This is a genomic window from Rudaea sp. (assembly GCF_057139185.1).
Genome location: NZ_DBNHDN010000023.1, coordinates 1 through 56,827, shown reverse-complemented (window position 1 = coordinate 56,827; position 56,827 = coordinate 1). Strand labels below are relative to the sequence as shown.

Annotated in this window: 50 protein-coding genes, 1 tRNA gene, 1 pseudogene and 1 riboswitch (1 of these 53 cut by a window edge); of the genes and pseudogenes, 19 read left to right on the top strand and 33 right to left on the bottom strand. The window is 65.6% G+C overall.

Translation table 11 applies throughout. The features are described 5' to 3' along the window. The 3 genes in view from rfbA to rfbB are tightly spaced (at most 9 nt apart) and all read right to left on the bottom strand, a layout consistent with a single transcriptional unit that may run on beyond the window. Positions 1–597, bottom strand: partial view of a glucose-1-phosphate thymidylyltransferase RfbA gene (rfbA, locus tag AC16HO_RS08125; protein ID WP_395641748.1) — the 5' portion only. 306 nt of this gene lie to the left of the window's left edge; only the first 597 of its 903 coding nucleotides appear in the window; its start codon is at positions 595–597; its stop codon lies off the left edge, out of view. Continuing rightward, positions 594–812, bottom strand: coding sequence for a hypothetical protein (locus tag AC16HO_RS08120; RefSeq protein WP_395641747.1), 219 nt, complete (start codon positions 810–812; stop codon positions 594–596). Before AC16HO_RS08120 ends, rfbA begins: the two co-directional genes overlap by 4 nt. Positions 813–821: 9 nt before the next feature. Continuing rightward, positions 822–1,874 (bottom strand): dTDP-glucose 4,6-dehydratase, encoded by a 1,053-nt coding sequence (rfbB, locus tag AC16HO_RS08115; protein WP_395641746.1) that lies wholly within the window; start codon positions 1,872–1,874, stop codon positions 822–824. 198 nt (positions 1,875–2,072) lie between these two features. Between rfbB and AC16HO_RS08110 the strand changes: the two genes are divergently transcribed. Further along, on the top strand, positions 2,073–3,416 hold the full coding sequence (locus AC16HO_RS08110) for a hemolysin family protein (RefSeq protein ID WP_395641745.1): 1,344 nt from the start codon (positions 2,073–2,075) through the stop codon (positions 3,414–3,416). Here AC16HO_RS08110 and AC16HO_RS08105 read toward each other — a convergent pair. Beyond that, positions 3,413–4,150 (bottom strand): RNA methyltransferase, encoded by a 738-nt coding sequence (locus AC16HO_RS08105; RefSeq protein ID WP_395641744.1) that lies wholly within the window; start codon positions 4,148–4,150, stop codon positions 3,413–3,415. The two genes, AC16HO_RS08110 and AC16HO_RS08105, sit on opposite strands and share 4 nt — an antisense overlap. Before the next feature lie 183 nt (positions 4,151–4,333). Here AC16HO_RS08105 and AC16HO_RS08100 point away from each other — a divergent pair, with 183 nt between their 5' ends. Next, complete coding sequence (locus AC16HO_RS08100) at positions 4,334–5,131, top strand: inositol monophosphatase family protein (protein ID WP_395641743.1); 798 nt, start codon at positions 4,334–4,336, stop codon at positions 5,129–5,131. A gap of 13 nt (positions 5,132–5,144) precedes the next feature. Here the strand turns inward: AC16HO_RS08100 and metB are convergent, their stop codons facing one another. The 5 genes from metB to AC16HO_RS08075 all read right to left on the bottom strand — a co-directional run bounded on the left by metB (position 5,145) and on the right by AC16HO_RS08075 (position 9,726). After that, positions 5,145–6,353, bottom strand: a complete 1,209-nt coding sequence (gene metB / locus AC16HO_RS08095; RefSeq protein ID WP_395641742.1) for a cystathionine gamma-synthase — start codon at positions 6,351–6,353, stop codon at positions 5,145–5,147. Positions 6,354–6,369: 16 nt separating this feature from the next. Continuing rightward, positions 6,370–7,380 (bottom strand): alpha/beta fold hydrolase, encoded by a 1,011-nt coding sequence (locus tag AC16HO_RS08090; protein ID WP_395641741.1) that lies wholly within the window; start codon positions 7,378–7,380, stop codon positions 6,370–6,372. A 60-nt stretch (positions 7,381–7,440) separates the two neighbouring features. Continuing rightward, a riboswitch (SAM riboswitch) is annotated at positions 7,441–7,593 on the bottom strand. Between the two features lie 241 nt (positions 7,594–7,834). Then, positions 7,835–8,734 (bottom strand): DMT family transporter, encoded by a 900-nt coding sequence (locus AC16HO_RS08085; RefSeq protein WP_395641740.1) that lies wholly within the window; start codon positions 8,732–8,734, stop codon positions 7,835–7,837. Beyond that, the gene (locus AC16HO_RS08080; protein WP_395641739.1) at positions 8,731–9,393 is read right to left on the bottom strand and encodes a glutathione S-transferase family protein; all 663 of its coding nucleotides are present in this window, start codon (positions 9,391–9,393) and stop codon (positions 8,731–8,733) included. The genes AC16HO_RS08085 and AC16HO_RS08080 overlap by 4 nt, the downstream gene beginning before the upstream one ends. 66 nt (positions 9,394–9,459) lie before the next feature. Beyond that, a complete protein-coding gene (locus AC16HO_RS08075) occupies positions 9,460–9,726 on the bottom strand; it encodes a putative signal transducing protein (RefSeq protein ID WP_395641738.1) in 267 nt (88 codons plus the stop codon). A 145-nt stretch (positions 9,727–9,871) separates the two neighbouring features. Between AC16HO_RS08075 and AC16HO_RS08070 the strand changes: the two genes are divergently transcribed. Further along, positions 9,872–11,602 carry a glutamine--tRNA ligase/YqeY domain fusion protein gene (locus AC16HO_RS08070; RefSeq protein WP_395641737.1) on the top strand — a complete coding sequence of 577 codons (1,731 nt, stop codon included), beginning with the start codon at positions 9,872–9,874 and terminating at the stop codon, positions 11,600–11,602. Positions 11,603–11,643: 41 nt separating this feature from the next. Further along, positions 11,644–12,180, top strand: a complete 537-nt coding sequence (locus tag AC16HO_RS08065) for a nucleoside deaminase (RefSeq protein WP_395642152.1) — start codon at positions 11,644–11,646, stop codon at positions 12,178–12,180. Positions 12,181–12,212: 32 nt separating this feature from the next. On the opposite strand, the gene AC16HO_RS08060 is transcribed toward AC16HO_RS08065, so the two are convergent. Both AC16HO_RS08060 and AC16HO_RS08055 read right to left on the bottom strand, forming a co-directional pair. Beyond that, positions 12,213–12,286 (bottom strand) — tRNA-Gly (locus AC16HO_RS08060). A 78-nt stretch (positions 12,287–12,364) separates the two neighbouring features. Then, positions 12,365–13,819 (bottom strand): FAD/NAD(P)-binding protein, encoded by a 1,455-nt coding sequence (locus AC16HO_RS08055; RefSeq protein ID WP_395641736.1) that lies wholly within the window; start codon positions 13,817–13,819, stop codon positions 12,365–12,367. 385 nt (positions 13,820–14,204) lie between these two features. On the opposite strand from AC16HO_RS08055, the gene AC16HO_RS08050 reads away from it, so the two are divergent. The 3 genes from AC16HO_RS08050 to AC16HO_RS08040 all read left to right on the top strand — a co-directional run bounded on the left by AC16HO_RS08050 (position 14,205) and on the right by AC16HO_RS08040 (position 18,597). Beyond that, on the top strand, positions 14,205–16,025 hold the full coding sequence (locus AC16HO_RS08050; protein WP_395642151.1) for an assimilatory sulfite reductase (NADPH) flavoprotein subunit: 1,821 nt from the start codon (positions 14,205–14,207) through the stop codon (positions 16,023–16,025). 1 nt (position 16,026) lies between these two features. Beyond that, positions 16,027–17,766, top strand: coding sequence for an assimilatory sulfite reductase (NADPH) hemoprotein subunit (gene cysI, locus AC16HO_RS08045; RefSeq protein WP_395641735.1), 1,740 nt, complete (start codon positions 16,027–16,029; stop codon positions 17,764–17,766). Between the two features lie 111 nt (positions 17,767–17,877). Further along, positions 17,878–18,597 carry a phosphoadenylyl-sulfate reductase gene (locus tag AC16HO_RS08040; RefSeq protein WP_395641734.1) on the top strand — a complete coding sequence of 240 codons (720 nt, stop codon included), beginning with the start codon at positions 17,878–17,880 and terminating at the stop codon, positions 18,595–18,597. A gap of 832 nt (positions 18,598–19,429) precedes the next feature. On the opposite strand, the gene AC16HO_RS08035 is transcribed toward AC16HO_RS08040, so the two are convergent. Next, positions 19,430–19,777 (bottom strand): GFA family protein, encoded by a 348-nt coding sequence (locus AC16HO_RS08035; protein WP_395641733.1) that lies wholly within the window; start codon positions 19,775–19,777, stop codon positions 19,430–19,432. 56 nt (positions 19,778–19,833) lie between these two features. Beyond that, positions 19,834–20,829, bottom strand: a complete 996-nt coding sequence (locus AC16HO_RS08030; RefSeq protein WP_395641732.1) for a LysR substrate-binding domain-containing protein — start codon at positions 20,827–20,829, stop codon at positions 19,834–19,836. 317 nt (positions 20,830–21,146) lie between these two features. Between AC16HO_RS08030 and AC16HO_RS08025 the strand changes: the two genes are divergently transcribed. Then, complete coding sequence (locus AC16HO_RS08025) at positions 21,147–22,172, top strand: cysteine synthase A (protein ID WP_395641731.1); 1,026 nt, start codon at positions 21,147–21,149, stop codon at positions 22,170–22,172. Here AC16HO_RS08025 and AC16HO_RS08020 read toward each other — a convergent pair. The 5 genes and pseudogenes from AC16HO_RS08020 to AC16HO_RS08000 form a co-directional block, all read right to left on the bottom strand. Next, positions 22,164–23,054: an EamA family transporter gene (locus tag AC16HO_RS08020; RefSeq protein WP_395641730.1), complete on the bottom strand. Its 891-nt coding sequence runs from the start codon at positions 23,052–23,054 to the stop codon at positions 22,164–22,166. The two genes, AC16HO_RS08025 and AC16HO_RS08020, sit on opposite strands and share 9 nt — an antisense overlap. A gap of 151 nt (positions 23,055–23,205) precedes the next feature. Beyond that, positions 23,206–23,916 (bottom strand): annotated as a pseudogene (locus AC16HO_RS08015) (sulfate/molybdate ABC transporter ATP-binding protein); the annotation flags it as partial. Between the two features lie 75 nt (positions 23,917–23,991). Then, the gene (cysW, locus tag AC16HO_RS08010) at positions 23,992–24,861 is read right to left on the bottom strand and encodes a sulfate ABC transporter permease subunit CysW (protein WP_395641729.1); all 870 of its coding nucleotides are present in this window, start codon (positions 24,859–24,861) and stop codon (positions 23,992–23,994) included. Further along, positions 24,858–25,688: a sulfate ABC transporter permease subunit CysT gene (cysT, locus tag AC16HO_RS08005; protein WP_395642150.1), complete on the bottom strand. Its 831-nt coding sequence runs from the start codon at positions 25,686–25,688 to the stop codon at positions 24,858–24,860. The genes cysW and cysT overlap by 4 nt, the downstream gene beginning before the upstream one ends. A gap of 61 nt (positions 25,689–25,749) precedes the next feature. Beyond that, the gene (locus tag AC16HO_RS08000; RefSeq protein ID WP_395641728.1) at positions 25,750–26,742 is read right to left on the bottom strand and encodes a sulfate ABC transporter substrate-binding protein; all 993 of its coding nucleotides are present in this window, start codon (positions 26,740–26,742) and stop codon (positions 25,750–25,752) included. Positions 26,743–27,101: 359 nt separating this feature from the next. Here AC16HO_RS08000 and AC16HO_RS07995 point away from each other — a divergent pair, with 359 nt between their 5' ends. From AC16HO_RS07995 to AC16HO_RS07975, 5 genes are all read left to right on the top strand, one after another. Beyond that, positions 27,102–29,465, top strand: coding sequence for a DUF6600 domain-containing protein (locus AC16HO_RS07995; protein ID WP_395641727.1), 2,364 nt, complete (start codon positions 27,102–27,104; stop codon positions 29,463–29,465). Positions 29,466–29,563: 98 nt separating this feature from the next. Next, complete coding sequence (gene thiS, locus AC16HO_RS07990; protein WP_395641726.1) at positions 29,564–29,767, top strand: sulfur carrier protein ThiS; 204 nt, start codon at positions 29,564–29,566, stop codon at positions 29,765–29,767. Positions 29,768–29,840: 73 nt separating this feature from the next. Beyond that, positions 29,841–30,653 (top strand): thiazole synthase, encoded by an 813-nt coding sequence (locus AC16HO_RS07985; RefSeq protein WP_395641725.1) that lies wholly within the window; start codon positions 29,841–29,843, stop codon positions 30,651–30,653. Further along, positions 30,650–31,336, top strand: coding sequence for a tRNA (guanosine(46)-N7)-methyltransferase TrmB (gene trmB, locus AC16HO_RS07980; protein ID WP_395641724.1), 687 nt, complete (start codon positions 30,650–30,652; stop codon positions 31,334–31,336). The genes AC16HO_RS07985 and trmB overlap by 4 nt, the downstream gene beginning before the upstream one ends. Before the next feature lie 380 nt (positions 31,337–31,716). Beyond that, positions 31,717–33,561, top strand: a complete 1,845-nt coding sequence (locus tag AC16HO_RS07975; RefSeq protein WP_395641723.1) for an SLC13 family permease — start codon at positions 31,717–31,719, stop codon at positions 33,559–33,561. Here the strand turns inward: AC16HO_RS07975 and AC16HO_RS07970 are convergent, their stop codons facing one another. Beyond that, positions 33,562–33,909: a Rieske (2Fe-2S) protein gene (locus AC16HO_RS07970; RefSeq protein ID WP_395641722.1), complete on the bottom strand. Its 348-nt coding sequence runs from the start codon at positions 33,907–33,909 to the stop codon at positions 33,562–33,564. 72 nt (positions 33,910–33,981) lie between these two features. Here AC16HO_RS07970 and AC16HO_RS07965 point away from each other — a divergent pair, with 72 nt between their 5' ends. Together AC16HO_RS07965 and yedA are read left to right on the top strand one after the other, a co-directional pair. Continuing rightward, a complete protein-coding gene (locus AC16HO_RS07965) occupies positions 33,982–34,245 on the top strand; it encodes a hypothetical protein (protein ID WP_395641721.1) in 264 nt (87 codons plus the stop codon). Positions 34,246–34,337: 92 nt separating this feature from the next. Next, the gene (gene yedA, locus AC16HO_RS07960) at positions 34,338–35,246 is read left to right on the top strand and encodes a drug/metabolite exporter YedA (RefSeq protein ID WP_395641720.1); all 909 of its coding nucleotides are present in this window, start codon (positions 34,338–34,340) and stop codon (positions 35,244–35,246) included. Between the two features lie 10 nt (positions 35,247–35,256). Here the strand turns inward: yedA and AC16HO_RS07955 are convergent, their stop codons facing one another. Both AC16HO_RS07955 and AC16HO_RS07950 read right to left on the bottom strand, forming a co-directional pair. Next, entirely contained in the window at positions 35,257–35,715 is a 459-nt protein-coding gene (locus AC16HO_RS07955) for a hypothetical protein (RefSeq protein WP_395641719.1), read from the bottom strand. Positions 35,716–35,847: 132 nt separating this feature from the next. Next, the gene (locus tag AC16HO_RS07950; RefSeq protein ID WP_395641718.1) at positions 35,848–37,362 is read right to left on the bottom strand and encodes a fumarate hydratase; all 1,515 of its coding nucleotides are present in this window, start codon (positions 37,360–37,362) and stop codon (positions 35,848–35,850) included. Between the two features lie 178 nt (positions 37,363–37,540). Here AC16HO_RS07950 and AC16HO_RS07945 point away from each other — a divergent pair, with 178 nt between their 5' ends. Further along, a complete protein-coding gene (locus AC16HO_RS07945; protein ID WP_395641717.1) occupies positions 37,541–40,915 on the top strand; it encodes a hybrid sensor histidine kinase/response regulator in 3,375 nt (1,124 codons plus the stop codon). 70 nt (positions 40,916–40,985) lie between these two features. On the opposite strand, the gene AC16HO_RS07940 is transcribed toward AC16HO_RS07945, so the two are convergent. Further along, entirely contained in the window at positions 40,986–42,962 is a 1,977-nt protein-coding gene (locus AC16HO_RS07940) for a M48 family metallopeptidase (protein WP_395641716.1), read from the bottom strand. A gap of 113 nt (positions 42,963–43,075) precedes the next feature. Further along, entirely contained in the window at positions 43,076–43,663 is a 588-nt protein-coding gene (locus tag AC16HO_RS07935; RefSeq protein ID WP_395641715.1) for a LemA family protein, read from the bottom strand. Between the two features lie 125 nt (positions 43,664–43,788). Here AC16HO_RS07935 and AC16HO_RS07930 point away from each other — a divergent pair, with 125 nt between their 5' ends. Beyond that, the gene (locus AC16HO_RS07930; protein ID WP_395641714.1) at positions 43,789–45,210 is read left to right on the top strand and encodes a serine hydrolase domain-containing protein; all 1,422 of its coding nucleotides are present in this window, start codon (positions 43,789–43,791) and stop codon (positions 45,208–45,210) included. Positions 45,211–45,285: 75 nt separating this feature from the next. Here AC16HO_RS07930 and AC16HO_RS07925 read toward each other — a convergent pair whose 3' ends face one another. The 6 genes from AC16HO_RS07925 to AC16HO_RS07900 all read right to left on the bottom strand — a co-directional run bounded on the left by AC16HO_RS07925 (position 45,286) and on the right by AC16HO_RS07900 (position 51,744). Next, on the bottom strand, positions 45,286–46,320 hold the full coding sequence (locus tag AC16HO_RS07925) for an energy transducer TonB (protein ID WP_395641713.1): 1,035 nt from the start codon (positions 46,318–46,320) through the stop codon (positions 45,286–45,288). Between the two features lie 374 nt (positions 46,321–46,694). Then, positions 46,695–47,051: a met regulon transcriptional regulator MetJ gene (metJ, locus tag AC16HO_RS07920; protein WP_395641712.1), complete on the bottom strand. Its 357-nt coding sequence runs from the start codon at positions 47,049–47,051 to the stop codon at positions 46,695–46,697. 654 nt (positions 47,052–47,705) lie between these two features. Continuing rightward, the gene (gene gcvPA, locus AC16HO_RS07915) at positions 47,706–49,061 is read right to left on the bottom strand and encodes an aminomethyl-transferring glycine dehydrogenase subunit GcvPA (protein WP_395641711.1); all 1,356 of its coding nucleotides are present in this window, start codon (positions 49,059–49,061) and stop codon (positions 47,706–47,708) included. A gap of 147 nt (positions 49,062–49,208) precedes the next feature. Next, entirely contained in the window at positions 49,209–49,607 is a 399-nt protein-coding gene (gcvH, locus tag AC16HO_RS07910; protein ID WP_395641710.1) for a glycine cleavage system protein GcvH, read from the bottom strand. 103 nt (positions 49,608–49,710) lie between these two features. After that, positions 49,711–50,796, bottom strand: coding sequence for a glycine cleavage system aminomethyltransferase GcvT (gene gcvT, locus AC16HO_RS07905; RefSeq protein ID WP_484335369.1), 1,086 nt, complete (start codon positions 50,794–50,796; stop codon positions 49,711–49,713). 33 nt (positions 50,797–50,829) lie between these two features. Then, complete coding sequence (locus tag AC16HO_RS07900) at positions 50,830–51,744, bottom strand: LysR family transcriptional regulator (RefSeq protein ID WP_484335368.1); 915 nt, start codon at positions 51,742–51,744, stop codon at positions 50,830–50,832. A gap of 100 nt (positions 51,745–51,844) precedes the next feature. Between AC16HO_RS07900 and AC16HO_RS07895 the strand changes: the two genes are divergently transcribed. Together AC16HO_RS07895 and AC16HO_RS07890 are read left to right on the top strand one after the other, a co-directional pair. Then, a complete protein-coding gene (locus tag AC16HO_RS07895) occupies positions 51,845–52,177 on the top strand; it encodes a carboxymuconolactone decarboxylase family protein (protein WP_484335367.1) in 333 nt (110 codons plus the stop codon). Positions 52,178–52,206: 29 nt separating this feature from the next. Beyond that, a complete protein-coding gene (locus tag AC16HO_RS07890) occupies positions 52,207–53,199 on the top strand; it encodes an aldo/keto reductase (RefSeq protein ID WP_484335366.1) in 993 nt (330 codons plus the stop codon). Here AC16HO_RS07890 and AC16HO_RS07885 read toward each other — a convergent pair. The 4 genes from AC16HO_RS07885 to AC16HO_RS07870 all read right to left on the bottom strand — a co-directional run. After that, a complete protein-coding gene (locus AC16HO_RS07885; protein ID WP_484335365.1) occupies positions 53,196–53,639 on the bottom strand; it encodes an NfeD family protein in 444 nt (147 codons plus the stop codon). The two genes, AC16HO_RS07890 and AC16HO_RS07885, sit on opposite strands and share 4 nt — an antisense overlap. A 1-nt stretch (position 53,640) precedes the next feature. Further along, positions 53,641–54,579, bottom strand: coding sequence for an SPFH domain-containing protein (locus AC16HO_RS07880; protein WP_484335364.1), 939 nt, complete (start codon positions 54,577–54,579; stop codon positions 53,641–53,643). A gap of 52 nt (positions 54,580–54,631) precedes the next feature. Next, the gene (locus AC16HO_RS07875; protein WP_484335363.1) at positions 54,632–55,414 is read right to left on the bottom strand and encodes a hypothetical protein; all 783 of its coding nucleotides are present in this window, start codon (positions 55,412–55,414) and stop codon (positions 54,632–54,634) included. Then, a partial coding sequence (locus AC16HO_RS07870; protein ID WP_484335362.1) for a serine/threonine-protein kinase occupies positions 55,401–56,827 on the bottom strand: 1,427 nt, incomplete at its 5' end. The genes AC16HO_RS07870 and AC16HO_RS07875, both read right to left, overlap by 14 nt.

Genomic DNA, 56,827 nt, shown 5'->3' with positions numbered 1-56,827 from the left:
TTCGCCGCGTGGCGAAGGTTTCAGCGCCGCGGCGAAATCGCTGGCGCGGCCGTCGTAGAAATACAGACCGGTCACGGCGTAGTTCGACTTCGGATTCTTCGGCTTTTCCTCGAGCCCGGAAACCTTGCCGCTCGCGTCGAACTCGGCGACGCCATAGCGTTCCGGATCGCGCACCCAGTAGCCAAACACCGTGGCCCCATGCTCGCGCGCGGCCGCGCGACGCAGCACCTCGGTGAGGCCGTGGCCGTAGAAAATGTTGTCGCCGAGGATCAGGCAGCTCGGTTTCGCATCGACGAACTCGCGACCGATCAGGTAGGCCTGGGCGAGGCCGTCGGGCGAAGGCTGTACCGCGTAACGGATCGAGATGCCCCACTGCGAACCGTCGCCGAGCAGCTTCTGGAACAGCGCCTGCTCGTGCGGCGTGTTGATGACGAGCACCTCGCGGATGCCGGCGAGCATCAGCGTCGACAGCGGGTAATAGATCATCGGCTTGTCGTACACCGGCAGCAGCTGTTTGCTGATGACTTGCGTGAGCGGATACAGGCGCGTGCCCGAGCCACCGGCGAGGATGATGCCTTTGCTTGCTGTTTGATTCATTTCAATTCAGCCGGCTTGAGGTCGGGATGAGCTTTGTACAGCGGATTCAAAACATCCAGGAGAATGCCTCCGAGCAGGAAGCCGATGGCGCGCTTGTAATTTTCCGCATCTTCCGGGCTGCTTCGCACAACGTCCAAAATGCTGTCATTGAGTTTGCCGGATACATCCAGCATCAAGTCAGAAATGCGACGCGCCACAACCACATCGGAAATCATTCGCTCTCCTCAACCCACGCCAAGACGTTCCATGCGATAGCTGCCATCCAGCACGCGTCCGGCCCAGGCCTCGTTGGCGAGATACCAGTCGACGGTGCGCGCGATGCCGGTTTCGAATGTCTCGGACGGTTTCCAGCCGAGTTCGCGCTTGAGCTTGGAGGCGTCGATCGCGTAGCGCCGGTCGTGGCCGGGGCGATCGGCGACGAAACTGATCTGCGCCTCGCGCTTCGCGCCATTGGCGAGTGGCCGGCGCTCGTCGAGCAGCGCGCAGATCGTGCGCACCACGTGGATGTTCTCGCGCTCGGCGTCGCCACCCACGTTGTAGACCTCGCCGGGCCGGCCCGCGTCGAGCACGCGCCGGATCGCGCTGCAGTGGTCGCCGACGTAGAGCCAGTCGCGCACGTTCCTGCCGTCGCCATACACCGGCAGTTTCTCGCCGACCAGCGCCTTGTGGATCATCAGCGGGATGAGCTTTTCCGGAAACTGGTACGGGCCGTAGTTGTTCGAACAATTCGTGGTCAGCGTCGGCAGGCCGTAGGTGTGATGGAATGCACGCACGAGATGGTCGCTCGATGCCTTCGACGCCGAGTACGGCGAATTCGGTGCGTATGCCGTCTTCTCGGTGAACTTGCCCTCGGCACCGAGCGAACCGTAGACCTCGTCGGTCGAGACGTGCAGGAAACGGAACCGCGTCTTGTCCGTGTCGCCGAGGGTTCGCCAATGTTTGAGCGTCGCCTCGATCAGGCCGAGCGTACCGACCACGTTGGTGTGGATGAACGCGGCCGGCCCGTCGATCGAACGGTCGACGTGCGATTCCGCGGCGAAATTCACGATGGCGTCGGGCTTGTGCTCGGCGAGCAGCCGGCCGACGCAATCCCGGTCGCCGATATCGCCCTCGACGAAGACGTGATCCGGATTGCCGTTGAGCGCGGCGAGCGTATCGAGATTGCCCGCGTAGGTAAGTTTGTCGAGATTGACGATGCGATGGCCATCGGCGACCGCGCCAAGCACGAAGTTTCCGCCGATAAAACCGGCGCCACCGGTGACCAGGATGGTTTTCATCTGCAAATCGATCTCGTTGCGCAGCCGCCGCGGGAAAAACCACGCGCGGAATCTGCGGGGCACGGATTTTAGCCCAGATGCGCGGGCCGCCCAAGCATGGACACGCCAAACTATTGATTTTCGGTTGGTTGCCGGCGAAAACACGGGCGTCTCGCGCCGTCCTGCTACACTGCAAGCCGCTTCCCAATCCGCCGCGGAATGATTACCGAAGTCGTCCTGGTCGTTTTCCTCGCCGTGCTCAACGGCTTCTTCGCCCTGAGCGAAATGGCACTGATGACCTCGCGAAAGCTGCGCCTGAAGCAGCTCGCCCAGACCAGCCGGCGCGCGCGCGTCGCGCTTGACCTCGCGCAGCAGCCCGAGCAGTTCCTCTCTACCGTGCAGGTATTCATCACCCTGCTCGGCATCGGCACGGGCACGGCGCTCGGTGCGAGCATCGGCGAGCAGATTGCGCGCTGGCTCAATGCGCAGAACCTGCCGGGAGTCGCCGAGTACGCCTTGCCGGTCGGCGTCGTGCTCAGCGTCTCCGGCATCACCTTCGCCAACATGCTGCTTGGCGAACTGATCCCGAAACGCCTTGCCCTCGTCGCGCCGGAGAAATTCGCCACCGCGGTCGCGATTCCGATGCGCGTGCTGACCTGGATCGCGATGCCTTTCAGCTTCGTCCTGATCTGGATCACGCGCCAATTGCTGCACCTGTTCAAGTTCGACCAGGTCTCAGGCGAGCGCGTCAGCGAAGAGGAAATCCGCCTGCTCGTCTCCGAAGGCGCAGAACAGGGCGTGATCGACTCCGACGAGCACAACATGGTCAATCGCGTGCTGCGCCTGGGCGACCGCAGCGTCGATTCGCTGATGACGCCGCGCCCGCGCATCGCCTGGCTCGACCTGACCGCGCCGCTCGCGGAAAACCTGGCGACGATGCGCGAGTCGTCGCATTCGCGCTACCCGGTCATGCGCGGCAGCGACAAGGACGTGCCCGGCATCCTCGAGGTCAAGAGCCTGATCGACACGCTGGAAATCAGCGCGGCGGATCGGCCGGTGGACCTGTTCCACACGCTGGCCAAGCCCGTCTACGTGCCAGGCACCGCGCGCGCGCTCGACCTGCTTGAGGAACTGCGCGACGCGGCCACGCCGATGGCGTTCATCGTCGACGAGTACGGCGACATCGAGGGCCTGGTCACGCTCAACGACCTGCTCGGCGCCGTCGTCGGCAAAGCCGCGCTGCCCGCAGTCGAAGCCCACGGCAACGACGCCGCGCCGATCGTCACGCGCGACGACGGCAGCTGGCTGGTCGATGGCGCGCTCGGCATCGACGACCTGCGCGAGTTGACCGGCATCGCCCGTTTCCCGCACGAGGACGACGACGACTACCGCACCGCCGCCGGCATGGTCATCGCGCATTTCGGCCGCATCCCGCAATGCGCGGAACACTTCGACTGGGCCGCCTTTCGCTTCGAAGTCGTCGATCTGGATGGCGCGCGGATCGACAAGATTCTGGTCAGCCGAAGCAAACCAACGGCGACCGCCGAGGACGAAACCGGCTAGCCGCGGTCTTTCGCCAACCGCGCCATGCGCTGCGCATCGTCGAAGATGCCGCGCAGGATGCGCACCTCGCGCTGGTCGAGGTTCGCGTGCAGGAACAGCTTGCGCAACCGCTGTTCGATCGTCACCGGCGAGCGCCCCTTGTGGAAATCGATGTCATCGAGCATGCCGAACAGGTGGCCGAAGAAATATTCCATCTGCTCGGCCGTCGCCGGCGGATCGGACTTCGGGCCCGCATCGGCCAGCGGCCGCGCTTCCAGTTGCGCCAGGCGCAGTTCGTAGGCGAGCACCTGCACGGCCTGGGCGAGATTGAGCGAGGAATAGCTCGGGTCCGCCGGAATATGCACGGCCGCGTGACAGCGGATCAGTTCCTCGTTTTCGAGCCCGGTGCGCTCGTTGCCGAACACGATGGCGACCTCGCCGCTCGCCGCGGCCTCGCGCACCTGCACAGCAGCGTCGCGCGGGGTGATTTCGGGCAACGACACCCCGCGTCGCCGCGCCGTGCAGCCGAGCACGAGGCGGCAATCGGCGATCGCGTCGACCAGCGTCGGCACGACGACGATGCTGTCGAGCACATTGTCCGCGCCGGCCGCCATCGCACTCGCCTCCGGATGCGGATACTTGTGTGGTGCGACCAGCACGAGCCGGGTGTAGCCCATCGTGCGGATTGCGCGCGCGGCGGCACCGATATTGCCGGGATGCGAGGTGCGGACGAGGACGAAGCGGACGGCTAGCATAAGCTGAGACGGTACCAAGGAAAGCACTAAGCTTAAAAGCACCGTCATCCCGGCGAAAGCCGGGATCACAGACAACAAGCCACGATTCCAATTCTCGATTGCCGCCTGTCGTGCTACCCTTCGCGCCCCGCAGGCCAGCCCTGAACGGGTCGTTCTTTACCAGCCATCGTTCGGAGTTCCACCATGCCCCGCCCCGCCGTCAATGTCGCGGTCAAGGCCGCGCGCGCCGCCGGCAACATCATCCTGCGCAACCTCAATCGCGTCGAGGGACTCAACGTCGAGGAGAAATCGCGGCACGACTACGTCAGCGAAGTCGACAAGCTGGCCGAGGCCGAGATCATCAAGGAACTGCGCCGCGCCTATCCCGACCACGGCTTCCTCGGCGAGGAATCCGGGCAGAAGGGCCGCACCGAGAAAGTCTGGATCATCGATCCGCTCGACGGCACCCACAACTACCTGCGCGGCTTTCCGCATTTCTGTGTCTCGATCGGTTTTCGCGATCATGGCGACCTCGTCTACGGCGTGGTCTACGATCCGCTGCGCGACGAGATGTTCACCGCGAGCAAGGGCGACGGCGCGTTCCTCAACGACCGCCGCATCCGCGTGACCAAGCGCGAAGGCTTGGCGGGCGCGCTGCTCGCCACAGGATTCCCGTACCGCCAGCGCCGCCATCTCGGCGCCCAGCTCGACATGACCCGCGCGCTGCTCGCCGACGCCGAGGACATCCGCCGCACCGGCTCGGCCGCGCTCGACCTCGCCTACGTCGCCGCCGGGCGTCTGGACGGCTATTTCGAGACCGGCCTGCATCCCTGGGACATGGCCGCAGGCGTGCTGCTCGTGCGCGAAGCCGGCGGCCAGTGCAGCGACTTCGCCGGCAAGGCCGGCATGCCCGAGAACGGCAACCTCATCGCCGGCAACCACTTCGTCGCCGCGGCGATGGCCAAGGTGATTTCGGCGCACTCACCGCCGACGCTGTTGTAACGGCGCGCAGCGCTCAGCGCGCGTTGGCGACCGCGCGCGTATCGACCACGGATACGGCGCGATCGAGCGCCGCTTCGATATCCACGCTCAAGTCCTCGATCGCCTCGATGCCGACCGACAGGCGCAACAGTCCGTCGCCGAGGCCGGCCACGCGACGCGCCTCGGCGTCCATCGCCGCGTGCGTCATCGTCGCCGGATGCGCCACCAGGCTTTCGACGCCACCGAGCGACTCGGCCAGGGTAAAACTCCGCAAGCCGTTGACGAACGCTTCCACCGCCGGCACGCCACCGGCCAGGTCGAAGCTGAGCATCGCGCCGAAGCCCTTCTGCTGGCGCGCGGCGAGTGCATGCTGCGGATGGCTGGCCAGGCCCGGGAAGTAGACTTTTTCCACGGCCGCATGCGCATCGAGAATTTCGACGATCGCCGCGGCGTTTTCCTGATGCGCGCGCAGGCGCGGCTGCAGCGTGCGCAGGCCGCGCAGGGTGAGATAGCTGTCGAACGCGCCGCCGGACACGCCAAGGCAGTTGCACCACCAGGCGAGCTGCTCGCCGACGGCCGCGTCTTTCCACACGACCGCGCCGCCGACGACGTCGGAATGGCCGTTGAGATACTTCGTCGTCGAATGCACGACGATGTCGGCGCCGAGCGCGATCGGCTGCTGCAGCGCCGGCGACAGAAACGTGTTGTCGACCACGACCAGCGCGCCGACCTGGTGGGCGAGACGCGACACCGCGGCGATGTCGACGATGCGCAACAGCGGATTGCTCGGCGTCTCGATCCAGACGATCTTCGGCTTGCAGGCGAGTGCGGTCGCGAGCGCCACCGTGTCGTTGAAATCGACGATCGCGCAGCGGTACAGGCCGCGCTTGGCCTGGTTGACGAACAGGCGGTAGCTGCCGCCGTAGCAGTCGTGCGGCACGATGATGAGGTCATCAGGCGAGAGCTGCGAGGTGACGAGCGTGATTGCGGCCATGCCGGTGGCGGTGACGACCGCGCCGGCGCCGCCTTCGAGTTCGGCGAGCGCGTCGGCGAGCACGTCGCGGGTCGGGTTGCCCGAGCGCGAATAGTCGTACTCGCGCTTCTTGCCGAAGCCCTCGAAGCTGTAGTTCGTCGACAGATACAGCGGCGGCATCACGGCGCCGTGCGCGACATCCTGGTCGACGCCGGCGCGGGCGGCGATCGTGGCTGCGTGGCGGGCGGGCTTCTGGGCGGCGTGACTCACGTTGCTTCTCCGGGTTCTAGACGTACAGACAGCGCTCGAACAACGTGCCCACGATCGCCTCTTCCTTGAGGAAGGCATCGTGGCCGTAGTCCGAGGAAATTTCGACCAGTTCGCAGGCGGCGCCGGCGCGCGCCTGGTATTCGCGCAGCAGCGACAGCGGCACGGTCAGATCCTCGCGCACGGCGAACAGCGTGGTCGGCACGCGCACCGCGGCCGGGTCGATCCCGTGCGCATCGAGCGATAGACCGAGGCAGCGGTAGGCGGCGGCATCGAAGCGGCGCACGAATTTCCGGCCGTGATGATCGATCCAGCCGAGCACGCCGTCGGCATGCGCATCGACCGGCGATTCGGCGCCGAAGCGCCGCTCGACACCTTCGGCCGTGCGGTAGCCGAGTACGGCGAGCGAACGCGTCAGCGCCAATGCTTCGGTCGAGTTGCTGCCGAGATCGAGGATCGCGCGTTGCACGTGGCGCAGCGCGAGACCGAACTGCGCGGCCTTGTGCGCCGCGCTGAGCAGGACGAGGTGGCGCAGGCGCTCGCCGAGCAGCGCGGCGAGATGCTGGGCGACGTTGCCGCCGTACGAGGCGCCGACCACGAGATGGACGCGGCGCACGCCGAGGCGGTTGAGCAGCAACAGCAGCGCGCGCGCCTGATCGGCGGTCGAGATGGCCGGGAAATGTTCGCTGGCGGACGACTTCGGTCCGGTCGAATCGTCACAACCACCGAGCCAGTCGATACCGACGAGGCGATGGCGGTTCGTGTCGAGCGCCTTGCCCGTGCCGCACTGCGATTCCCACCAACCGCTACCATCGATCGCGACCGGGCGGCGATGCGCGGAAATGCCGCCCAGCACCACCACGACCGGCGCATCGGCGGGGCCGACGCAGGTCCAAGCCAGTTTGGCATCGTTGAGCGCCGCGCCCGATTCGAGCACGAAGGCCTGCGGCAACGCGAGTTCGCCTTCCAGCCATTGCACGGCCGGCGCCTCGGCCTGGGCATGACGGTAACGTTGTGGTTCGGCGCTCATTTCGGTCTCGTCTTTCATCCACAGCCCCAACGAGACGAATGCAGCGGAAACCTTGCGCTCGCCTCATCTTCACGGGGTCCACCGCGGCCGGAAGCTCCGCGGACCTCGCAGGATTTGGCACCAATCGCGGACTCGCCCGGGTGGATCCCGTCCGATTCCGCAAAGGTTGCCCCGGCGTCGCTGGGCCTGTCCCTCAGCCGGTCTTGATGAGTACGGGGCGCATGCTACGGGTACGCGATCCGGATGTCAAGACGTTTAGGCGTTTAGACGGCCAAACTGAATATCGATCTATTTTTTTCCAACAACTGACAGGATCAAGAGACCTGGCCACGGAGAACGCGGAGAAAAAAGCACCTGATTTTCAAGCCTGTTCTCGTGTTTTTCGCGTTCTTCGTGGCTCAGGGTTTGTTTCTGATCTCCCTGTCCACGAAGCAGGCAAGCATGCGATTGATGTCTATCCGCGGCCGCGCTGGCTGGCGACGAAAATGCCGAACAGCGAAAGGGCGAGGCCGATCCAGTCCGTCAGCACGGTCGGCCGCGCGAACAGGATCACGTCGAGCACGAACGCCAGCGCCGGTTGCAGCAGCAGAAGCAGGCCGACAAGCGAGGCGGGCAGCACCGGCATGGCCTGCGAGATCAGCACCCAACCGAGCACCTGACCGAAAAATGCCAGGGCGAGCAGCGCCGCCCAGGATTGTCCGTCCGGTATCGCAAAGCCCTCGCCCTCGACGACCACGGCGGCGGCGAGCATCGCCGCGCACATCAGGCTCACTCCGCACAGCGCCAGCTGCGGCGTCAGTGCGGGACGGTGCAACTGCGCGCGACGCTGGGTGAGCATGTAGATCGCATAGGCGACGCCGGTGAGCACGCCGAGCAACACGCCCAAGCGGTAGTCCGCAGTCAGTGCCGCCCAACCCCGCCCCACGATCAGCCACAGGCCGAGTATGGCCAGCGCCAGCCCGACCGCGAAACGCCAGCCCAGCCTCTCGCGGTAGAACACCACGCCGGCCAGGGCCATGACAAACACCTGGAAATTGCCGATGAGCGTCGCTACACCGGGGCCGATGTAGTAAATGCTTCGATGCCACATGCTCAGATCGACGGCGAATGCCAGCGCTGGCAAGACCAGCCAGTACACGTCGCGCAAACCGAAATGCTTCAATTCGCCGCGCACGACGAGGAGGACGAGCAACATCGCACCGCCGAAGGCGAGGCGGTAGAACGCGGACACGGTCGGGCCGACGTGGGCGTAGCGCACGAAGATGCTGGTTGTCGAGATCAGCGCCGCGCCGGCGAGCATCTTCACGAACGCGCGGCGATGGACTGCGCTCGCGGCCGTGAGGTCGTCGTTCACGGCGTGGTCGTCTCGTGCTCGACAGCGAGCGGCTCGGTTGCGGCTTCGGCCATCCATGCGCGCAGTGCCGGCAGCGCGAACAGCGCCTCAACGTAGCCACGCTCGACTGCGCCGAGTTCCACCGCATAGCTGACGAAGCGCGACGCGACCGGCGCGTACATGGCATCGGCGATCGAGAATCCGCCGAACAGGAACGGCCCGTTTGCGCCGTGGCGCTCGCGCGCCTCGCGCCAGATCGCGCGGATGCGCGCGATGTCGGCGGCGGTGTCGGCGCCGATCGCCGGTGCCGATTCCCGCCGGCAGGTATTCATCGGCAGATGCGTGCGCAGTGCGGAGAAACCGGAATGCATCTCCGCGCTGATCGCACGCGCGCTGCCGCGTGCGGCGCGGCCGGCAGGCCAGCCGCGACCATCGAGGAAATAGTCGTTCGCGTATTCACAGATTGCGAGCGAGTCCCAGACATGCACATTGCCGTCGATCAACACCGGTACGCGCCCGGCCGGCGAGTAGGCGCCGATGCGCGCGTGGAACTCCGGCGTGTCCAGCGGCAGCTTGACCTCGTCAAAGGCGATGCCGAACTGGCGCAGCAAAATCCACGGGCGCAACGACCACGAGGAATAGTTCTTGTTGCCGATGACGAGGGTGGGCTTGGCGTTCATCGATTCGTACGGAGTTGCCGGGCAGCGAATTCCATCACAGACGCGCGGCGCGATGAAAGTACCGGCTCAAACCGCGTCGGCGGCCCAATCGTCGTTGTAACCCGGGTCGGCGCGGCGCTCGACCAAAGCGGCGTCGATGCGTTCGGCGATCGCGCGCGCGCGCAACCAGTCGGACGGCGCCACCATGACGTTGACCAACCCGCTGACCGGCAGCTCGCCGGCCGCACCGGTCAGATAGTGCCCGCCGACGTAGGCCGATATGCCGTCATCCGCGAGCGCATTCCTGACGAGGTTCGCGTCGATGATGTTTTCCGCCCGGTAGACGATCTTCATGTACCTGCCAAGCTAGCCCATTCCCGGGCGCAAGGCAAAGCCCGCCGCGGCCCCTGCGGGCCAGCCTGCCGATTCAGCTGCGGTATCGGTATACTCAACCGTTCTGCCCAAAAAACGGCCATAGAGCCGCATTCCCACGATAGAAATGAGCAGCAATCCTTCCATCGTCAACAATTTCATCCGCCAGATCATCAACGGCGACCAGGAAACCGGCAAGCACGGTGGCCGCGTCGTCACGCGCTTTCCGCCGGAACCGAACGGTTACCTGCACCTGGGCCACGCCAAGTCGATCTGCCTCAACTTCGGTGTCGCCGGCGACTATGCCGGCGTTTGCCACCTGCGCCTGGACGACACCAACCCGACGCGCGAGGATCCCGAATTCGTCGAGGCGATCAAGGCCGACGTGCGCTGGCTCGGCTTCGAGTGGGACGCGCTGCGCCATGCCTCGGACTACTTCGAAGTCATCTATCGCTGCGCGTTGAAGCTGATCGGCGACGGCAAGGCCTTCGTCTGCGACCTGTCAGCCGACGAAGTACGCGAGTATCGCGGCACGCTGACCGAACCCGGTCGCAATTCGCCGTACCGTGAGCGCAGCATCGCCGAGAACCTCGACCTGTTCCAGCGCATGCGTGCCGGCGAATTCCCCGACGGCGCGAAGACGCTGCGCGCGAAGATCGACATGTCCTCAGGTAACATCAACCTGCGCGACCCGGCGCTGTACCGCATCCGCAAGACCACGCACCAGAACACCGGCGATGCCTGGCCGATCTATCCGATGTACGACTACGCGCATTGCATTTCCGATGCGGTCGAAGGCATCACCCATTCGCTGTGCACGCTCGAATTCGAGGATCACCGTCCGCTCTACGACTGGTGCCTGGCACAGATCGATCTGCCGAATCATCCCGAACTTACCCAGCCACTCGTCGACGCGGGGCTGCGCATGCCCGTGTCGACACCGCAGCAGATCGAGTTCGCGCGCGGCAACCTCGACTACACGGTGACGAGCAAGCGCAAGCTCGCAGCCCTTGTCGAGGACGGCCTCGTCGACGGCTGGGACGACCCGCGCATGCCCACGCTCGCCGGCGTGCGCCGGCGCGGCTATCCGGCCGCGGCGATCCGCGGTTTCTGGGAACGCGCAGGCGTTTCGAAACAGGTGTCGACGATCGAATACTCCGTGCTCGAAGCCTGCGTGCGCGAGGAACTTGATGCCTCGGCGGCACGGCGGCTAGCCGTGATCGACCCGATCAAGCTTGCCATCACGAACCTGGCTGGCGACCACGCCGAAACGCTGACTTTCCCCAATCATCCGAAGAACGAGGCCTTCGGCACGCGTGCCGTACCGTTCGCGCGCGAGCTATGGATAGAGCGCGAGGACTTTCTCGAGGTGCCGGTGAAGGGCTTCCACCGCCTCGTTCCGGGCGGCGAAGTGCGCCTGCGCGGCGTCGGCATCGTCAAATGCATCGAAGTGAAGAAGGATACCAGTGGAAACGTGAGCGAGGTGCTTTGCACGCTCGACGCGACATCGCGGCCGGGGCAGGAAGGCGTCGAGCGCAAGGTCAAGGGCACGATCCACTGGGTCAGTATGCGTCACGCGCTCGAGGCCGAGGTACGCCTGTTCGAGCGCCTGTTCACCGTCGCCGATCCCGACGACGACGCCGACGGCAAGACCTATCGTGACCACATCAACCCCGATTCGCGCCGCATCGTGCGCGGCTTCGTCGAACCATCGCTCGCCAGCGTGGCGCCGGGCACCGCGTTCCAGTTCGAGCGTCTCGGCTATTTCGTCACCGACAGCCGCGACCACGCGGCGGGCAAGCCGGTCTTCAATCGTATCGTCACATTGCGCGATTCGTTCGCCAAGGCGGCAAAGTGAATGCATTGCCCTCGTTCGTCGAGCTGACCCTGCCCGACTGGATGTTCCGCGAAGTCGACGCGGCGAAGATTTACGCCAACAACGAAGAGCGCGTCGCGCTGGCCATCCATCTCGCCAACCGCAATGTCGAGGAGCAGACCGGGGGCCCGTTCGGCGCCGCGGTGTTCACGCGCGCGGGCCGGCTGGTCGCCGCTGGTGTCAACCGCGTGGTGCCGCATACCTGCTCGGTCGCGCACGCCGAGATGATGGCCTGCATGCTCGCCCAGTCGAGGCTGCGCCGCTTCCGCCTCAACGAGCCCGCGCCAGGCGAAGCGCGCGAGGAATTCGTGCTCGCCACGAGCGCGCAGCCCTGCTGCCAATGCTATGGCGCGACGATCTGGGCCGGCATCGACGAACTGCTGATCGGCGCGCGCTCCGAAGACGTCGAGGAATTGAGCGAATTCGACGAGGGCCCGCTACCCGCAGACTGGATCGGCGAACTGGCAAAGCGCGGCGTGCAGGTCAAGCGCGACATCCTGCGCGAAGCCGCGCGCGAAGTGTTCCTTCGCTATCGCGAGGCGAGCGGCGCGAACTACTGAACCGCGGAACGCCCGGTCGCGTAACGCAAGAATGGAGCGGGTGAAGGGAATCGAACCCTCGTCAGTAGCTTGGGAAGCTACAGCTCTACCATTGAGCTACACCCGCATCGACGAACAGGCAGTGCCTGCGGCGAAGCTTATCGGCCCCGCGCCACGGAAAGCAAGAATCGACTGGCGTGAAGTTTCAAACAACCGTGGAGACGGATGCGGCGTTGAATGACGACGTTGACGTACGCGCGGATGCGGGTTTCGCCACACGCCGCAATTCGGCCGGCAGCCCGCACGCGATGGTCTTGGCCAGCGCACGGATTTCCGGCAGGCCGCTGCACTCCCACACCGATCCGCGCAGCAGCGTGCCGAGGCAGCGCAGGCCGTGCCGCGGCGTGCCGTCGGCGCGCAGCAGGCGGCCTTCGGCGTCGGCGATGAGACCGAGATCGAGTTCGTCGGCATGGGCGACGCCTTCGTCGACCATCTGCCGGATCAACACGTGATCGGTGGCTTTGACCGAAATGTTGAAGCCGGTCGCCTGGATCACGAGATCGGCGGCAAAACTGCGCACATTCCCGGCACCGCGCGGCTGCACGCGCACTTCGAGTTGCTCGCGCTCGCTCGGATGCTTGTCGATCGAACGGATGTGCGCGGCGAGGATCTTCAGCCGCCCCTGCGTGCGCAGCCGCGCGAGTTCGTTCGTGGTCTGTTGCGGCAAGCGGTGGCGCGCGGATTCCCACAACCAGCGCAGGTGCCGCTGGAAACGCGCGCGTTCGTCCACGTCGAGGCTGCGCCACAGGCCCTGCGTCTCCGCGCGCAGGCCATCGACGACCGAACGCCATTCGGCACCATCGTCCTGCATCGCGTCGCGGATTTCGCGCAGCCAGCGCGCGACGCGCGGCTGCGCGCGCAGCGCCTCGAGCAGCGAGGCCTGGTGCTCGTACGGCTGTCCCGGCGCCGGATTGTGGCTGCGCGGCAACTGGCCGTGACGCGAGATGGCGGTGAGCTGCGCGCTCGGCCACAGGCGCGCGGCGCTTTGCAGCGCATCGACCGCAGTCAGGCCCGTACCGAGCACGACAACGCGCTCGGGCGAGTGGCGCGGCAACGGCCAATGCCACGGATCGGCGGCATAGGCATGGCTGGCCTGCGCGGCGGCAGTCACCTCGGCCAGCGGCGTTGCGGGCAGCGCGCCGATCGCGAGGACGACCGCGTCGGCGTCGAACTCCTCGCCCTCGACCGTGCCGACCACGTAACCGTTTGCATCGTTGCCGCGCACGCTGGCTGCGTCTACCGAAAGCGCGCGCAGTGCGAGGCCGCGCGCGCGCGCGGCGAAAATCTCGCGCGCGAGCACCGCTTCGAGATAGTCGCCGTACCAGGTACGCGGCACGAAATCGAGGCCCTTGACCGGCCAGCCTTGTGCCTGCGCATAAGCGATGAATCCACCGGCATCGTCGGCAAACAGGCCCATGTTGGCCGCGCGCACGTTGAGCAGGTGGTGTTCCGCCGTCGTCGAATAGGCGACGCCACGGCCGGGCGCCTGACGGCCGACGAGCCAGGTAAGGTCGAATTCACCCGGCTGGCCGCGGCGCAGGAATTCGCCCACGACAGCGGAGCCCGCGGCTCCGCCGCCGATCACGATAAGTCGCTGCATGTCGTTTGTACCGGAGCCGCATCGAGGCGGCGATGGCTGAATGGAAGCACAACGAACGTTAGGAGTTCGCTAAATCGATATGGCAACGCGTCATGCGGACATTGCGGTGAACGGCGGGAGGTGAGCCGAAAAGCACCCATGTCTGCAACGCACCTGCAAGCCGTCCTCACTCACCACTTGCCGCTGACGACTCACCTTTATCACCTCGAGCAATAACCGCAGCGCATGACCCTATAACAAAAGGTACGTTCTGGCCCCTGCCGCGGAGGACTAGGATCGCCTGCATCGCGTCTGGACATTCAGACGTCCAGCCGTCCAAACCCAAGCCGCGAGTGCCGCCGTGTCAGCACAACCGAACCGCACCCTGTCGCCTTTCTCCGACAACATGTCCGAGGACAGGCTCGCCCTGCTCGCGCGCCTGACCGAGGGCCTCGACGCCGATTCGCTGTACTGGCTGTCCGGCTATGTTGCCGGCGTTGCCGCCTCCTCGCGGCACGTGCCGCTGAGCGCCGCGATCGCGGCCAATGTGGCTGTGCCGCTGCCCGCCGCAGTCGCCGAAACACAGGCCTCCGCGCGGCTCACGATCGTCTACGGCAGCCAGACCGGCAACGCCAAGCGCCAGGCCGAGGCGCTCGTGCGCGAAGCAGAAGGCGCGGGGCTCAACGTGCGCCTGGTGCGCGCGGACGCCTACGCGACGCGCGAACTTGCGGCCGAACGCCTGCTCTATGTCGTGATTTCGACCCAGGGCGACGGCGATCCGCCCGATGACGCGCGCGGCTTCGTCGAGTTCATCCAGGGCAAGCGCGCGCCGAAGCTGCCGCAGCTGAAGTTCGCCGTGCTCGGCCTGGGCGATTCGAGCTATCCGCAGTTCTGTGCGATCGGCTCGAAGATCGATGCGCGCCTCGCCGAGTTGGGCGCGACCCGGCTGTTCGCGCGCGGCGACGCCGATCTCGACATCGCCAGCGTCGCCGCGCCGTGGGCAAAGCAGGCCCTGGAACAGGCGCGCGACCTGCTCAAGAGCGACGCACCGAGCGTCCCGCGCGCGGCCACGGTGACGCCATTGCGCGGCGCAGCGCATGTGCATGCACCGGCGTGGACGCGCGAGAAGCCGTTCGCCGCATCGCTGCTCACCAGCCAGCGCATCAGCGCGCGCAACGGCACGAAGGACATCCGCCACATCGAGCTCTCGCTCGAGGGCTCTGGTCTGGGTTATCACCCGGGCGACGCGCTCGGCGTGATCGCGACCAATCCGCCGGCGCTGGTCGATGCCGTGCTGGCGCAGCTGAAGTTCGACGGCGAGCGTGCGCTGAGCCTGCAAGGCGAATCGCATTCGCTGCGCGAGTGGCTGCTGCGCAAGCGCGAGATCACCACGCTGTCGAAGCCGTTCCTGGTCGAACACGCCAAGCGCGCGAAGAGCGCGGCGCTCGAGCACGCGCTCGCGCCCGAAGGCCGCGAAGCACTGCGCGAACTGCTCGGCGAGCACCAGTTGATCGACGTGCTGCACGCGTTTGCGGCGGAATGGAGTGCGGACGAGTTCGTCGCCGCGCTGCGTCCGCTCGCCCCCCGCATGTATTCAATCGCATCGAGTCAGAAAGCGGTCGGCGAGGAAGTCCACCTCACCGTGGCGGTGCTCGACTACGAAAAGTTCGGGACCCGGCACGTCGGCGCGGCGTCACAGTTTCTGGCCACTCTCCCGGAAGACGCCGACGTGCCGGTCTTCCTCGAAGAGAACGAGCGCTTCCGCCTGCCGTCCGATGCCTCGCGCGACGTGATCATGATCGGGCCGGGCACCGGTGTCGCGCCGTTCCGCGGCTTCCTCCAGGAACGCGCCGAGACCGCCGCGGCCGGCCGCAACTGGCTGTTTTTCGGCAATCCGCATTTCCGCAGCGATTTTCTCTATCAGCTCGAATGGCAGAAGGCACTCAAGGACGGCACGCTGCACAAGCTCGACCTCGCGTTCTCGCGCGATCAGTCCGAGAAGGTCTACGTGCAGCACTCGCTGCGCCGCCGCGGCAAAGAGCTCTACGACTGGATCGCGAACGGCGCGCACCTCTACGTCTGCGGCGACGCCACGCGCATGGCGCACGATGTCGATGCGGCCCTGCGCGACATCGTGATCGAACACGGCGGCAAGTCCGACGAAGATGCACGCGATTTCCTCAACCAGCTCGCGGCCGAGCGCCGCTACGCGCGCGACGTCTACTGACATGTCCGCGACCACAGCCACTCCGTCCGCCGTCGAAGGCATCAAGACCCGCAGCCGGCGTCTGCGCGGCACGCTGCTGGAAAGCCTCGCCAACGAGGTCACCGGCGCGATCTCCGATGACGACACGCAGCTGATCAAGTTCCACGGCAGCTACATGCAGGACGACCGCGACCTGCGCGAGGAGCGCCGTGCGGCCAAGCTCGAACCCGACTACAGTTTCATGATCCGCACGCGCCTGCCGGGCGGCGTGGTCACGCCGCGGCAATGGCTCGGGCTCGATGCGGTCGCCACGCGTTTCGGCAACGGCACGCTGCGCCTGACCACGCGCCAGGCATTCCAGTTCCACGGCGTGATAAAGCGCGAACTGAAGGCGACGCTGCAGGCGATCAACGCCGCGCTGATCGACACGGTCGCGGCTTGCGGCGACGTCAACCGCAACGTCATGGCCGGCGTCAATCCGCTGCAATCCGCGCTGCACGCGCGCATTCACGACGACGCGGCGAAGCTGTCCGAATTCCTCAAGCCGAAAACGCGCGCCTACTACGAAATCTGGCTCGACGAAGAAAAAGTCGCCGGCTCCGGCGAGGAGTACGAGCCGATCTACGGCGAGGTCTATCTGCCGCGCAAGTTCAAGGTCGCCTTTGCGGTGCCGCCGTACAACGACGTCGACGTGTTCGCCAACGACCTGGGCTTCATCGCGATCGTCGAGAACGGCGAACTTCTCGGCTACAACGTCGTGGCCGGCGGCGGTCTCGGCGCAACGCACGGCGAGCCGGCGACGTATCCGCGCCTTGCCGATCTGCTCGGTTTCGTCGCGCCGGACCGCGTCAACGCCATTGCCGAAGCCGTGATCAGGACCCAGCGCGACTTCGGCAACCGCAGCGACCGCAAGCACGCACGCCTGAAGTACACGATCGACGACCGTGGCCTGGACTGGTTCAGGGGCGAGGTCGAGCGTCGTTTCGGCGCGCCGCTGCGCCCGGCGCGACCGTTCCGCTTCGAGCACAACGGCGACCGCTTCGGTTGGGTCGAAGGCACGAACAGCCGCGCGCATCTGACCCTGCGCATCGAAGCCGGCCGCGTCGCCGACCGTGGCGAGCACACGCATCTGACCGCGCTGCGCAGGATCGCGCAGATCCATGCAGACGGAAATTCCGGGCTTCAGTTCCGCCTGACGCCGAACCAGAACCTGCTGATCGCGAACGTGCCGAACGAGGGTCGCGCCGAGATCGACGAGATCGTCGCCGAGCATCGCCTCGATCTCTACCGCAGCGCGACGCCGCTGCGGCTCAACGCACTCGCCTGCGTCGCGCTGCCGACCTGCGCGCTGGCGATGGCCGAGGCCGAACGCTACCTGCCCGATTTCACCGGCAAGGTCGAAGCGCTGCTCGACCGGCACGGCCTGCGCGACGCACGCATCCACCTGCGCCTTTCCGGCTGCCCGAACGGCTGCTCGCGTCCCTACCTCGGCGAGATCGCGCTGATCGGCAAGGCGCCCGGTCGCTACAACCTCATGCTCGGCGCCGACACGCGCGGGCAGCGGCTCAACCGCCTGCATCGCGAGAACGTCGACGAGGCGCAGATTCTCGCGGCCCTGGACGAACTGTTCGCGCACTATGCGGCCGAACGCACGCGGGCGGAAGCGTTCGGCGATTTCCTCGTGCGCGCCGGCGTCCTCGCCGAAGCACATTACAAAGTCATCCCCGTCACCTTGCTCGAATCGTCGCTTACGGCGGCGTGAATCCGAGAGAACGCAATCATGTTGCACTGTAGCCAAGCCACGTCGTCCGAATCCGCTTCTCTTGAGTTTTCACGCAATAACGTCAACAAACACAGCGCCGGAGAGCGCGCCATGAAACTGCCCGACATCCAAACCGTCGACGAGGACCCGACCGCCCTCGTCGAACTCAACCTCTGGCTGGAAAGCCGCAACGCGCACCAGCGTCTGGGCTGGGCGCTGGCCAACCTGCCCGGCGAGCATGTGCTGTCGTCGAGCTTCGGCGCGCAATCGGCCGTGCTGCTGCACCTGGCCACGCGCGAGCGCGGCGATATCTCGGTCGTGCTGATCGATACGGGCTATCTTTTTCCGGAAACCTACCGCTTCGCCGACGACTTGACCGAAAAACTCTCGCTCAATCTCAAGGTCTACCGGCCGCAGATCGGCATCGCCTGGATGGAAGCGCGCCACGGCAAGCTCTGGGAAAACGGCATCGACGGCATCAGCGAGTACAACGCGCTGCGCAAGGTCGAGCCGATGCGCCGCGCGCTGACCGAACTCGGCGCGAGCACCTGGATCGCCGGTCTGCGTCGCGCGCAGTCGACCACGCGGCGTCAGTCAAACGTGCTCGAAGTGCGCGACGGTCGCTGGAAGCTGCATCCGCTGATCGACTGGAGTGACCGCGACATCTGGCAATACATGCAGCTGCACGGCCTGCCCTACCATCCGTTGTGGGAACAGGGCTACGTCTCGATCGGCGACGTGCACACGACGCGCGCACTCGGCGACGGCATGCGCGAGGAAGACACGCGATTCTTCGGCCTCAAGCGCGAGTGCGGATTGCATTTCGACTGACGTCGCTAGCTCGTTGTTCCGGCGTCCGCCGGAATCCCAACACCGCGGTCTTTGGCCAGTCATGCCCGCGCAGGCGAGGCTTTCAACAGCCGAAGGGCTGGTCGTCCAGTTCTGTTTTTTTGCTTTCGCTCGTCATTCCCGCGTGCTTCTAGCGGGAATCCAGTGTCGTTGCTTCTGATTCATTTGTGGCCGCGTCCGTTCGTTTTTCCGCGCGCATCCGGCGCGCGGCCTACTTTCTCTTGCTCGTGCAAGAGAAAGATAGGCAAAGAGAACACGCCCCGGATGCCGCGCCCTCCGCGCTACGCGCTCCGGGTGCGCGAGGGCATGCCGGGGTTCGGAACGCACCTCCGTGTGCGTGCAACGAACTCGCGCGCATCGTGCGCGCGACCTTTCAGGCATTTCCGTCATGCCCTCGCCGCGGCAAACGGGGACCCGAAGATCACGAGCAGGATCAAGAGCAAGGCATGGAGGCTTTGGCTTCAGCGCGCAGGAGCGCGCTGCTCTGGCTTTTCCGGGTCCCCATTGCATTGCGGCGGCAGCGGTCGGAAACGTCCGTTAGGGGCGGCGCGATGGATCGCGCCGACTTCGCTGCCTGCACACGGACGTGCAGTCAGCGAAACCCGGCCGCTGGCGCGAACCCTTTGGGCAGGAAGCCCAAAGGGCGCAATGCTCTGGGCGTGTTTCTTTGGTTAGCTTTCTTTGCACGAGCAAAGAAAGTAACCCGCTCGCCCGCAGGGCGAGTGGAAGCACTTGCTCTTAACCCTACTCCAGGTCAAAAGCGAAGAGACTGGATTCCGGCCTGCGCCGGAATGACAAGAAAGGCCAATCTCCGTCAGAGCGATCGTCCGTCGAAATGCGTCACCGGCAGCGCCGCGATGTCGACATTCTCGAGACAGCGCACGTTGATCATCGCCTTTGCGTTGCCGGAACGATCCGTACCTTCGCCGATTGGATGGATGCCGCAGGCCGGGCAGAACTTGTGCTGGATGACGTGCTTGTTGAAGGTATAGCTCGCCATCGCGCGGTCGCCGCGCGTGACGTGCAGATTTTCGCGCGGCACGAACCACATCAGCGCACCCTTGCGCTGGCACATCGAGCAATTGCAGCTCATCACGCCTTCGAGATTGCCTTCGACCTCGAACGCGACCTGACCACAATGGCAGCCACCTTGGTACTTCATCGCCGGAACTCCTGCAGACCGAGAGGCCCGCAGGTTAACCCAGCAACGAGGCGAAGTCAGGCCGCCTTGGCGACGAGCTTCTTCTGCAGTTCGCTCCAGTACGGCGGCAGCGGCCACTCCGCGGGTTCTTCGCCGGCGAGTGCGCGCTGCAGGTCGCGCGGGTCGATCTGCGGCGCAATCAGCTCGGCCAGCGTGCCCGCGTACGCGCGCAACACGCGATCGCGCCGCAAGACGAGCCAGGTCGTGCACTCGGGGAACAGATCGCCCGCATCGACCTGGCGCAGGTCGCGCGCATCGTCGTCGGTGAACGCCATGTCGGCGAAGATGCCGACGCCGAGTCCGGCACGCACGTAGGTCTTGATCAGGTCGGCGTCGCGCGAGGTGCAGGAGAAGCGCGGCACGATGCCGGCCGCCGCGAACGCGCGGCGCAGTGAGGATTCCGGACGCAGCGAGGATTCGTAGCTGACCAGCGGCTCGCCGTCGAGATCAGACAATTTCAGCGGTCGCTTCAGTTCAGCCAGCGCGTGTCCGTTCGGCACGACGACGGCGCGGCGCCAGCGGAACAGCGGCACGGCGAGGCCGTCGCTGGGCAAGGCGCCGGTGGTCGAAATGAGGGCGAGATCGGCCTGACCGCGCTCGAACAGGCCCATGACCTGCGCATCGCCGATCGGCTTGAGATGGACGTTGACCGCGGGATAGCGCTGCTTGAGCGTGGCGATCGCGTGCGGCAGCACGAAACGCGCCTGCGTGTGCGTGGTCGCGATCGTCAATTCGCCCTTGTCGTCACCGCGCAGGTTGGCGGCGAGCGCGCGGATGTTGCGCGCTTCGGCGAGGATGATGCGTGCGCGGTCGATGACCTGCTGGCCGGCGGGCGTGATCGCGGAAAGGCTCTTGCCCTTGCGCGCGAAGAGCTGGAATCCAAGCTCGTCCTCGAGCTGCTTGAGCTGCTTGGACAAACCCGGCTGGGTGGCGTGGACCTGGTCGGCGGCCTGGGTGATGTTGAGGCCGGCATCGGAAATGGCGACGAGGTAACGGAGCTGGGTCAAGGTCATGACGAGGTACTCGAAGGCGGTCGCAATCGGGATCCGGCGAGGCGCGAAACGGCGGGTCGACAGCGACAACAGCGAGCGGAATGCGAGAATGCCATGAAATTCTCCCGATTGATGTCAAGCATCATAACCACTGGTTATCTGGGCGTCCAGACGTTTAGACGGCCAAACGCATGATTTTTGGCGCGTTTTTGGCCTGATAACCCAAGGTAATATGCGACGAGTTATCAAAAACGCAAACGCGTTTCGCGGTTTCGCCAGCCAACTGGCTGGCCGCCGCGGTGTTTCAAATTCCCCGCCATGCCAATACCCTTCCGGGCATGGACATCCGCAAAGACCTGGCCGATGCGATCGGCCGCACCCCGCTGATTCGACTGCGCCGCGCCTCGGAACGGACCGGCTGCGAGATCCTGGCCAAATGCGAGTTCGCAAACCCCGGCGGCTCGATCAAGGACCGCACCGCACTCGGCCTGCTGCTCGACGCCGAGAACACCGGAGCGCTGCGTCCCGGTGACACCATCGTCGAAGGCACCGCGGGCAATACCGGCATCGGCCTTGCCCTGCTCGGCGCGAGCCGCGGCTACCGCACGATCATCACGATGCCGGACACGCAAAGCCGCGAGAAAATCGATGCGCTGCGCCTGACCGGTGCCGAAGTGCACCTCGTCCCCGCGGTGCCCTATGCCAATCCCGGGCACTACGCCCATGCCGCCCGGTGCATGGCCGAACAACTCAACGCGCGCGAACCCGGCAGCGCGTGGTTCGCCAACCAGTTCGAGAACACCGCCAATCGCGATTTCCACGAAGCGACGACCGGGCCGGAAATCTTCGTCCAGACCGGCGGCCGCATCGACGGCTTCGTCTGCGCGACCGGCACCGGCGGCACGCTGGCCGGCGTGGGTCGCTTCCTCAAGGCGAACAAACCCGGCGTCGCGATCGCGCTCGCCGATCCCACGGGGTCGGCGTTGGCCAGCTACGTCAACACCGGCGAGCTGAAGGCCGAGGGCAACTCGATCACCGAAGGTATCGGCTCCAGTCGCATCACGGCGAACTTCAAGGACGCACCCATCGACCTGGCATGGTCGATTCCCGACGACGAATCGCTGCCGTTGCTGCACGCGCTGCTCGTCGAAGAGGGCCTCAACGTCGGCGGCTCGAGCGGCGTCAACGTCGCCGGTGCGATCCGCCTCGCGCGTGCACTCGGCAAAGGCCACACCATCGTCACCGTGCTCGCCGATGCGGGCACGCGCTATCAGACGAAGATCTTCAACCCGGGATTCCTGCGCGCGAGAAACCTGCAGGTGCCGGCGTGGCTCGATCGCGCGTTCCCTCCGATCTCAGACTGACACGAAGCGTGCGCGCAGCCGCGGCCACAAGGTGATCGTAGCGAGGCCGAGCAGTACGAGCGCGCCGGCCTCGAGCTTCCATGCCGGCAGCGGCTCGCCGAACCAGACCGCCGCGCTGGCCATGCCGACGATCGGCACAAGCAGCGACAGCGGCGAAATCGTCGCCGCCGGGTAGCGCGCGAGCAACCAGTTCCACACGCCGTAGCCGAAAAGCGTATTGGCCACGCCCTGCCACATCGACGCGCCCCATCCGAAAGCGCTCGCGTGCGCGAGGCCATCGGCGATGCGCCACGGGCCTTCGAAAATCAGGCTCGCCAGCAGCAGCGGCGGTACCGCGAACAGACTCGACCAAACCATGAAACCGAGCATGTCGAGCGCGGGATCGCGCTGGATCGCCTTCTTCGCCACCATGTTCGCGATCCCCCACGACAGGCCGCAGCCCAGGGTCAGCAGCAGCCCGAGCGTCGTCGTCGTCGCGTCGACGTGCAGGAACAGTTGCACGAGTCCGGCGACGCAAAGCGCGAGGCCCGCCGCCTGGAATGCACGCAGTCGTTCGCCGAGCAGGACCATCGACAGACCGATCGTGAAGAACGCCTGGGTCTGCACCATGAGCGAAGCGACACCGGGCGCGATGTCGTTGCGCATCGCGATGAACAACAGGCCGAACAGGCCGAAGCCGAGAAAGAAGCCGTTGGCGACGAGAAACCGCCACGGTAGCGCAGGCCGGCGCACGAACAGCAGCCAGGGCACGCAGGAGAAGAAGAAACGCAGTGTCGCAAACAGCAGCGGCGGCAACTCACCGAGGCCGAGCTTGATAATGACGAAATTCGTGCCCCAGACGACGATGACCGCGAGGGCAAGCAGCAGATGCGGAAAAGACATGCGCGGACCGTGGGATGCGTGCGAAGCGGCATTCTAGCCGCGCGCCGGCGAGCAAGCGCTAGCCGACGCGCACTGCGCGCGCGACACGTTCGTGGACGGTGCGCGGATGCGGCGGATGCGCGGCGGTGTAGTGCCCGGCCGCGTCGCGCTCGACGAACTCGGCGACGAAACGCGTCGCCGGCCGGCGCAGGATCGCCTCGGGCGTGTCGACCTGCTCGATCGAACCGGCGTTCATCACGACCACGCGGTCGGCGAGTTCGAGCGCCTCTTCCTGGTCGTGGGTCACGAACACGGTGGTGTAGCCGGTTTCGTCGTGCAACTGGCGCAGCCACACGCGCAGCTCCTTGCGCACTTTCGCATCGAGCGCGCCGAACGGCTCGTCGAGCAACAATACGCGCGGCTCGATCGCGAGCGCACGCGCGAGCGCGACGCGCTGGCGCTGGCCGCCGGACAACTGGTTCGGATAGCGCGCCTCCAATCCGCCAAGCTGGACGAGCTTGAGCAACTCTTCGCCACGGCGGCGGATCTCCTCGCGCGCGGGGCGGTACTTGCGCTTGCGCACGCGCAGGCCGAAGGTGATGTTGTCGAGCACGCTCATGTGCTTGAACAACGCATAGTGCTGGAAGACGAAGCCGACGCGGCGCTCCTGCACCGAGAGTTCGGTCGCGTCGATGTCGCCGAACTGGATGCGGCCGGCATCGATCGGCTCGAGGCCCGCGATCGCGCGCAGCAGCGTGGTCTTGCCCGACCCGGACGGGCCGAGCAGCGCGAGCAGTTCACCCGAGGCGATGTCGAGATCGATAGCGTTCAGCGCGGCGACGCTGCCGTAGCTCTTGCTCAACTGGCGTATCGATATTTGCATGGCAGATCTTTATTGAGGAATGCGGCCAGGGATGGCCGCTTTTTCGACTTTCGCGATCACGGACGATCGCACAATTTACCGCCCCCGCAGTGCCGCGAGTTCGTCGCCATGGCGCCACTCGAGGAAGGTCTTCAAACCGAGCGTCAGCAGCGCGAGCAACGCGAGCAGGGAGGCGACCGCGAATGCCGCGACCATCTTGTTGTCCTCGTACAGCACCTCGACGTGCAACGGCATCGTGTTGCTCGCGCCGCGGATCTTGCCCGAGACCACCGACACCGCGCCGAACTCGCCCATCGCGCGCGCGTTGCACAGCAGGATGCCATAAAGCAGGCCCCAGCGGATGTTCGGCAGGGTCACCTGCCAGAACGTCTGCCAACCGCTCGCGCCGAGGCTCAGCGCCGCGTACTCTTCGTCGCTGCCCTGCGCCTGCATCAGCGGAATCAGCTCGCGCGCGACGAACGGAAAGGTGACGAACACCGTGGCCAGCACGAGGCCGGTCTGGGCGAAGATGATGCGCACGTCGTGGTCGATCAGCCAGCCACCGAGCCAGGTTTGCGCACCGAAGATCAGGATGAAGACCATGCCCGAGATGACCGGCGACACAGAGAACGGCAGGTCGATCAGGGTGACGAGGAAGTGCTTGCCGCGGAATTCGAACTTGGCCACGAGCCAGGCTGCGGCAACGCCGAACAGCGTATTGAGCAGTACCGCGATCGCCGCGGTTTTCAACGTCAGCCAGATCGCCGAAAGCGAGTCCGCATCGGCCAGCGCGACGAGATAGGCCTCGATCCCGCCGGCGAACGCCTGCACGAACACGACGATCAGCGGCAGCAAGAGAAACACGACCAGGAATGCGAAGGTGAAGCCGATCAGGAGCCAGCGCACCGGCCGCGGCTCGGCCGTGGCGGAACGAAACGGACGATGCGCGCTCGCCACGGTGCTCATGTCGCCCTCCTTTCCGACCGCCGCGTCCAGGCCTGCAGCAGGTTGATGCCGAACAGGATCGCGAACGACAGCGCGAGCATCGCCACGGCGATCGCCGTGGCCGCGCCGATGTCGTGCTGATCGAGATTGATCGCGATCAGCAGCGGCGCGATCTGGGTCAGATTGGGCAGGTTGCCGGCGATGAAGATGATCGAGCCGTACTCGCCTACGGCGCGCGCGAACGCGAGCGCGGTGCCGGTCAGCAGCGCCGGCTGCAGCGCCGGGAAGACGATGCGCGACACCGCCTGCCAGCGCGTCGCGCCCAGCGTCGCCGCGGCTTCCTCGTATTGCCGATCGATCTGCTCGAGCACCGGCTCCAGCGTCCTGACGACGAAAGGAAGGCTGATGAAGGTCATCGCGACGATGACGCCGAGCTGGGTATAGGCAACCTTGATGCCGAGCATGCCGAGCGGCACGCCGAGCCAGCCCTGCGCGGGGCTGGGCACGGTCGGCACCGAGTACAGAGCGGTCAGCGCGATGCCGGCGACCGAGGTCGGCAGCGCGAACGGCAGATCGATCATCGCCTGCAGCGCGCGCTTGCCGGGGAAATCGTAGCGCACGAAGGCCCACGCGATCAGGCTGCCGAACACGGCGTTGATCGCGGCCGCAACCAGCGCGCCGCCGAAGCTCAACTTGAGCGCGTTGAGCACCTGCGCCGTGTCGAGCACCTTCCAGATACCGCCGATGCCGAGTCCCGCCGCCTTGAACACGAGCGCAGCCAGCGGGATCAGCACGATCAGCGACAGGTAGCTCAGGGTGAAGCCGAGGGTCAGGCCGAAGCCCGGCATCGCGCGCCGGCGTGCGGGCGCGCGCGTGAGCGGAGGGATCGGGAGTGCGTCCACCGCCACGCTACTTCTTCTCGTAGATCTGGTCGAACACGCCGCCGTCGCCGAAGAACTTCGGTTGCGCGACTTTCCAGCCGCCGAACTGCGCGATCGTGGTCAGCTCGACCCCGGGAAAGCTCGCGGCATACTTCGCCGCGACCACCGGATCGAGCGGACGATAGTGGTTCTTCGCGACGATCTCCTGCGCCTCAGGCGTGTAGAGGAACCTCAGATAGGCCTCGGCGAGCTTCCCGGTGCCGTGTTTCTTCGCGTTCTTGTCGATCACAGCGACCGGCGGCTGGGCGAGGATCGAACTCGACGGTACGACGATGTCGAACTTGTCGGCGCCGAACTCGGTCTGCGCGAGATGCGCTTCGTTCTCCCACGCGATCAGCACGTCGCCGAGGCCGCGCTGGGCGAAGGTGACGGTCGAACCGCGCGCGCCGGTATCGAGCACGGGCACATTCCCGTAGAGCTGGCCGATCCAGGCTTTCGCTTTCGCCTCATCGTTGGCGTTCTGCTTGAGCGCATACGCATACGCGGCGAGGAAGTTCCAGCGCGCGCCGGCCGAGGTTTTCGGATTCGGCGTGATTACCGCAAGACCCGGTTTGACCAGGTCGCCCCAGTCCTTGATGCCCTTGGGATTGCCCTTGCGTACGAGCAGGACGATGGTCGAACTGTACGGTGTCGAGTCGGCCGGCAGACGTTGCTGCCAATCGGCCGGCAGCAGGCCCTTGTCGGCGAGCACGTCGATGTCCGAGGCGATGCCGAGCGTGGCCACGTCGGCTTCGAGCCCGTCGATGATCTTGCGCGACTGTGCCGAGGAGCCACCATGCGACTGCTTGATCGTCACCACCTCGCCACCGCTCCTCGCCTTCCAGTCGGCGACGAACTTCTCGTTGAGCCGGGAATACAACTCGCGTGTCGGATCGTAGGAGACGTTGAGCAACTCGGCCGCCCGCGCACTGGCGCCCGCGACCGCGGCCAGCACGGCAAAAAACAAAACATGTCGCTTCATGACCACCCCGAATCCAATCCTTGGCGGACAGGGTAGCGGAACTTCGTTGTGCCGCAATACGCGCATGCGCATATGCTTATCGCCCCGGCAGCGTCGCGGCGCCTTCCCGCGCCGTTTTCGGCCCTCGCCGCGCGCTGGGTCCGACATCGCTAAGCGCCGGATAAATGCCGTCAAAAACCGCCAGCGCAAGGGCAAAACCGAAAGTTCGCATTCAGCTTGGTTGCGCTTAACTATGTGCGCACAGTCACGGGGTCCGATCGGGAGTCGACGCGGCGCGGGAACGTATCCGGCGCGCGGCTTGTACGTCGTACCTACGGCCTGGCCCACCACCATTCGCGCAACGCAAAGGAGCGTTCGCCATGACCATGTATCGATCTGCCGCCGTATTGCTCGCCGGGTTGCTGTTCGCCGGCGCGGGTTCCGCCCAACCGGCGCCGGACTATTCCCAGGACGGCCCGGGCTACTACAACGATGCCTCGCGCGCGACCGTCGACCCGCCTGCTCGCGTCGCGCGCCTTTCCCTGGTCCGCGGCGCGGTCAGTTTCGCGCCGGCCGGCGAGGATAACTGGGTGCAGGCCGAAATCAACCGCCCGCTGATCTCGGGCGACAAACTGTGGACCGATCGAGGCGCGCGCGCCGAGCTGCAGATCGGCTCCTCGGCGATCCGCGTCGACGAGCGTTCGAGCTTCCACTTCCTCAACCTCGACGACAATATGGCACAGATCGAGCTGACCGAGGGTACGCTCAACCTGCGCGTGCGCCGCATCTACGACGGCCAGACCTACGAGATCGACACGCCGACTCTCGCCTTCGTCATCAACCGTGTCGGCGAATACCGCATCGACGTTGCCCCGGACGGACGCGGCACGATCGTCACCGCATTCCGCGGCGGCGGCGATGCCTACGGCGAAGCCGGCGCGCGCTTCCGCATCGAGGAAGGCCAGTCGATCCGCTTCAACGACGCGCAGCTGCGCGACTACGTCAGCAACAGCGTGCCGAACCCTGACGACTTCGACCGTTTCTGCTTCGAGCGCGACGGACGCTGGGACAACTCGCGCTCGCGCCAGTATGTTTCCGAAGACGTGATCGGCTACGACGATCTCGACAACTACGGCAGCTGGGATACTTCGCCCGACTACGGCAACGTCTGGTATCCAAGCCAGGTAGCGGTAGGCTGGACGCCGTACAGCTACGGCCGCTGGAACTGGGTCGGCGCCTACGGCTGGACCTGGGTCGACTCCTCGCCGTGGGGCTTCGCCCCGTTCCACTACGGCCGTTGGGCCTATATCGGCAACCGCTGGGGCTGGTGCCCGGGCCCGGTGCATGTGCGTCCGTACTACGCCCCCGCGCTGGTCGCCTTCGTCGGCGGCGGTGGCGCGCGCCTGTCGTTCAGCATCGGCGGCCCGGTTGGCTGGTTCCCGCTCGGTCCGCGCGACGTCTACGTGCCGAGCTACCACGTCAGCCGCAACTACTTCACCAACGTCAACGTCTACAACACGACGATCAACAACGTCACCATCAATAATTTCTATGGCAGCTACCAGCGCGGCAACCTGGATTACAGCCGCATCAACTACGCCAACCGCAACGTCGCCAACGCGGTCACCGCGGTGCGCGGCGACGTGTTCACACAATCCCGCGAGGTGCGTGGCTCGGTGATCCCGGTCAACCGCGAGACATTCGCCAACGCGCGCGTGGCCGGCTTCGCCGCGATCGCGCCGACACGCCAGAGCCTCGCTTTCGACGGAGGCGGCGGCCGCGCCGTCGCGCCCCCGCAGGGCCTGATGACGCGCAACGTCATCGCAGCCACGCGCCCGCCGGCACCGATGGCCTCGTTCGCACAACGCGAAACGCTGCTGCAGAAAGATCCCGGCCGGGCCCTGCCGATCGCACAGATGCGCACTGCGCCGACCGTCGTCGGCAACGGTGAGCAGGCGCAACGCTCAGCGCTCACGGCGCGCCCGAACGTCAATGTCGTCACCCGCGACGGCACGCCGGCGCGCTCGATCGCGCCGGTGATCCAGTCGCGCACGGGCGGCCCGGCTCAGGCCGATAGCCGCGCGCTCGACAACAACGGCCGCCAGATCGACAACCGCCGTAGCGAACGCAGCGTCGACGATCGCCGCGCAATCGACAACAGCGCGCGCATGCAGAACAATCCGCAGGTGTTGCGCGACCGGCAGACAGGCAACCCCGTGGTCGAAAGCCGCACGGTGACCGGGGCGCCGAATGGCCGCGTGCAGACGGACGATCGCCGCGCGCTGCCGTCGAGCCGCTATGTCAACCCGAACGCAACCGACAACGCGCAACAGCGCGTACTGCGTGGCGACAACAACGCCGGTGTGGACACCGGGCGCAAGGTCGAACGCGTGCAACGCGACAACCCGCAGGAGTACCGCTCGACACCGGTCGAACGCGCTCCGCAGGTCGACGCCCAGCAACGCCAGGAGATGCAGATGCGTCGCCAGCAGGATGCCGAGGTGCAGCAGCGCCAGCAGCGCGATATCCAGCAGCGCCAGGAAATGCAGATCCAGCAGCAACAACAGGCGCAGCAACGCCAGGAGATGCAGATGCGAGCGCAGCAGCAGAGCCAGGCACGCACGGAAATGATGCGCGCACAGCCGCAGCAGCAACGCTCCGAACAGCCGCAGCAGCACTCCGAACAGCCGCAGCAACGCGGCCGCGTCCAGCGCGACGACAACAACGACCGCGGTCATCGCTGACCATACGAATGCCGCGACCGCATGCAACGCCCGGCACTTGCCGGGCGTTTTCTTTTGCGCGTGCATCCTCGGCACGCGTCAGGCGTTACAATACGCAGATGCCCATCATCCAGATCAACGGCGAAGCGAAGCAGGTGCAGGCTTCGACCAGCGTCACCGCACTGCTCGAAGCCGCCGGCTATGCCGAGCGTCGCGTCGCGGTCGAAATCAACCACGAAATCGTGCCGAAGAGCATGCATGACGATCGCGTACTGTGCGACGGCGACCAGGTCGAGATCGTGCACGCGTTGGGTGGAGGGTGAATCGGCCCTTGGTCGTCCCCGGCAGCGGGGACGACGGCAAAACCAGTCCTGCCGTTGCTGAAGAAACCAATCCATGAATGCTCAGATCCGCCCCACTCCCGGCAGCGACAGCGACCCTCTGGTCATCGCCGGCAAGATCTACCGTTCGCGCCTGCTCACCGGTACCGGGAAATTCAAGGATCTCGACGAAACGCGCCGCGCAACCGAAGCGGCCGGTGCGCAGATCGTCACCGTCGCGATCCGCCGCACCAACATCGGCCAGGACAAGAACCAGCCCAACCTGCTCGACGTGCTGCCACCCAATCGCTACACGATCCTGCCGAACACCGCAGGTTGCTACACGGCCGACGACGCGGTGCGCACCTGCCGGCTCGCACGTGAACTGCTGGATGGTCACAACCTGGTCAAACTCGAAGTGCTCGGCGACCAGAGGACCCTGTTCCCGGATGTTGTGCAGACCTTGAAGGCGGCTGAGCAACTCGTCGCCGACCGGTTCGAGGTCATGGTGTACACCAGCGACGACCCCATCCTCGCGCGCCGCCTCGAAGAGATCGGTTGCGTCGCGGTGATGCCGCTGGCTGCGCCGATCGGCTCGGGCCTCGGCATCCAGAACCGCTGGAACCTGCTCGAAATTGTCGAGAACGCCAAAGTGCCGGTGCTCGTCGACGCCGGTGTCGGTACCGCCTCCGACGCCGCGATCGCCATGGAACTGGGCTGCGACGGGGTGCTCATGAATACCGCGATCGCCGGCGCGCGCGATCCCATCCTCATGGCCAGCGCCATGAAGAAAGCCGTCGAGGCCGGGCGTGAAGCGTTCCTCGCCGGGCGCATTCCGCGCAAACGCTTCGCTTCGGCATCCAGCCCCATCGATGGAACGATCGGGTGAACGAGGCCCGGCAGCAGCGCCACATCCGCAGTTTCGTCCTGCGCCAGGGTCGCTTCACTCCAGCGCAACAGCGGGCATTCGAGCAACATTGGACACGCTTCGGCTTGGAACCTGCCGTAACGCCGCCCGACTACGCGCCGTTGTTCGGCCGTGACGCCCCACTGGTGCTCGAAATCGGCTTCGGCAACGGCGAGCAGTTGCTGCATGCCGGCCTGCACGAGCCGGAGAAGAATTTCATCGGCATCGAGGTGCATCGCCCCGGCGTCGGCCGTCTGATGAACGCGCTCGCTGCGCACGCCGTCGCCAACGTGCGTCTCTACAACCACGACGCCGTCGAGCTGCTGCGCAACGCGCTCGCGCCGGAATCGCTTACGCAAGCACGAATCTATTTTCCCGACCCGTGGCCGAAGCAGCGCCAACAGAAGCGTCGCTTGATCCAGGCCGATTTCGTCGCCTTGCTCGCCACGCGTGTCGCACGCGGTGGACTCTTGCATTTGGCCACCGACTGGGCCGACTATGCCACGCAGATGCTCGAGGTACTCGACGTCGCGCCGGACTGGCGCAACATCGCCGGCAAGGGTCAAAGCGTCCCACGCCCCGACTGGCGCATAGAAACGCATTTCGAGAAGCGCGGTTTGCGTCTGGGACACGGGGTATGGGATTTCATCTACGAACGGGTTTGAGAACACGACCACGGCATCGCCGCGGAGCACCACGCTTTTGATTTGCTCTTGATATTGGGTCCCCGTTTGCCGCGGCGAGGGCATGACGGAAAGGCCCGCAGGGTCGGCGCGATGGATCGCGCCGATTCCGTTGTCTGGACAGGGACGTGCAGTCAACGGGACCCGGCAAGACCTCGCTGACTCGCAGCGACGCTGCGAGCGCGGCATCCGGGGTGCATTTTTTTGGCTATTTTTCTTTGGGCAAGCAAAGAAAAGTGGCCCGCTCGCGGGATGCGAGCGGAAAACCGAAGGGACGCGACAGCATAAGACGCAATATGTCGGATCCCGGCATTCCCTGCCGGGATGACGAGCAAAAGAAAAACCGAGCCCCGCACGATGCGATGAATCAAGGACTCCTCCTCACCCACGACATGATGCTCGTGTTTGGCCTGCTCGCCTTCACCGTGCTCATGCTCGTCCTCGAATGGATACGCGGGGACCTGATCGCCCTGCTCGTCATCGTCGTGCTCGGCATCACCCGCCTCGTGCCGGTCGAGCAGTTGTTCGACGGCTTCGCCGGCAACGCGGTGATCTCGTTGCTCGGCGTGATGATCATGGGCGCGGGCCTCGACCGCACTGGCGTGCTCAACAAGGCCGCCTCGTTCATCCTGCGCGTGGCCAGGGGGGCGGAGTCCCGACTGAGCCTGGCCATCAATGCGATGGTTGGCGGACTGTCGTCGATCCTGCAGAGTCAGGCCCTGGCCACGTTGTTCCTGCCCGTGATCAGCCGCATCAGTTCGCGTACCGGCGTACCCTCATCGCGACTGCTGATGCCGATGGCATTCTGCATTCTGTGCGGCACAAACATGACCATGATCTCGAATTCGCCGCTGATCATGCTCAACGACCTGATCGCGAGCGCTAACCGCAACCTGCCGCAGGGTGCGCAAACGATCCAGGCGTTCTCGCTGTTCGCGATCGCTCCGGTGGGTATTCCGCTGCTCGTCACCGGCCTCGCCTATTTCGCCTTGTTCACGCGCAAGCTGCTGCCTTCGGACGAGGAGAGCCAGGGCGTCACCCCGGGTCGTACCGATACCTACTTCGCCGAGACCTACGGCATCTCGGGCGAAGTGTTCGAGCTGACCGTGACCGCGGAAAGCCCGCTGGTCGGCATGAGCGTGCTTGAATCCGAGGCACTGCGCGGCGCGCCGTTGATCCTGGCGATAAAGAACGGGGATGAAATTCGACTGGCGCCGCCGGCGGATACGATGATCTGGGTCGGCACGGTGCTCGGCACGCTCGGCAAGCGCGCCGACATCGAGCATTTCGCCAACCTCAACCTGCTGCTCGCGCAGACGCGACTGCGCTGGTTCCGCGACATGTTCAACCCGACCCGCGCGGGCATCGCCGAAGCAGTGATCCCGCCGAACTCGGAATTCGTCAAGCAGAACGTCGGTGCGCTGCACTTGCGCAAACGCTACGGCATCAGCGTGCTCGCGGTGAACCGCGGCGACGAGATTTTCCGCGAAGAAGTGCGCGGCGTCGCGCTGCGCGCGGGCGACACGCTGGTGCTGCACGGACTCTGGCGCGATCTCGCCGTGGCCGCGGAAGACCATGACCTCGTCGTAGTCACCGACTACCCGAAGGACGAAGGCCGGCCGCACAAGATCTGGCACGCCATCGCCTTCTTCGCCCTCGCCATGGGCTTGGGCCTGTTCACCGACCTGAAACTGTCGGTCGCGATGCTGACCGGCGCGGTCGGCATGCTGCTCGCCGGCGTACTCAAGATGGAAGAAGCCTACGGAGCGATCAACTGGAAGACGATCTTCACCCTCGCCTGCCTGATCCCGCTCGGCTGGGCGATGGACGCAACCGGCGCCGCCGCCTGGCTCGCGCAGGAAGTGCTGCGCTATCTCAGCGACTGGCCGCAATGGGCGCTGCAGGCCGTGGTCGCCGTGCTCACCCTGTTCTTCGCCCAGATCGTTTCCAACGTCGGCGCAACCGTGATGATGGTACCGATGGCGATCAACGTCGCGCTGGCCTCGAACGGCAATCCGGCGATCTACGCACTGATCGTCGCAGTCTCGACCTCGAACAGTTTTCTGATCGCGAGCGCGAATCCGGTACTGACCCTCGTCGCCGGCCCCGGCGGCTACCGCGCGCGCGACTTCCTGCGCGTGGGCCTGCCGCTTACAGCGCTCATGCTCGTGGTGATGCTTGTCACGGTAAATCTCGTCTTCCGCTGACTACTCGCCGCCACACAGGACGACCTCATCGCCGCGCATCTCGATCGGCACGACGGTCAGGCCAGCGCCACGGCACGGCCCTGACACGCATTCACCCGACGCGAGCAGGAACATCGCACCGTGGGCGGTGCAGATCACGCACCCATCCTCGACGAGGAACTGGTTCGGCGCCCAGTCCAGGCGTCTGCCGGCATGCGGGCAGACGTTGCGGTACGCGCGCACGCTGGCGTCGCGCCGGGTCAGCATCAACGAATCGCGAAGTCCGTCACGATCGTCGACGATGCCCACCTCGATTGCGCCGCCATCGGGGATTTCGTCGATTTTGCATAACGCTTTCGTAACGGGCATCGGTATCTAATTGCCTTGCTGCACGGTATCAGGGGATACCGATTCCCTATTTTGCCATGGAGCGTCGCCGACATGTCCTATTGGCGCTGGTTCAACCGCCCCCACCATCCGTTTGCGCGCGCACTGATCGGCGTGTTGGGCATCGTGTTGCTGGGAGGAATACTCGCCGTGGGCCTGCTAGCTCTCGTCGCCTTCGCAGTGATCGGCACGATCGTCGCGCTGGTACGTGCCTTCGCCCGCGCAGGCGCAGCACGCACGACGCCATCGCGACATGCTAACGTGATCGAGGGCGAATTCGTCGTATTGCCGAGCCGCACGGCGTCGGTCGAGCAATGATCCCGCAGGGCGCCCGGCGCCATCCAGCGGCACCTTGACGCGTCGTCCAAGCGGCGCTGTGGGGTCGCCGCTCCGGCCGGTAGAATCCGGCAATGAACGATGCGACTCCTGCCGACTCCGCCACTTCTTCCCCGTTGCTCACCCCGCGCGTCCTGATCCCCCTCGCCCTGTTCGGCGTGTACGTGATCTGGGGGTCAACTTACTACGGCCTGCGTGTCGCCTTGGGCGGCTTCCCGCCGTTCGCGCTCGCAGCGATCCGTTTCGTGATTGCCGGCGGCCTGCTCTACGCGTTACTGTGCTGGCGCGGCGCCGCACCACCGACGCGGCGCCAATGGTTCAACTGCCTCGTCACCGGCACGCTGCTGCTCGGCGCGGGTAACGGCGGCGTCTGCTACGCCGAACAGACTGTCGCTTCGGGCATCGCCGCGGTCGCAGTCGCCAGCGCCGCACTCTTCATGGCGATCTTCGCCGGCCTCTACGGACAATGGCCGAGCCGCATGGAGTGGATCGGCCTGGTCATCGGCTTCGTCGGCATCGTCGTGCTCAATCTTGGCGGTGAGTTGCGCGGCTCGCCTGCGGGTGCGATCGCGCTCGTGATTTCGCCGGTGGCCTGGGCATTCGGCTCGGTCTGGAGCAAGCACCAGGACATGCCCGAGCCGATGATGAGCGCCGCCGCGCAGATGCTCGCCGGCAGCGTGCCGCTCGCCATCGTTTCCCTCGCCGGTGGCGAACGCTTCAGCACGATGCCGGACGCGACCGCGCTGGCGGCAATGGCCTATCTCATCGTGTTCGGTTCGCTGCTCGGCTTCAGCGCCTACATTTACCTGCTGCACCACACGCGCCCTGCGCTCGCTTCGAGCTACTCCTACGCCAATCCGCCGGTCGCCGTGCTCGTCGGCGTGCTGCTCGGCGGCGAGGTGGTGTCGCGCCTCGACATCATCGGCACCGTCGTCATCGTCGCCGGCGTGGCGGCGATCACATTGGGCAAACAGAAAGGTTGAGCCCCAAAAATCATCGTCCCCAATATCGCAACCGATAAACCGCGAACTGACGCAAAACGGCCAGCGTGTGGTTATTGGGCTCGACACGGGCGAACATGTCGACGATATGCAAACCGCGCTCCGCATATCCGGAACCGATCATCCGCTCGATGGCTCCGGCAGCCATCGGCAACAACTCGCGCATGCCCTCCTCGGCGATCGGGTTATGCGGATCCTGATCCAGTACTGCGGCGTAGTAGTCGATTGCACTCTCGTTCCCGGGGCCGACGAGGCGCCCCTCGGCAATCGCCTTGCCCGCTTGGGCGAGGAGTTCGGAAATACCCAACCCCGAGGCGGACAATGAGGTTGCCCGCTGAGTGTCAGAAAGTGACGCTGCCCGCGCATCGAACGTGAATTGCGCCAAGCCCAAGACCAGGCCGAGCAACCCGACCAAACTGTGACGCATCGACATATTCCATTGATTTTTCACGCTTCCCCCAGTTGTTCGTCGAAGATCGAGCCGGACCCATCACACAACTGGACAGGTGGCCCGCAAAAACATCGATGGGGCAACAGCAATCAATATGCCAAACGTATCACGTTCTCGGTCGGCTGGCGAGATTCACGTCACGACGACCGGGATCTTGCCGATCCTTGCCTGCCATTCGCGCGGCCCGGTCTGGTGCACGCTCGTGCCCTGCGAGTCGACCGCGACCGTGACCGGCATATCCTTCACTTCGAACTCGTAGATCGCCTCCATGCCGAGGTCGGCGAAGCCGACGACGCGCGAGGCGCGGATCGCCTTCGATACGAGATAGGCGGCACCGCCGACCGCCATCAGATAGACCGATTTGTGCTTGCGGATTGCCTCGATCGCCGCAGGGCCGCGCTCGGCCTTGCCGACCATGCCGAGCAGGCCGGTCTGGCCAAGCACCTGTTCGGTGAACTTGTCCATGCGCGTCGCCGTGGTCGGGCCGGCGGGGCCGACGACTTCGTCGCGCACCGGATCGACCGGGCCGACGTAGTAGATGAAGCGGCCCTTGAAATCGACCGGCAGCTTTTCGCCACGGTTGAGCATATCCACCATTCGCTTGTGCGCGGCGTCGCGCCCGGTCAGCAACTTGCCGTTGAGCAACAACACCTCGCCCGGCTTGAACGTGGCGACGAGTTCGGGCGTGATCGTGTCGAGATCGACCCGGCGCGCGCCGGTCGGGCTGTAGGTCAGCGTCGGCCAATCTTCCAGTGACGGCGGCTCGAGCGCGACCGGGCCGGAACCGTCGAGCACGAAATGCGCGTGGCGCGTCGCCGCGCAATTCGGGATCATCGCGATCGGCAGGTTCGCCGCGTGCGTGGGATAGTCGCGCACCTTGACATCGAGCACGGTGGTCAGGCCGCCGAGACCTTGCGCGCCGATGCCGAGCGCATTGACCTTCTCATACAGTTCCAGACGCAGTTCCTCGGCGCGATTGGAAGCGCCGCGTGCCTGCAGGTCGGTGATGTCGATCGGGTCCATCAGCGATTCCTTGGCGAGCAGCATCGCCTTCTCCGCAGTGCCGCCTATGCCGATGCCAAGCATGCCGGGCGGGCACCAGCCTGCGCCCATCGTCGGCACGGTCCTGAGCACCCAGTCGACGATCGAATCGGAGGGATTCAGCATCGCGAACTTCGACTTGGCCTCCGAGCCGCCACCCTTGGCCGCGACGATCACGTCGACCTTGTCTCCCGGCACGATACGCACGTTGATCACCGCCGGTGTGTTGTCCTTCGTGTTCGTGCGCTTGCCGGCCGGGTCGGCGAGGATCGAGGCCCGCAACTTGTTGTCCGGATCGTTGTAGGCACGACGCACGCCTTCGTTGACCATGTCCTCGACGCCCATAGCCGCGTCCCAGCGCACGTTCATGCCGACCTTGAGGAACACGGTGACGATCCCCGTATCCTGGCAGATCGGCCGGTGGCCTTCGGCGCACAGGCGCGAGTTGATCAAGATCTGCGCGATAGCGTCCTTCGCCGCGGGCGACGCTTCGCGCTCGTAGGCAGCGGCGAGATTCTTGATGTAGTCGACCGGGTGGTAGTAGCTGATGTATTGCAGCGCATCGGCGACGGATTGGATGAAGTCTGCTTGCTTGATTGTGCTCATGGCGGAGGGCTGAGGCTGTTTTTCATCGCGAAATGCGGCCAGGGATGGCGGGGGGGGTTTTCCTCGCAATCGTGGACGATTGCCGGGATCGGCCCATTTTCGCACTGCTCGCGCTGCAGCGCATCATGCCCTTTCGTCACCCGCCTTGCGCCGTGGCCGGCTGCGCTATGCTTGCGCCATGTTGAGCGCCACCCTGGTCATCGTCTCCGGCATCGTCTGGCTCGGCGTGCTGTTCGCCGTGGCGGTGTACGGCGAACGCCATCCGCGCTTCCTCGAACGCCGCTGGGCAATCGTCTACGCCCTCTCGCTCGCCGTGCACTGCACCTCGTGGACCTTCCTCGGCAATACGACCCAGGCCAGCCGCTCGGGCTGGTGGGTGCCGCCGAATTTCGTCGGCGCGATCGCGATGTACGTGCTCGGCATCGGCGTGCTGTTTCGCCTCGTGCGCCTCGCGCGCGAGCACAATTCGAGTTCGCTCGCCGATCTGATTTCCACACGCCTCGGCCGCAGTCCGGCGCTGAGCGCATTGATCACCGCGGTGATGCTGCTCGGCATGCTGCCCTACATTGCGCTGCAGATGAAGGCGGTGGCGATGAGTTTCACCACGATCCTCGGCGATCCGCGCGGCCTGACCGCGTGGCGCGACGGCGCGCTCTGGGTCGCTTTGTCGATGGCACTGTTCGCAATCGTGTTCGGCACGCGCCGCTCGTCCGCGGTCGCGCACAACCGCGGCCTCGTGCTCGCGATCGCGTTCGAGTCGGTTTTCAAACTCGTCGCGATGCTCGCGCTGACCAGCCTGCTGTTCATGGCGCCGATTCCCGCGGAGACCGCCGCGCCGCACGCGCACGACCTCACCGGCTTCGCCAGCCTGATCGTGCTCGGCGCACTCGCGATGTTCACCTTGCCGCACCAGTTCCACACCGGCGTGGTCGAATGCCGCGACGTGCGCCATCTCGTGACCGCGCGCTGGCTGTTTCCGCTGTACATGGTGCTGATCTCGGTGCCGGCGCTGCCGCTCGCGCGACTCGGCGACGCGCAACTCGCCGCGCAGGGTGTGCCATCGGATCTGTACCTGCTCGCACTGCCGCTCGCGCACGGCGAGCGCGCACTGGCCCTGCTTGCCTTTCTCGGCAGCCTGTCGGCCTCGACCTGCATGGTCGTCGTCGCCACGCTCGCGTTGAGCCTGATGGTCGCCAACCATGTCATCGCCCCGCTGCGCCTGCGCGCTGGCTGGGGCCAGAACGAAGCGGAGAACGATCTGCGTGGCGAGGTGCTGTGGCAGCGTCGCGCCGCGATCGTCGTCATCATCGCCCTCGCCTGGGCCTACAGCCGCGTGATCTTCGACGACGCCGCGCTTGCCGACATCGGCGCGCTGGCGTTCTCCGCGCTCGGCGGCCTCGCGCCGACGACCTGGGCCGCACTGTACCGTCCGCAACTCGGCACGCGCGCCGTGTTTGCCGGACTCGCCGCGGGTACGCTGGTGTGGATGTACACCTTGCTACCCGGCGTGATCTTTCCACACGCGGCGTGGCTGGCATCGGGACCGTTCGGTTTCGGCGCACTCGCGCCGACGCATCTGTTCGGCCTCGACGGCTTCGGCCCGCTGACGCGTGCGGTGGTGCTCGGCATCGCCACCAACCTGACCGTCATCGCCCTGGTCGAGCTGTTCGGCAAGCGTGCGGATACGCCCGCAATCGATGCGCAACTGCACAACCAGGAACTGCGCGCGCTTGCCTCACGCTTCCTCTCCGGCGAGCGCGCGCACCTGCTCATCGGCAACGCACCCGCGCACAAACCCGCCGACGCGACCACGCTTGCCGCGGTCGAGCACGAACTCTCGGCGGTAATCGGCGCGTCGAGCGCGCGTCTGCTGCTCGATGTCGCACGACGCGAGCGGCGCATGCAGCTCGATACGGTCGCGGCGATCGTCGACGAGGCTTCGGCCGACCTGCGCTTCAGTCAGCGTGTGCTGCTCGCCGCACTGGAGAACATGTCGCAGGGCATCTGCGTCGTCGACGCGGAACTGCGCGTGGTCGCCTGGAACCGACGCTACGCCGAACTGTTCCGGTATCCGCCAGGCCTGTTGTGCGTGGGCCGGCCGGTCGGGGAACTCACGCGCCACAGCATCGCCGAAGGCATGATCGGCGCGGACGCACGTGAACCGGCGCGACTCGAAGCGGCCGTGCAGCGCCGCCTCGCGCATATGCGCGCGGGGACCGTGCATTTGTCCGAACGACGTTTTCCCGATGGCAGCGTGGTCGAGATCCGCGGCAACCCGATGCCTGGCGGCGGTTTCGTCGCCACATTCAACGACGTCACCGAGTTCCGCCGCGCCGCGCTAGCGCTCGAGCGCGCGAACGAGACGCTGGAATTGCGCGTTGCCGAGCGCACCGCCGAACTCGAACAGGTCACGCACGCCGCTGAGGCCGCGAACGCGACCAAGACGCGCTTCCTCGCCGCGGTCAGCCACGACCTGATGCAGCCGCTGCATGCCGCGCAGCTGTTCGCGCACAGCCTCGCCGCGCGCACCGACGACGGCGGCCGCGTCACCGCGCGTCACCTGCACTCCGCGCTGGCCGCGACCGAATCGCTGCTCGGCGGGTTGCTCGACATGGCGCGGCTCGACGCGGGCAAGCTCGTGCCGCGCCCGCGCGCGTTCGCGCTCAACGAACTGCTCGAGGCACTTGCCGCCGAGTTCGATGCGCTCGCGAGCGAAAAGGGCTTGAGCCTGCACCACGTGCCGACGCGCGCATGGGTGCGTTCGGATCCGCACCTGCTGCGCCGCGTACTGCAGAATTTCCTTTCCAACGCGCTGTGCCACGTGGAATCGGGACGCGTCCTGCTCGGCTGCCGGCGTGTGGGCACCGGTTTGCGCATCGAAGTCTGGGACACCGGTCCCGGCATCGCCGAAGCCGAGACCAAGCAGATCTTCGAGGAATTCCGCCGCGGCAGCCGCTCCAGCAACCAGGGCCTGGGCCTGGGATTGGCCATCGCCCGGGGCATGGCGCGGCTGCTCGATCACGACCTGAGCCTGCGCTCCTGGCCCGGCCGTGGCAGCGTGTTCGCGGTCGGCGTGCCGCGCAGCGCGGCCGCGTATGCAGCGGTCGCGAACGCGCCACCGCATCCGGAATCGGTGCCGGCGGCCGACGCACCGAAGGGCCGTGCGCTGATTGTCGACAACGAGCCACAAGCGCTGACCGCGCTGCGCACCCTGCTCGAGCAGTGGGGCTGGAGCGTGCTTGCGGCGGTGGATGCCGCCAAGGCGCTCGACCTCGTGCGTGGCGAGCGCCCCGACATCGCCATCCTCGACTATCACCTCGCCGGCGGCGCCAACGGCCTGGACCTGTATTCCAAGCTGCAGATCGTTGTCGGTGACATTCCCGCCGCGATCCTCACCGCCGACCGCGACGCGGCGCTGCGCCAGCGCACGCTCGAGCTCGGCCTGATGTTGCTGTACAAACCACTCAAGCCGTTGGCGCTGAAACAGGTACTGCAGCGCAGCGAGGGCGCCGGCGTACGCTTCGCCGCCTCGGCCTTGGCACCACAGCGCTGACGCATCCATTCGTCCCGGCGAAGCCGGAATGAACGGGAGCGTGCGGCAACGGCATGTGGCAATTCGCGCGCTACGCTGCCTGCTCGAGCAGCGGCGGCAGCGGACAATGCAGCGCCGCGCAGATCGTGCGCAGCAGCTCGGCTTCGCTGACCGAAACCATGCCGTCGGCGCCGACCGCGCGCGTGAGTCCGCGCACGAGCAGCTCCTTGCCGGCAGGAACGAGCCGGTCCAGTTTCGGCAATGCCTGGTCGAGCGCGCGCACGAAATCGTCTGGGGGCGCATAGGCGGCCTTCGCGTCGGGCAATACTTCATGCATGCCGAACTGAAACGCGCGTGCAGCCTCGACCGCGTCGTCGTTGCCGTAGCGCGCGATCGTGGCGATCACGCCGACGATGTCGGCAGCGCAGTCTGCCAGCTTGCTGCCGCCGCCCACTGTCGCCTTCGACGGATCCAGCGCCTCGACCACCTGGGTCGACACGAGCGTCGCAAGGCAGTACTCCTCGAGCTGGATGCGACCGTCGGCCTGGATCAGCTGCTTGAGCACGATCACCAAGGTTTGCAGTTCGCCGCGCGCGCGTTTGCGCAATGCGGGGAACGCAAGTTGGGCAAGCGGAAGTCTCTGCATCGGATGCAGGTTGGCGATGTCGGCCGCGATCTCCTCGATGCCGGCGCGCGCATCCGCACCGAAGTACTTCTCGATGAGGGCCAACTGCTTCGCGCGCAGACCGGTATCCGCGTCGAGCGCGAGTGCGAGCACGACCTGCGGCGCACGTTCTGCGGAGTAGGCCCGGGCACGCAGCGCGTCGTCTATCGTCGTGTGGATCGCGTTCGCGGCACGGTAGTCATCCGCACCGGGATGCGCGACCTGGTTGACGACCTTGTGCGGGGTCAGCGCGACCGCGGCATCGGCTGGCGGCAACATCCCCGCGCCCGGCGATGCGGCTGAACGCGCGCATGACGCGCCCGCTGGCGCCAAACCCGAGATCGAGACGTCGGTACCTTCGGCATCGAACGCCTCGACCGGTGCGCTCCAGGCCTTGGCGATCGCGACCAGCTCCTGCGGATCGAAACGCGGATCGATCGCGAGGATGCGCTTGTGCAGCGGCGGGTGCGTGGCGAACAGTGCCGAATAACCGACACCGTCGCCGAAGAACATGTGCGCGGCTTCCTCGCGTTCCGGCGTTTCGAGCCGGGAGCCTTCGGCGAGGCCGGCAATCTTCTTCAGTGCCCCGGCAATGCCCTGCGACTGGCGCGTGAACTGCACCGCCGAAGCGTCGGCCAGATACTCGCGCTGGCGCGACACGCCAGCCTTGATCAGGCGGCCGAAGAACAGGCCGATCGAGCCGATGACCAGCAAGCCGATGCCGACGAACACTTGCCAGTTCGAGTCACGGCTGCGCCCGCTCCACTGCAGCATCTTGCTGCCGACGATGCCGATGACGAGGATGCCGAACAGCACGCCCATCAGGCGGATGTTGAGGCGCATGTCGCCGTTGAGCACATGACTGAACTCATGTGCGATCACGCCCTGCAACTCATCGCGCGTGAGTTTGTCGAGGCAACCCTTCGTCACCGTGATCGCGGCATCCGAGGCGGTGTAGCCGGAGGCGAAAGCATTGATTCCGGATTCGTCTTCGAGCAAGTAGATTTCGGGCACCGGCACCCCCGAGGCGATCGCGATTTCCTCGACCACATTGCGCAGGCGCTTGCAGGCGAAGCTCGAGGCGACCGCCGGATCGTGCGGATCGATCAGGGTCGCGCCGAGCTGGCGCGCGACCGTGCCGCCGCCGCCGCGCAGGCTCGATATCTTGTACAGCATCGAGAATCCGATCACGGCGAGCACGACCAGTGTCGTCGCGACGAGCACCCCGGTCCGTGGCGAGGCCGCTGCGCGATAAGCGTGGCGATGGCCATCGCCCATGAAGCCGAACGCGACCGCGACAACGAGATCGATCGCGGCGACGATGCAGATCACCGCGATTGCGAACAGGATCAGCATGCGCCGCGTCTGCGCGCGGGCGCGATCCTGCTGGGCGAAGAAGTTCATGACTGGTCGGCGACGAAACGGCGAGCGCTGAGCGCAAAGAGCATCTGAGCGACATTCGGCGCGTCGCCGTGGCGCTTTTTCCGCTCCCCTTTCACCACCGATCGCTCACGAGTTCAAGTGAACGACACCTTCACCGCCTTGCGCGCCTCCTGCGACTCGATTTCGAGGGGCGTTGCGGGGGTGAAGGCGAACATGTTCGAGATGATCGAGTTCGGGAACACTTCGCGCCGGTTGTTGTAGAACAGCACGCCATCGTTGTAGGCCTGGCGCGCGAAAGCGACCTTGTTCTCGGTCGAGGTCAGTTCCTCGGAAAGCTGCATCATGTTCTGGTTGGCCTTGAGGTCCGGATAGGCCTCGGCGACCGCGTTGAACTTCAGCAGCGCCTGCTGCAGCTGCGTCTCCGCGCCGGACAGCGCCTGCATCGCCGACGGATCGCCCGGATTCGCCTTCGCCGCGGCGAGGCCGTTCATCGCCGCGCCGCGCGCGGCGACGACCGCCTGCAGCGTGTCGGCTTCATGCTTCATGTAGCCCTTCGCCGTCTCGACGAGGTTGGGGATCAGGTCGTAGCGGCGCTGCAGCTGCACGTCTATCTGCGCGAACGCGTTCTTGTACCCATTGCGCGCGGTGACCAGACCGTTGTAGATGCCTACGAGCCACAGTCCGACGACGACGATTACGGCCAAGATGATTAGTAAAGACATAACATCTTCCCCGTTGATTGGCGTTAGAATGGCACCCCGTGCGAGAGCATAGCACGGGGTTTTTGTTCGGATCGCACCGTGCAACAACAAGATCCACGCACGGAGCACGACCCGATGAACAAGACATGGCCCTTCGACCGCACGCGCTGCTGATCCTCGCAACGCTGAGTCTCGCCCCGGTCGCGCTGTCGGCCGCAACGGCGACGTCCTCCCGCTCCCCGAAGAAAACAGCCAGTACCACGCTGGCGAAGAAGCCGGTCGCAATGAAACCCGCCGTCGCTGCAACGACGGCGTCGAAGGCAAAGGTCGTCGCCAGGCGCGCGCCGGTCGGCGAAGCCGCGCCGGAAGAATCCGAATCCGAGGACATCACGCCGATCGTCAAGGGCAAGGTCGCGCGCAGCGCCGGCGACGCGTCCGCCTCCGCTGCCGAGCTCAACCATCTGCTCGACAGGATCGAGGAAGGAAATCGCATCGCCGGCCTGGCCGTGGCCGTGGTCAAGGACGACAAGGTACTGCTGCAGCGCGGTGTGGGCTATGCCGATGCGAAGGCCGGCCTGAAGGTGACTCCCGACACGGTGTTTCGTCTTGCATCGCTGTCGAAAGCGTTCGCAAGTGCGATGGCGGCGCTGCTGATCGACGACGGCGCATTCTCGTGGGACACCACCATCGCCAGCGTCGTGCCCGCGTTCGAGTTGATCGATGCCGACGCAAGCAACAAGCTGACGGTGCGCGAAGTGCTCAGCCAGCGCGTCGGCCTGCCGCACAATACCTACGATCGCATGATCGAAGCCAACGAACCGTATCCACTGCTCGTCGACCGGCTCAAGGATGTACCGATGACCTGCGACGTAGGCGAGTGCTACGGCTACCAGAACGTCACCTACTCGCTGATCGGAGACGTGATTTTCGCGACCACGGGCGACTTCTTCAGCCATCAGGTCGAGAAGCGCCTGTTCCGCCCGCTCGGCATGGCCACGGCGAGCTACGGCCGCGAAGGACTGGAATCCAGCACGAGCTGGGCCAGGCCGCATGTACGCACGCGCGCCGGATGGGTACCGTTCGAGAACCGCGAAGGCTACTACCATGTCGCCCCTGCCGCCGGCATCAACGCCAGCATCAAGGACATGACGGCATGGCTGATCGCGCAGATGGGCGGACGTCCCGACGTGCTCAGCGCCGCCGAACTCGAGACGTTGCACACGCCGCAGGTCGATACGCCGCATGAACGCCGGGTCGCGCCATGGCGCCGCGTCCGTGTCAGCGATTCGCAGTACGCACTGGGCTGGCGTGTGTTCGACTATGCCGGCGAGACGCTGGTCTTCCACGCCGGCTACGTCAAGGGTTATCACTCGATGATCGCGTTCTTCCCGAAGACGCGCTTCGGCGCGGTGATGCTGTGGAACTGCGAGACGGCGCTGCCTTCGGGCCTGCTGCCGATGCTGCTCGACCGCTACCTCGGCCTGCCCGAGGTCGACTGGGCCGGACTCGACGCACCGGTCGTGCCCGCGCCGAAGCGAGCGCGCATCGTGGCCGGCCGCAAGCACTGATTTTTCCGACGCGAAACGCTCAACGCCGCGTCGGTTCGCACGGAAACGGCGTTGCGCACATGGCTGGGGCGGCGCTTATCGGTCCGGCAGCTTGAACTCGATTCGCGTGCGCACCTGCTGTTCCGCCGGTTGACCATTTTCGAGACGCGGCAGGAACTTCCACTCGGCGATCGCGCGCAACGCCGCGGCATTGAACAGCCGCGGCGGATTCGCCGTGACCACGTTGCCGTCCTTGACGCTGCCGTCGGCGGCGACGGTGAACGCCACTTCGACCCACCCCTCCTGGCGCGAACGGAAAGCATCCGCCGGATAGCGTGGCGCAACCTGGCTGGTGGCGACGGCGGCACGCGTCTCGCCTGATGGAGCGGTGGCCGGCGGCGCCGGTTTCGCCACTGCTGTTGCATTCGTCACTGCGGCCGCACTCGTCGCTGCCGGCTTGGGCGTCGTTTCGCCCGCCGCTGGCTTGACCTCTGCCGCCGCCGGTGCAGCCGCCGTTGCGGGCGCAGTCGTCGCCGGAGCCGTCGCGTTCTTCGCGGCATTCGTTGCGAGCGCCTTCTCCTGATCGCGCTTCTCCTGCTCGCGATCCATCTGCTTCTTCTTCAGATCGAGCTTGTTGCGCAGGATCGTCAGCGTGTAGTTGTTCGAGTCGAATTTGCCGAGCAGATCGATCGCACGGTGGCTATCGTCGAGCTGGCCGGCGTTGATCTTCTGTTCGATTTCGCCCGTGGCAAGCGGAAACAATTCGCGCAGGCCTTCCTGCGCCGCCGCGTTTTTCGCGTCGCGCCCGAGCACGAGCAGGTAGAAATCCACCGCGCTGTTGTCGGGCGGATCAATGTAGCGCCGTTCGTTCACCGCGGAACCGGCGTTACGCAGAAGATCCGCGATCGTCAGATCGGTGCGTTGAGATGCTTCGCTGCCGACAGCAGCCCCAACCACCGGGGCGACTGCAGGCGGCGCAGCCGCACTCGCCGGTTTGCCGGCTTCGGGCCCGGACGTGACTTGTCCCGCACCCGGGTCGCGCCAGAGAAAGAAATACGCGGAAAATGCCGCAATCGCCGCAACCGCTGCCAGAGCGACCCGAAAACCGGGCCCCTTGTGTTCGCTTGCCATGCCACTTCGCCCCTGTTTTTGCGAGGTGCGATGGATACCACGGCACACGATTGCGATTCATTGACGCGCATCATGTTTTCGACAGCCGGCCAACATATCGACATGACCGCAACTTGACGAAACAGGCGAATGCGATGAGCAGGATCGCGTGGCACGCGACGGTGCGTGCGGAACCGGCTGGAAGGATGAGCGGGCGCTCGAGAGGAAGTTCGTTTAAAGCCTCTTCCCGCGCTGGGCAAGTCGCGGGAAGAGGTAAACGGGGTGTCGCTTTTCTTGTTGTGTACGAACCGGATGCCAACTCCGCACCCGTGAACCGGGCAAACCCGCAGGTTTGCGGCTGGTGTTGCGGCTGATAACGATGAAACGTGTGAAACTTACTTCTTCTTGGCGGCCTTCTTGGCAACCTTCTTCGCGGCCTTCTTCACAACCTTGGCCTTCGCAACCTTCTTCACAGCTTTCTTGGCAGGTGCCTTCTTTGCAGCTTTCTTCGTAGCCATATCGCGTCTTAGCTCCTCGTCAGTTGGTAGTTGTTGCCCAGTAAAAGCATGCAGGAACGCTTCGACCAGCAAATCACTGTTCGTCGCGTGCCTGAGATTGTTCACCTGCCGGCGGGTGCGTTCATCGGAGAGAAGTCTGAGTACGTGAAGCGGTATAGATACCGTCACTTTCTTCACGGCGTCGGACTTGCTGCCGTGTTCGATGTAAGGCTTTACAAACTTCGCCGCCGTCATGGATTCCATGTGCAGGTGTAACGACGGCGCAAAAATTATTCCCGAAGTGTTTAGCTGTCAACAGATTTGTGCTATCGCGGCGCGCCGGAATCGGCTTGGCGCCGCGCCTGCACGGCGCGCGCGCAGGACGGCGGCCGCGGCGGGTGGAAACACGCATAAACGTTTGGACGTCCGTTTGCTCAACGACAAACCATCAACTATTCGAACCGATCGCGAGAGTTCATTCGCGGGAAATCGAAAAAAGCTAGATTTGATGCGGCCTCCAGCGTGACCGTATCGCCATGCACTAATGTACTTTTCATCATAGTTTACTTTTGAAAAAAGTGGATTTTTCGCGGAATGCATCGCGGCGCGCAGGCGACGGCGCTCCTGACAGACTCGGCAACGGTGTCTGAACGGGGCGGCGACGGACGAAAAATTTTTTTCGCCGATCGCTCAAAAAGAGAAGTTTTCGATCCGATTTGCGCGAATTTGCGCGAAGTATACTTCGCCGCATGCACCGGCCGAAGCGACGAGGAGCGTCTACCGTGCCGTGCAAGCGAAGGAAAAAGATCGTGTGCCGGCGGCTGCGACTGATGCAAAAAGGATCGCTTCGACGGCGCTCGTCCGCACCTAGGTTTCTTCGCACGCCGGCAGGCACGCGAAGAAAACCGGTCAACTCAAAGCGCGCGCGAGCGCAGCCGCGAAACGGTCGAGGTCGGCGGCGGTCTTCGTCTCGGTCGCGCAGACGAGCAGGACGTTCCCGCTGCCCGGGTATTCGTCGCCGAGCGCGAAGCCGGCGACGATGTCGTCGTCCTGCGCCAGCTTCTCGACGATCGCATGTGCGGGATGCGGCAGCTCGATCGCGACCTCGTGGAAGAACGGCCGCGCGTACAACTGTTTCACGCCCGGGATCGCGACGAGCTTGTCGCGCAGCGCGCGCGTGTTCTGCATGCTCGCATTGGCGACGCGCGCGACACCCTGCGGGCCAAGCATCGCCATCGTGATCGTCGCCGCGGTGACGAGCAGACCCTGGTTGGTGCAGATGTTCGAGGTCGCCTTGGCGCGGCGGATGTGCTGCTCGCGCGCCTGCAGGGTGAGGGCGAAGCCTTGCTTGCCGTCGAGGTCGGTCGTGCGGCCTACGATGCGGCCGGGCATCTGGCGCACCAATTCCTGCTTGCAGGCGAGGATGCCGAAGTACGGCCCGCCCGAGGACAGCGGCACGCCGAACGGCTGGCCGTCGCCGCAGACGATATCGGCTCCGCTACCGCCCCAATCGCGCGGCGGCTTCAACACCGCGAGCGACAGCGGATTGACCACGCCGATCACAAGCGCACCCCGGGCGTGCGCCCAGTCGGTCAGCGCGTCGACGTCCTCAAGCGCGCCGAAGAAGTTCGGCTGCGGCACGACCAGGGCGGTGAATGCACCGAAATCCCGCCCCGCCAGTGCCGCAGCATCGATGCCACCGTCGGCGGCGATGTCGAGTTCGACGACCTCGATGTTCTGCAGCGGCAGGATCGTGTGCAGTGTCTTGCGGTAGGCCGGGTGCACGGACTTCGGCACAAGCACTCGGCGCGGCCCCTTCTTCGCGCAGCGCTCGGCCATCAGCGCCGCCTCGGCGAGCGAGGTCGCGCCGTCGTACATCGACGCGTTCGATACGTCCATGCCGGTCAGACGCGTCATCATCGTCTGGTATTCGTAGATCAATTGCAGCGTGCCCTGGCTCGCCTCGGCCTGGTACGGCGTGTAGGCCGAGTAGAACTCACCGCGCGAGACGATCGCCCAGACCGCGGCGGGGATGTGATGCTCGTAGGCGCCGGCGCCGCAGAAGTTGAGCGGCGTGCCGTCCTGCGCAGCGCGCTCCTTCATCAGGCGCGTGACCTCCATTTCGTTGAGGCCGGGAGGCACCACCTTGAGTTCGTCGACCTTGAGCGCGGCGGGGATTTCGTCGAACAGGTCTTCGATGCTGGCGACGCCGATGGTCTTCAGCATCGCGGCGACGTCGGCTTCGGAATGGGGAATGAAAGGCATGGCGGGACTCGGGACTCGGGACTCGGGACTCGAAGAGTCCAAAGCCGGATGGATGATTTGTTCCAATGCAACCGACGGCTCGATCAACCGCGATCCGCGAGCCCGGGTTACACCAAGTCCCGTGGAACGAGTCGCGTGCCGCCGGGCTCAGTGCTCGTCGTCTTCGATCGACTCGGCGTAGGCGTCCGGATCGAGCAGTTCCTCGCTTTCCTCGGCGAGGTTGGACGGCTTGACGACGAAGATCCAGCCTTCGCCGTAGGCGTCCTCGTTGATCGTCTCGGGTTTGTCGCCGAGCGCGGAGTTCACCGCGAGAACCTCGCCCGATACCGGCGCATAGACGTCCGAAGCGGCCTTGACCGACTCGACCACGGCACACGCGGTACCGGCCTTGACCTCGTCGCCGACGCTGGGCAACTCCACGTAGACCAGATCGCCGAGCAGGCCCTGCGCATGGTCGGAAATGCCGATGGTCACGTTGCCGTTGTCCTCGACGCGCGCCCACTCGTGGGACTTCATGAATTTCAGATCGCCGGGAATTTCGTTCATGGCTTCAATCCTGAGTGGTAGCCGGGGGGAATTCGGGGAGCGAATTTTACACTGAGCGGGCTGGCGCAGGCACCAACCCCGCGCCGACGCGGCTCGACGCGGGTCAAATGCCTTCGCAGGCCTTGCCATCGCGCACGAACGGGTACTTGACCAGGCGCACCGGCACGAGCTTGCCGCGGATGTCGACCTCGACGCCCGCGTTCGCGCCCGCGGGTACGCGCGCGAACGCGATCGCCTTGCCCAGTGTCGGCGAGAACGTGCCGGACAGGATCTCGCCGTCGCCTTGCGGCGTGGCGACGCGCTGGCCGTGGCGCAGCACGCCTTTTTCGTCCATGACCAGACCGACCAGAGTGCGCGACACGCCGTCGGCCTTCTGTTTCTCGATCGCGGCGCGGCCGATGAAATCGCGACCCGGTTCGAGCGACACGGTCCAGGCCAGTCCGGCCTCCCACGGCGTGATCGTCTCGTCCATGTCCTGGCCATACAGATTCATCCCGGCTTCGAGGCGCAGCGTGTCGCGCGCACCGAGGCCGGCCGGCGCGACGTCGGCGTCCTTCAACTTGCTCCACAACGCAACCGCGTCTTTTTCCGCGACGATGATCTCGTAGCCGTCCTCGCCGGTGTAGCCGGTGCGCGCGATGAACAGCCCGTCGCCCTCGACCGCGGCGAACTTGCCGACCTTGGCCGCCGCTTCGCGTGTCGCCGGCGACAGCAGCGACTGCACCTTGGCGCGTGCGTTCGGTCCCTGCACCGCGATCATGGCGAGATCGGCGCGTTCGGCGACCTGCACCTCGAACGCCCGGGCCTGCTTTTCGATCCAGGCCAGGTCCTTGTCGTGCGTAGCCGCATTGACCACGACGCGGAAGAAATCCTCGCTCAAGAAATAGACGATCAGGTCGTCGATGACACCGCCCCGCTCGTTGAGCATGCACGAATACAGCGCCTTGCCGCGCGTCTTCAGCTTGTCGACGCTGTTGGCGAACAGATGACGCAGGAAGTCGCGCGTGCGCGTGCCGTGCAGGTCGACCACGGTCATGTGCGAGACGTCGAACATGCCCGCGTCGCGGCGCACTGCGTGATGTTCTTCGATCTGCGAGCCGTAGTTGAGCGGCATGTCCCAGCCGCCGAAGTCGACCATCTTCGCGCCGAGCGCGCGGTGGGCGTCGTTGAGTATCGTTTTCTGGGTCATCGTCCCGGCTCCGGACAAAATCGGACGCGCATTCTAACGTATGCCGTCGGCGCCGGTTCCGCGCCAGCGCAACGCATCGACCAGCAGCGCGAATGCCGGCGAGGATTGCCGCCGGCTCGGGTAGTAGAGGTAATAGCCGGGAAACGGCGGCGTCCAGTCGTCGAGCACGCCGACGAGCTTCTTCTTTGCCAGATGCGGCGCGACCACGTCTTCCATCACGAAGGCGAGTCCGAATCCGGCCAGCGCGGCGTCGAGAATGTGCGCCGAATGGTTGAACACGAGCCGGCCATCCACGCGCACGTTGATCTTGCGGCTGCCTTTCTGGAATTCCCAGGCGTACAGATCGCCCCGCGTCGCCAGGCGCAGGTTGATGCAGTCGTGTTGCGTCAGGTCGCGTGGATGTTTCGGCGCCGGATGCTTCCGGAAATACGCCGGCGCGCCCACGACTACCATGCGCTGCAACGGGCCGATGCGCACGGCGACCATGCCTTGCGCGACCTGCTCGCCGAGGCGCACGCCGGCGTCGAAGCGTTGCGCGACGATGTCGGTGAGCGCGCGATCGACGCTCAATTCCACTTTGACGTCGGGATATTTGGGCAGGAATTTCGCGAGCGCCGGCCACAGTATCGTCGCGGCCGCATGCTCGCCCGTGGTGATGCGGATGGTGCCGGCGGGTTTCTCGCGCAGTTCGGACAGGGTGGCGAGTTCGGCCTCGATCTCCGCAAAACGCGGCGCGACCGAATCGAACAGGCGTTCGCCGGCGGCGGTTGGCGCGACGCTGCGCGTCGTCCGGTTGAGCAGGCGCAGGCCGAGGCGCGCTTCGAGGCCGCGCAGCGTATGGCTCAACGCCGACTGCGACACGCCAAGCCGCGCCGCCGCCTTGGTGAAGCTGCCCTCGCGCGCGACGGCGACGAAAGCGCGCAGGTCGTCGAGATTGGCGGTTACCATTCATGAATCCTGTTCATGAGTACATGCGCAATTTACCATCTTATCGCGGCGACGTGCCGGCGCTAGAGTGTGCGCCATCCAACCTGCCGCCGAGAACATCATGTCCGCGCCCATCCGCACCGCCCACAACGCCTTCGGCCACATCGCGCCTGCCCTCGCCGATTACACGGACGACATATTGTTCGGCGACGTCTGGCAACGGGCCGGCCTGTCGCCGCGCGATCGCAGCCTGATCACGGTTTCCTGCCTGATCGCGCTGTACCGCACGAACGAGCTGCCGTTTCACCTCGGCAAGGCGCTCGACAATGGCATCGACAAGGACGAGATCGTCGAACTGATCACGCACCTGGCTTTTTATTCGGGATGGCCGACGGCGACGACCGCCTTGACCATCGCCCAGCGCGTATTCGATGAACGCCCGCCCCAACCCTGAAATCGAAAGACCTTCGCGGAGAACACGAAATGCAAAAACGCACACTCGGAAAAAACGGCCTCGAAGTCTCGGCCATCGGCCTGGGCTGCATGGGGCTGAGCTTCGGTCTCGGCCCCGCGGTCGAAAAGCAGCAGGGCATCGCGCTGATCCGCGCGGCGGCCGAACGCGGCGTGACGTTCTTCGACACGGCGGAAATCTACGGCCCGTTCGCGAACGAGGAACTGGTCGGCGCCGCGCTCGCGCCGTTTCGCGGACAGGTGGCGATCGCGACCAAGTTCGGCTTCGGCATCGACGCGAACGGCAAGCCGACCGGCGGACTCGACAGCCGGCCCGAACACATCAAGGCCGTCGCCGAGGCCTCGCTCAAGCGTTTGGGAATCGACGCGATCGACCTGTTCTACCAGCACCGAGTCGACGATGCGGTGCCGATCGAAGACGTCGCCGGCGCGGTCAAGGATTTGATCGCGCAGGGCAAGGTCAAGCACTTCGGCCTCTCGGAAGCCGGCGCCAACACCATACGCCGCGCGCATGCGGTGCAGCCGGTCGCGGCGCTGCAAAGCGAATACTCGCTGTTCTGGCGCGAGCCGGAACAGGAAATCATCCCGACCCTGGAAGAACTCGGCATCGGCTTCGTGCCGTTCAGCCCGCTGGGCAAGGGCTTTCTCACCGGCGCGATCGACGCGAACACGCAATTCGCGGAAGGCGACTTCCGCAACGTCGTGCCGCGCTTCGCGGCGGACGCACGCCGCGCCAACCTCGCGCTCGTCGAACTGCTGCGCGGCATCGCCGAACGCAAGCGCGCGACGCCCGCGCAGATCGCGCTGGCCTGGCTGCTCGCGCAAAAACCGTGGATCGTGCCGATTCCGGGCACGACCAAGCTGCACCGTCTCGACGAGAACCTCGGCGCCGCCGGCGTGGAACTGAGCGCGGACGACCTGCGCGACATCGCACAGGCATCATCGCGCGTCGCGCTGCAAGGCGCGCGTTATCCGGAGCATCTGCAAAAACTGGTTGGCCGCTAGGCGGCCTTGACCTTCAACGTCGAACCGTCCACGCCGACGACTTCGACCGGCGTGCCGGCGGGCAGATCCGGGCCTTCGGCCAGCCACAGCGAATCGCCGACGCGTGCCTTGCCCTGGCCATTGATGATGGCCGTCTCCAGCACGAAGCGGCGACCGATGTACTGTTCGGCGCGACGGTTCAAGTGCGGCAGGTCGGAACGCTCGTCCATCGCATGGCGCACGAAACGCCAGTACACGAAGCAGCTGATCACGGCAAACACGGCGAACACCACCGACTGCACGCCGAAACCCATGTCCGGAACAAAGAGCAGTACCACGCCCAGCGCCGCGGCGGCGATGCCGATCCAGAGCATGAAGAATCCGGGGGCCATGATCTCGGCGCCGATCAACACCAGCGCGAGCAGCCACCAGCCGTAGTGCATTGTCAGGTTCGCAAGCATGTCAAGCCTTCGGCAGCGCTTTGGCCGCCTGCTGCTGTTCCAGGCTCGACTTGGCCACCTCGGCGATGCCCGCCAGCGAACCGAGCAGGCCCATCGATTCCATCGGCAGCAGCAACAGTTTCTGGTTCGGCGCGGTGCCCATCGACTTGAGTGCGTCCACGTACTTGGTCGCGACAAAATAATTGATCGCGTTGATGTCGCCTTTGCGGATCGCTTCGGAAACCATCTCGGTCGCCTTGGCTTCCGCTTGCGCCTGACGCTCGCGCGCCTCGGCTTCACGGAATGCGGCTTCGCGCTTGCCCTCGGCGGAAAGAATGGCCGATTGTTTCTCGCCTTCGGCTTTCAGGATCGCGGCCTGGCGAAAACCTTCGGCTTCGAGGATGTTCGCGCGCTTCTCGCGTTCGGCCTTCATCTGGCGCGCCATCGAATCGACCAGGTCGCGCGGCGGCTGGATGTCCTTGATCTCGATGCGGTTGCACTTCAAGCCCCACGGATGCGTGGCCTCGTCAACAACCTTGAGCAGACGCGCGTTGATTTCGTCGCGCTTGCTCAATGATTCGTCCAGGTCCATCGAGCCGAGCACGGTGCGGATGTTGGTCATCACCAGGTTCAGGATCGCCTGTTGCAGGTTCGCGACTTCATACGCCGCCTTGGCTGCATCCAGCACCTGGTAGAACACGACGCCGTCCACGCGCACCACGGCGTTGTCCTTGGTGATCACGTCCTGCGACGGCACGTCGAGCACCTGTTCCATCATGTTCATCTTGCGGCCGACCGTGTGATAGATCGGAATCAGGATGTGCAGGCCCGGTTCCATCGTGCTGGTGTAGCGGCCGAAGGTTTCCTTGGTCCATTCATAACCTTGCGGCACCACGCGCACTGTCTTGGAAACGAAGATGACGACCACGACCAGCAGAACCAATGCGACAAACCCACCCATGGCGATCTCCGCAGAACAGCAAGAAGGATTTCGAGTATAGCGCGCCGCCGCGTCAGTGCGCGGCGGCGAAGAACGTGCGGAACGCGGGCGAGAACACGCGCTCGTCAGGCAGCGCGTTCGCATCCAGATGGCGCGCCGCGCGAGCGTCGCTGCGCGCGCCTTCGAGTTGTGATGCCTCTCCCGATCGCGCCAATGCAAAACGCGCGGCGCTGCGCAACAGATAGGCCTGAAAGCGTACATTCGCGCCGTTGACCGCATCGACATCCAGACGCGCTGCATTCGCAAAGCGGCCCGCGCTGAAATCGACATAGGCACGGATCAGCGCGGGCGGCGGTCCGGCGACGGCAACCGCGGTTGGTTTCGGCGGCGGATTGGATACCGGCGCAGACTCTGGCGTGGCAGGTGTTGCGACCACCGCCTGCGCCGACTGCGTTTTCGTGGGAGCTTCCTGCGCTTGCACGGCAACCGGCGTGCACTGCGCCTGGAGTTGCTCTTCTTGCGCACGCAACTGGCGCAGGCGGCCAAGCGAGCGCAGGTTCGACTGATCGTTCCATTGCGCTTTCGCCGCGGCGCAATCGCCAAGCTTGAAATAGGCGATGCCGAGGAAATGGTGCGGCAGATAGGGTTGCGGAACGCCTTCGATCCTCACCATGACCGGCGATTCCGGTCGCACCGCGAGCGCTTTTTTCAAGGCCTGTACCGCACGACCGTATTCGCCGTGATCCAGTGCCGCCAGACCATCGGTGTAGTCGTCCTCGAAATCAGCGCGCGCGATCGCCGGCGCGAGCAAGGCCGCGAGGGCAAGCACGGCAAGCGCGCGGCTACAGGCCGGCATGCTTGAAATACTCCTTCGCGTCCGGCGCCGCAAAGCCGGCCGTCAGCGTGGCACGCTGTTTCCCCTCGACCGCAATCGTCATCTGCCTGCTCTTGCCGTCGAGCGGCTGGCGGAAGACGACGCTGTAGGTTCCGGCGGGCAATTTGAGCAACAGCGGCGTGCTGTTGTCGTCGGGCAGCGCGATCGCGCGACCGTTGCCGTCGGCCACCGCATCCACGCGTGCCCACGGCGTTGCGTTGAGCAGCAACTCGCCGGCATTCGCGGCGGCCTGCGCCTGCGCGGCCGCGACGATGCCGGCGCGCCAGCCGGGCATGTCCTGCACCAGCTTCGCCCACGCCGGATCCGCGGTCCAATCATCGCCGCGGCCCTTGACGAATGCGGCCATCACGTCGAAGTCGTCCGTGTTCACCGCGCCATGCAGGCGTTTGCCGATGGCCTCGACGGCGCGCGTGCGCAGAGCGAGCGTGTCCTTGTCGGTCGCATCGGCTGCCAGCAGTTGGGTGATGCCGTCGAAGGCGGCGCGCAATTCGGCGTCCGTGCCGGCGTCGAGAAAGGCGGTCACCTGGGCGTGTGCCTTCTGCCGGTTTTCGGCAGTCTGCATCTGGATCTGGGCCTGCGCGCGCGCCTGTTCGCGCGCCTGCGCGATGCGTTGCTGCAAGGCGGCCAGGGACTTGTCGCCGGGCAGGGCGGCGAGTGCGTCGGCTTCGATCTTCGCCGCGTCGTCGATGCGTTTGTCGGCCAGCGCCGCATCGCCTTGCGCGGCGAGTTGCTTGCCGATCTGTTCGCGGGCTTCCTCGGCACGCGCATTGCCCGGATCCTTCTGCTCGACCTTGCGCACGAAATCCAGCGCGCTGCCGTCACTGCCCGGCGCGGCGACAAGCAATTGCCCGGACTGGATCAGGGTCGCGGCGCGGTCGTTCCACAGGTTCACCAGTTCCTGCTCGTCATGGCTCAGGCGGCGGTGCCCGAACCTGCCCCAGAGGATGATCGCGAGTACCGCGATGACGGCCGCGATCGCAATCCATGCGTTGCGCTTGCGCGCTGGCGTGGCGGGCGCTGCTGAAGGCGTCGCTGCCGGTTGATCCGCCGTCGCCGGCGCGGGGATCTGCCCGGACACGGACATGCGCGCGCCGCCGCTGCTCGGCATGCTGGTATAGAAACCGAGCGCACGCAATTGTTCGGACGAGGTCTGGTTCGGATCGAGCTGCAGGCGCGTGAGCAAGGTGTCGCTGTGCACGAGGCGCGACTTGAGGTCGTCGCTGAAGGCCTTGAGCGTCGGATAACGGTCGTCGCACTTCTTGGCCAGCACGCGATCGAAGATGTCCTGGAACGCGGCGAATTCCGCCGGCAGCGGCGCGGGCGCCTGGGTCAGGTGCGCCATCAGCACCGCGATCGGCGTGTCGCCGCGGAACG

Coding starts and splice junctions, on each gene's coding strand:
- AC16HO_RS07975 (WP_395641723.1), top strand. CDS start 31,717: ATGAATCAAGGACTCCTCCTCACCCACGACATGATGCTCGTGTTTGGC.
- AC16HO_RS08050 (WP_395642151.1), top strand. CDS start 14,205: ATGTCCGAGGACAGGCTCGCCCTGCTCGCGCGCCTGACCGAGGGCCTC.
- AC16HO_RS08110 (WP_395641745.1), top strand. CDS start 2,073: ATGATTACCGAAGTCGTCCTGGTCGTTTTCCTCGCCGTGCTCAACGGC.
- AC16HO_RS07965 (WP_395641721.1), top strand. CDS start 33,982: ATGTCCTATTGGCGCTGGTTCAACCGCCCCCACCATCCGTTTGCGCGC.
- AC16HO_RS07925 (WP_395641713.1), bottom strand. CDS start 46,320: ATGGCAAGCGAACACAAGGGGCCCGGTTTTCGGGTCGCTCTGGCAGCG.
- cysT (WP_395642150.1), bottom strand. CDS start 25,688: ATGCCGGGCTTCGGCCTGACCCTCGGCTTCACCCTGAGCTACCTGTCG.
- AC16HO_RS07930 (WP_395641714.1), top strand. CDS start 43,789: ATGGCCCTTCGACCGCACGCGCTGCTGATCCTCGCAACGCTGAGTCTC.
- AC16HO_RS07945 (WP_395641717.1), top strand. CDS start 37,541: ATGTTGAGCGCCACCCTGGTCATCGTCTCCGGCATCGTCTGGCTCGGC.
- AC16HO_RS07885 (WP_484335365.1), bottom strand. CDS start 53,639: ATGCTTGCGAACCTGACAATGCACTACGGCTGGTGGCTGCTCGCGCTG.
- metJ (WP_395641712.1), bottom strand. CDS start 47,051: ATGACGGCGGCGAAGTTTGTAAAGCCTTACATCGAACACGGCAGCAAG.
- AC16HO_RS07995 (WP_395641727.1), top strand. CDS start 27,102: ATGACCATGTATCGATCTGCCGCCGTATTGCTCGCCGGGTTGCTGTTC.
- AC16HO_RS07900 (WP_484335368.1), bottom strand. CDS start 51,744: ATGGTAACCGCCAATCTCGACGACCTGCGCGCTTTCGTCGCCGTCGCG.
- AC16HO_RS08055 (WP_395641736.1), bottom strand. CDS start 13,819: ATGCAGCGACTTATCGTGATCGGCGGCGGAGCCGCGGGCTCCGCTGTC.
- AC16HO_RS07935 (WP_395641715.1), bottom strand. CDS start 43,663: ATGTCTTTACTAATCATCTTGGCCGTAATCGTCGTCGTCGGACTGTGG.
- AC16HO_RS07875 (WP_484335363.1), bottom strand. CDS start 55,414: ATGCCGGCCTGTAGCCGCGCGCTTGCCGTGCTTGCCCTCGCGGCCTTG.
- AC16HO_RS08100 (WP_395641743.1), top strand. CDS start 4,334: ATGCCCCGCCCCGCCGTCAATGTCGCGGTCAAGGCCGCGCGCGCCGCC.
- AC16HO_RS08065 (WP_395642152.1), top strand. CDS start 11,644: ATGTTCCGCGAAGTCGACGCGGCGAAGATTTACGCCAACAACGAAGAG.
- AC16HO_RS08030 (WP_395641732.1), bottom strand. CDS start 20,829: ATGACCTTGACCCAGCTCCGTTACCTCGTCGCCATTTCCGATGCCGGC.
- cysI (WP_395641735.1), top strand. CDS start 16,027: ATGTCCGCGACCACAGCCACTCCGTCCGCCGTCGAAGGCATCAAGACC.
- AC16HO_RS07880 (WP_484335364.1), bottom strand. CDS start 54,579: ATGGGTGGGTTTGTCGCATTGGTTCTGCTGGTCGTGGTCGTCATCTTC.
- AC16HO_RS07950 (WP_395641718.1), bottom strand. CDS start 37,362: ATGAGCACAATCAAGCAAGCAGACTTCATCCAATCCGTCGCCGATGCG.
- gcvPA (WP_395641711.1), bottom strand. CDS start 49,061: ATGCCTTTCATTCCCCATTCCGAAGCCGACGTCGCCGCGATGCTGAAG.
- AC16HO_RS07985 (WP_395641725.1), top strand. CDS start 29,841: ATGAATGCTCAGATCCGCCCCACTCCCGGCAGCGACAGCGACCCTCTG.
- AC16HO_RS07895 (WP_484335367.1), top strand. CDS start 51,845: ATGTCCGCGCCCATCCGCACCGCCCACAACGCCTTCGGCCACATCGCG.
- AC16HO_RS08105 (WP_395641744.1), bottom strand. CDS start 4,150: ATGCTAGCCGTCCGCTTCGTCCTCGTCCGCACCTCGCATCCCGGCAAT.
- gcvT (WP_484335369.1), bottom strand. CDS start 50,796: ATGACCCAGAAAACGATACTCAACGACGCCCACCGCGCGCTCGGCGCG.
- AC16HO_RS08075 (WP_395641738.1), bottom strand. CDS start 9,726: ATGAAGATCGTCTACCGGGCGGAAAACATCATCGACGCGAACCTCGTC.
- rfbB (WP_395641746.1), bottom strand. CDS start 1,874: ATGAAAACCATCCTGGTCACCGGTGGCGCCGGTTTTATCGGCGGAAAC.
- AC16HO_RS08090 (WP_395641741.1), bottom strand. CDS start 7,380: ATGAGCGCCGAACCACAACGTTACCGTCATGCCCAGGCCGAGGCGCCG.
- AC16HO_RS08000 (WP_395641728.1), bottom strand. CDS start 26,742: ATGAAGCGACATGTTTTGTTTTTTGCCGTGCTGGCCGCGGTCGCGGGC.
- AC16HO_RS07890 (WP_484335366.1), top strand. CDS start 52,207: ATGCAAAAACGCACACTCGGAAAAAACGGCCTCGAAGTCTCGGCCATC.
- AC16HO_RS08120 (WP_395641747.1), bottom strand. CDS start 812: ATGATTTCCGATGTGGTTGTGGCGCGTCGCATTTCTGACTTGATGCTG.
- AC16HO_RS08025 (WP_395641731.1), top strand. CDS start 21,147: ATGGACATCCGCAAAGACCTGGCCGATGCGATCGGCCGCACCCCGCTG.
- AC16HO_RS08020 (WP_395641730.1), bottom strand. CDS start 23,054: ATGTCTTTTCCGCATCTGCTGCTTGCCCTCGCGGTCATCGTCGTCTGG.
- cysW (WP_395641729.1), bottom strand. CDS start 24,861: ATGAGCACCGTGGCGAGCGCGCATCGTCCGTTTCGTTCCGCCACGGCC.
- yedA (WP_395641720.1), top strand. CDS start 34,338: ATGAACGATGCGACTCCTGCCGACTCCGCCACTTCTTCCCCGTTGCTC.
- AC16HO_RS07970 (WP_395641722.1), bottom strand. CDS start 33,909: ATGCCCGTTACGAAAGCGTTATGCAAAATCGACGAAATCCCCGATGGC.
- AC16HO_RS08070 (WP_395641737.1), top strand. CDS start 9,872: ATGAGCAGCAATCCTTCCATCGTCAACAATTTCATCCGCCAGATCATC.
- thiS (WP_395641726.1), top strand. CDS start 29,564: ATGCCCATCATCCAGATCAACGGCGAAGCGAAGCAGGTGCAGGCTTCG.
- AC16HO_RS08035 (WP_395641733.1), bottom strand. CDS start 19,777: ATGAAGTACCAAGGTGGCTGCCATTGTGGTCAGGTCGCGTTCGAGGTC.
- gcvH (WP_395641710.1), bottom strand. CDS start 49,607: ATGAACGAAATTCCCGGCGATCTGAAATTCATGAAGTCCCACGAGTGG.
- AC16HO_RS07940 (WP_395641716.1), bottom strand. CDS start 42,962: ATGAACTTCTTCGCCCAGCAGGATCGCGCCCGCGCGCAGACGCGGCGC.
- AC16HO_RS08080 (WP_395641739.1), bottom strand. CDS start 9,393: ATGAACGCCAAGCCCACCCTCGTCATCGGCAACAAGAACTATTCCTCG.
- AC16HO_RS08040 (WP_395641734.1), top strand. CDS start 17,878: ATGAAACTGCCCGACATCCAAACCGTCGACGAGGACCCGACCGCCCTC.